The organism is Ruegeria sp. C2 (assembly GCF_056537765.1).
The window spans coordinates 57116-112521 of sequence record NZ_JBQFRZ010000006.1 but is presented as its reverse complement, the minus strand read 5'-3'; the positions used below and the strand labels follow the sequence as shown (position 1 = coordinate 112521).

The following is a 55406-nucleotide window of genomic DNA, read 5'->3' as shown; positions in this document are numbered from 1 at the left end:
GCGGATGGGTCGATATCACCCGGCAGGATATCCCCGAAGGTCAGCTTTACAGCTGGTGGTCCTATCGCGCGCGTGATTGGGATGCGGCGGACAAAGGGCGCAGGCTGGATCACGTCTGGGCCACGCCCGATATCTCGAACGCGGGCCACTCCAGCCGGATTCTGCGCGATGCGCGCGGATGGGAGAAACCCAGCGATCACGCGCCGGTTTTTGCGACATTCGACGTCTGATTGATGCAAAAACGCCCGACTCAGCCCTTGGTTTCTGACCCGCGTGGCTGCATATAGGGCGCAAATACGAACCAGAGAGTAATTGCCATGGACCTTCTGAACGGCGCAGCCAGCTCTGATGCCACCGATCTGATCAAGGACGGGACCGAGGCCACCTTCATGGCCGATGTGGTCGAAGCCTCGCAAGAGATGCCGATCATCGTTGATTTCTGGGCCCCCTGGTGCGGCCCCTGCAAAACGCTGGGTCCCGCGCTGGAGGAGGCTGTGACGGCCGCCAAAGGCGCGGTCAAGATGGTCAAGATCAACGTGGATGAGGCGCAGATGATCGCCGGCCAACTGCGTATCCAATCGATCCCGACTGTCTATGCGTTCTACAAGGGCCAGCCGGTCGACGGATTTCAGGGTGCTTTGCCCGGGTCCGAGATCAAGGCTTTCATCGATCGCGTAATCGAAGCTGCAGGTGGCGAAAGCCCCGGTGGTCAGTTGGATGATGCGGTTCAGGCCGCCGAAGAGATGCTGACCGAAGGGGCCGCAGTGGATGCGGCGCAAACCTTCGCGGCAATTCTGGGCGAAGACCCCAACCACGCTGCAGCCTATGGCGGGCTGGTGCGTGCTCATATCGCGCTGGGCGATCTGGATCAGGCCGAGGCGATCCTCAATGGTGCTCCGGCCGAGATTTCGACCTCGCCCGAAGTTGAGGCGGCGCATGCGCAGCTGGAATTGGCCAAGCAGGCCGCAGATGCGGGTCCGGTGGGCGAACTGACGGCAATGGTTGAGGCGGAACCCGACAACCATCAAGCCCGGTTCGATCTGGCGCAGGCCCTGCATGCCAATGGTGATGTTGAAGACGCGGTCGCCCAATTGCTCGAATTGTTCCGCCGTGATCGCGAGTGGAATGAGGGTGCGGCCAAGGCCCAACTCTTCACGATCTTCGATGCGCTCAAGCCCAACGATCCGATTGTGCTGAACGGGCGGCGTAAGCTCAGCTCGATGATATTTGCCTAAAATCTGATCAGGGCTACACTCGACTGTATGATGCATCCTGCTGATCTGCCGGAAACCGTATCTGTGTTTCCTCTGCCCGGAGCGTTGCTGTTGCCACGCTCCCGTCTGCCGCTGCATGTTTTCGAGCCGCGTTATCTGCAGATGCTGGATGACGCGCTGAAGACGCCTGAACGGTTGATCGGTATGGTGCAGCCGAACACCTGTCAGGGGGATGAAACCAAGCTGCATCAGATCGGTTGCGCCGGTCGCGTCACGCAGTTCTCAGAGACTGAAGATGGCAGGTATCTGATCACGCTGACCGGTATATCGCGGTTTCGGGTCAGGGCGGAGCTTGATAGTTTCACCCCTTATCGTCGCGCTTCGGTATCATGGGATGGGTTTGACCGTGACCTGGGCAAGGCCGAGGTGGATGACTGCTTTGATCGAAACCGGTTCCTGAGGCTGTTGGAGCGGTTCTTCTCGTCCCGTCAGTTGTCGACTGATTGGGACACGATGAAGGACGCCGATGATGAGCTTCTGGTCAATTCTCTGTCGATGATGCTGGAATTCGACCCCGAGGAAAAACAGGCCCTGCTTGAGGCACCTTGCCTGCGCACCCGGCGCGAGACCCTGGTGACATTGATTGAATTCGCCATGCGCGGCGGATCGAATGAGGAAAAACTGCAATGAGCGCACCCGAACACGCCTTTGACCGCCACATGTTAGAAGCGCTGATTTGCCCTCAGACCCATACGACCCTGCACTACGACGCCGAGCGGCAGGAACTGGTGTCCAAAGCCGCCGGTCTGGCGTTCCCTATCCGCAATGGCATCCCGGTGATGCTGGCGGATGAGGCGCGAGAGCTGGACTAAATCGGACGCCCTTGCAGCAGCTTGGGCAGATCACCGGTCAGGCCCGCAGCCTCGCGCACGAAACCACGGCGCAATCCGGGCAGAGAGCCGACGATGCCCATGCCGATATCCCGACCGATCCGAAGCAGCGGATTGTCGTTGGAAAACAGCTTATTGAACACATCAGTCGCCATTGCCAGCGCGGCAGTGTCGAACCGGCGCCATTCCTGATAGCGCTCAAGCACCAGCGTTGAACCGATATCCTCGCCACGTCGGCCTGCAAGGGTCAGAACCTCGGCCAGGGCACCCACATCACGCAGACCGGCATTCAGACCCTGCCCGGCGATCGGGTGCATGCCGTGGGCGGCGTCTCCGACCAAGGCCAGCCGATCCGAGATGAAGGAGTTGGCGATAGTCAGGTTCAGCGGATAGGTGAACCGGTCGCCCTGCAGGCGGATATCGCCAAGGAAATCACCGAAGCGCGGGCGCAGGATCTGCAAGTAGTCTGCCTCGGACAAAGCGTTGATCTGTTCGGCTGTCTGAGTGCGTTCGCTCCACACGATGGAGCTGCGGTTGCCGGTCAACGGTAAAATCGCCAATGGCCCGGGGGGCATGAAGAACTGATGGGCTATACCGTGATGGGGCAATTCATGTTCGATGGCGCAGACCAGAGCGGTCTGGCCATAGTCCCAGCCGGTGCGCTTGATTCCGGCGCGCATAGCGGTGCCGCTGCGACGACCATCGCAACCCACCAGAAGGCTACCCGACAGCGTGGACCCGTCATCCAGCGTCAGCGTCGCCCCGTTTGCCGAGATGTCCTGGGACACGACCGTTTTGCCGCTGATCTCGGTGATCCTGTCTTGTTCGGCCATGGCCTCCAGAAAAGCCCGCCGCAAGTGGCGATCTTCGACCATATAGCCCATAGGGCCTTCTTCGATCTCGGCATGATCGAAATGCATGAAGAACGGGGAAGGACCAGCACCGGCATGGCCGTCGGTGACCTTGATCTCCAGCATCGGCTGGGCGTGCTCTTCCACCTTTTCCCAAACGCCTATCGCGGCGAGCAGACGTTGCGAGGCCAGTGCCAGCGCATAGGCGCGCCCATCAAAGGCCGCGTTCTTGCGCACTTTTTCGGCCAGAGCATCAACAACAGTGACTGAATGCCCGGTCTGGGCCAGCGCCAGCGCAAGGGCGGGGCCGTTCAGGCCGCCGCCAACGATCAGGATGTCGGATCTGTGTTCCATGTGCTGCAATATGCGCGCCCTTTCGGGATTGTCCATGTGCGGTCCTGTCGCTACCGTCCGGACACGGGCATACTCGGGAGGAGGCAGGATGCAAGACTGGCTGACCATGACGGCATGTGATTTGGGCCGTGGCATCGGAATGGGACAGATCGATCCGGTTGAACTGACCGAGGCCTATCTGAGCGCCATCGACGCCCATCCACACCGGGACCGCATTTATGCCCGCGTCACCCATGACCGCGCTCGCGCCGAGGCCCAAGCAGCGCAAGAGCGGGCCAAACTCGGCCTGCGTCGGTCTTTGCTGGATGGTGTCCCGATCAGTTGGAAAGACCTGTTTGACACCGCCGGTGTAGGAACTGAGGCCGGTTCGGCCTTGCTGAAAGGCCGCGTGCCCGAGGCGGACGCGCAAGTGCTGCGCAATGCGACCGCGATGGGCACGGTTTGTCTGGGCAAAACGCATATGAGTGAACTGGCCTTCTCGGGTCTGGGTCTCAATCCAGTGACGGCCACACCGCCTTGCGTGAATGACGAAGATGCGGTGCCGGGCGGATCGTCCTCGGGGGCAGGGGCCTCGGTCGCGTGGGGGCTTGCGGCCTGTGGCATCGGGTCTGACACCGGTGGATCTGTACGGATCCCTTCAGCGTGGAATGATTTGGTGGGGCTTAAAACCACAGCCGGACGCGTGAGCCTTGAAGGCGTCGTACCGCTTTGCCTGAAGTTCGACACGGTCGGACCTCTGACGCGGTCAGTTGAGGACGCTGCGCATATGCTTGCCGCGCTTGAGGGCACCGCTCCGGCAGACCTGCGCGGCGCGTCTTTGACAGGCCGCCGCTTTGCCGACCTACAGAACGTGGCCAAGGACGATCTGCGCGAGGCCCCGGCCAAGGCTTATGACGAGGCTCTGGCGCGCCTGAAAGAAGCGGGGGCCGAGATTGTCCCGCTTGAGGTGCCAGAGCTGAACGACGCGATGAGCTTGTCAGGTGTGCTCTATACGACCGAAGCCTATGGCCTGTGGTGCGATGTGATCGAAGCGAACCCCGACGCAATGTATCCCGAAATCCTTGAACGATTCCGCATGGGCAAAGTCTATACCGGCCCCGATTACGTGGCCGCCTGGTCAAAACTGACCGCCTGCCGACAAGCTTGGGATATGGCAACTGCCGGATTTGATGCCGTACTCGCCCCGACGGCACCGATCCTGCCGCCCAATCTGGATCGGCTGATGAATGATCATGACTACTATGTCACCGAGAATCTATTGGCCTTGCGCAACACAAGGATCGGCAATCTGATGGGGCTCGCGGCGCTGACCCTGCCCACGGGAACACCCGGTTGCGGGTTGATGATGCTGGGCTATCCGGGGTCGGAAGAGGCCTTGCTGCGGCTCGGATCAGCGGCTGAAAGCGCTTTGACCTGAATGCCACAATCCCCTGATTCGGAACCTCTTTGTCTGGACGAGGGGTGCCCCGATCTGTAATCTGCCAGGAAACGGGGCGCAAAATGACCCCGAAATTGAGGCAGTATTATGAATTTCCCCGAGCGGTTTTCGAACCTACCGGAATATGCATTCCCGCGTCTGCGCGCTCTGTTGGATCACCATCAGCCGGGCGGTGACGTCGTTCACATGACCATTGGCGAGCCCAAGCACGATTTCCCGTCCTGGGTGACCGATGTGATCATGGAAAATGCCGCGGGGTTTCAGGGCTATCCCCCGAACGAAGGCTCGCCCGCGCTGCGCGCTGCAATCGCGGGCTGGGTCAACCGCCGCTATGGCGTGTCGATGGATGCAGATGCCAATGTGATGGCACTGAACGGCACGCGCGAGGGTCTGTACAATGCCGCAATGGCGTTGTGCCCCGAGCAGAAGAACGGACAGCAGCCAATCATCCTGTGCCCGAACCCGTTTTATCAGGTTTACATGGTCGCCTCGATTTCGGTCGGCGCGCAGCCCTATTTTGTACCTGCAACCGCTGCGACCGGCCATTTGCCTGACTATGCAGGCCTGCCCGAAGAGGTGCTGAACCGCACCGCCGTTGCCTACATCTGTTCACCCGCGAACCCTCAGGGGGCGGTCGCCTCGCGCGATTATTGGGCTGAGTTGATCCAATTGGCCGAGAAGTACGATTTCCGCATCTTTGCGGATGAATGTTACTCCGAGATTTACCGCGACACCGCCCCGGTGGGCGCGCTGACCGTTGCGCAGGAACTGGACGCTGATCCCGAGCGGGTTACGCTGTTCAACTCACTGTCCAAGCGATCAAATCTGGCCGGATTGCGGTCCGGCCTTATCGCGGGCGGGCCTGAGACGATCAGCCGTGTCAAACTGTTGCGCAGCTATGCGGGTGCCCCCTTGCCCGCACCGTTGCAGGCCGCTGCCGCCAAGGTTTGGGCGGACGAGGTACATGTGCAGGAAAACCGCGCGCTCTATCAGGAAAAATACGCCATTGCGGATGAAGTCTTTGCAGGCGTGCAAGGCTATATGCCGCCCGAGGCAGGGTTCTTCCTGTGGCTACCCGTCGAAAACGGCGAAGAAACTGCATTGAAGCTTTGGCAGGAAACCGGCGTTCGGGTTCTGCCGGGTGCATATCTTTCTCAAGGTGATCCGGGGCAAAACCCGGGCGAGCAATTTATCCGGGTCGCCATGGTGGCCCCAAAAACAGAGATGAAGCGCGGGCTGATCACGCTCCGCGACTGCATCTATTCGTGAGGTACGAGGGCAAAATGGCATCATTGAACGCGCGCAACCGCGACCCGTTACTGGATAGCACCACGCAAGCCGCCATCGAGCGGCGCAGTAAGGAACTGATCGGGATCGCTCTGATCCTGCTCGGCATGGCTGCCGCTGCGATGGTCTGGTCTTATACGCCGGATGATCCGAACTGGATGGTGTCGACCGATGCGCCGGTGCAGAATTGGATGGGACGTGTGGGCGCCTCGATCGCCGCACCTTTGTTCATGATTGTGGGCTGGGGCAGCTTTGGCGTGGCGCTGGTACTGGCTACATGGGGCGTGCGCTTTGCCGGTCATTTCGGGGAAGAGCGTGCGATTGCCCGCCTGATATTCGCTCCGATCTGGATCGCCGTTCTGGCGGTCTATGCCGCCACGCTGGTCCCGGGTGCTGAATGGCGTGCGACGCACAGCTACGGGCTAGGTGGTCTGTTTGGTGACACGGTGATGGGTGCTTTGCTGACGCTGCTGCCGATCTCGTCGCATTTTCTGGTCAAGTTGATGTCGCTTGCCATGGCGGTGGGCATGTTGGCGCTGGGTGTGTTTGTGCTGGGCTTTACCAAAGCGGATGTGCGCAAGGGCTTCCGTGCTTTCCTGCTGGGTCTTGTCATGGCCTATGACCTGTTGATGAACGCTTTGGGGCGTGGGGCCTCGGTCACGGCGCAGGCGGCGCGTGATCGTCGCGCGCAATGGGCTGAGCGTCGGGCGGAACGTGCCGTGCCGGTGCAGGCAGAGTTTGACGATGATCTGGCCTATGCCGACCCGATTTTTGAAGAGCCCGAACTGGAGACACCCGAGCCTGAAGCAAAGTTGGGTCTGCTAGCGCGGATGCCGTCGCTGATCCGTCGTCCCGATCCGATGCCCGAGCCCGAACTGATCGATCCCGTCGCGGTCGAGGGCTACTACGACATGCCTAAAGAGGACCGCATCCGGTCAAAGATCTCTGCCGCTGTGCGCAACCGTAAAGTGGCCGCAGGGCAGATGGCACCTGAGCCTGATCCGAGCCTGCCGCTGACCAAGGGGCGCGGGCGTGGGCCCGATCCGCTAATCCTGAATGCCGGACCCGTGGATGAGCTTCCGCCGGAACCACCCATAACCTCAGCAGCACTACCGGTCGAGCCGCCGTTGAGCGCGGCGGATGAAGCTGATTGGCAAGCTCAGCAGGCTTATGTGGACGAGCCGGATTATGATGACGAGGCCGTGTTTGAAGAGCCCGCGCCGCAGCCGCGTCAGGCTGTAAAAATCCCTGTTGCTGAACCGCGCAAGCCGGTTGTGGCACAGCCAGTGCGCCGCGCACCCCCGCCATCGCGTCGGGCACAGGCTGAGGCGCAGCCAACCTTGTCATTTGAGGAAAAGCACAGCGATTTTGAGCTACCCCCTCTTGGTCTGCTGTCCAACCCGGCCAGCATTCAGCGCCATCACCTGAGTGATGAGGCGCTGGAGGAAAATGCCCGGATGCTGGAAAACGTGTTGGACGACTACGGCGTCAAGGGCGAGATCGTCAGCGTTCGCCCCGGTCCTGTTGTCACCATGTACGAATTGGAACCGGCCCCGGGCCTGAAAGCCAGTCGGGTAATCGGTCTGGCCGATGATATCGCACGCTCGATGTCGGCGCTGTCGGCGCGGGTTTCGACCCTGCCGGGCCGCTCGGTCATCGGTATCGAATTGCCGAATGAAAACCGCGAGATGGTGGTGCTGCGCGAAATCCTCGCCAGCCGCGATTTCGGTGATGGTAATCATGCTCTGCCGTTGGCGCTGGGCAAGGATATCGGCGGTGAGTCCGTTGTGGCGAACCTGGCCAAGATGCCTCACCTGCTGATTGCCGGTACGACTGGTTCGGGTAAATCGGTGGCGATCAACACGATGATCCTGTCGCTGCTTTACAAGCTTACACCGGACGAATGCCGCCTGATCATGATCGATCCCAAGATGCTGGAGCTGTCTGTTTATGACGGCATTCCGCATTTGCTGTCGCCTGTTGTGACCGACCCGAAAAAGGCGGTTGTCGCCTTGAAATGGGTGGTCGGCGAGATGGAGGATCGCTATCGCAAGATGTCCAAGATGGGCGTGCGTAATATCGCAGGCTACAACGGTCGCGTGAAGGACGCGCTGGCCAAGGGTGAGCTGTTCAGCCGCACGGTTCAGACCGGGTTCGATGATGAAACCGGTGAGCCCATGTTCGAGACAGAGGAATTCGCGCCCGAGTCGATGCCCTATATCGTTGTCATTGTCGATGAGATGGCCGACCTGATGATGGTCGCCGGCAAAGAAATCGAAGCCTGCATTCAACGTCTGGCGCAGATGGCGCGGGCCTCGGGTATTCACCTGATCATGGCCACACAGCGCCCCTCGGTCGATGTGATCACCGGGACCATCAAGGCGAACTTCCCAACAAGGATTTCGTTCCAGGTGACCTCGAAGGTCGACAGCCGCACCATTCTGGGCGAGATGGGCGCCGAGCAACTGCTGGGGCAGGGCGATATGCTTTACATGGCGGGTGGTGCCAAGATCACCCGTTGCCACGGGCCCTTTGTCTCGGATGAAGAGGTCGAGGAAATCGTCAACCATCTGAAACAGTTCGGCCCGCCGGATTACATGAGCGGCGTGGTCGATGGCCCTGCCGAGGAAAAAGCTGACAATATCGACGCCGTTCTGGGCCTGAATACGGGCGGCAATACCAACGGAGAAGACGCCCTGTATGATCAGGCGGTGGCGATTGTGATCAAGGATCGCAAATGCTCCACCTCTTACATTCAGCGGAAACTCGCCATTGGCTACAACAAAGCCGCGCGGCTTGTTGAGCAAATGGAAGACGAAGGTGTTGTTTCTGGGGCAAATCACGTGGGCAAACGCGAAATCCTCGTTCCTGAGCAGTAGGATATTTAATAACAAGGGCAGAACGCTTATCTGGGTCTCATGAAACAGATTGCTTTTGCCCTTGCTCTGACACTGGCTGCGCCCGCCGCTTGGGCGGCTGAAAAGCTGCCGCTGTCACAGATATCCAACTATCTGAACCAGATGAAAACGGTTCAGACCACGTTCACGCAGGTGAATGATGACGGTTCACTTAGCACCGGTAAGCTGTGGCTGCAGCGCCCGGGCAAGATGCGCTTCGAATATGATCCGCCCAACAGCGCGGTGGTGCTGGCGCGAGCCGGAACGGTGCAGATATTCGACCCGAAATCGAACCAACCGCCCGAGCAGTACCCGCTGAAACGCACGCCCTTGTCCTTGGTGCTGGCGCGGAATGTGAACCTGTCGCAGGCCAATATGGTCGTCGGTCACGACTTTGACGGCACCGCTACGGTCGTGACTGCGCAGGATCCGAAGAACCCGGACAGTGGCCGGATCGAGCTGATGTTTACCTCAGACCCGGTTGAACTGCGGAAATGGGTGATTCATGACAATGCAGGCAGCCAAACGACTGTCCTACTGGGGCCGCTGACCGAGGGTGGAAACCTCGATCAGAGTGTGTTCTCCAAGAAAACCCGTATCGGGTCAGGTGATCGCTGACCCGACAGGTTCAATAGCGGCAATTGGCCAGTTGCGCCTGATACAGTTGCGCGCGGGCGTCCACATCGCTGGCGACGTTCAACAGCCATGATTTGCTGTTGTAGCTGCCGCGCGCAAATCCGGTATGACCTTCGTGATAGGCCAGATACTGGTTGCGCGTATCGCTGGGATGGATGCCGTTGCGTTCATAGCTTTTGTTCATATACCAGCCGATGAAATCCGACGCATCGCGGATGCGATCCCGCTTGGCCCGGCGCTTGCCGGTTTCGCGCTGGTATTGCTCCCAAGTGCCATCCAGCGCCTGACCATAGCCGTATGCGCTGCTTTGACGGCCCATCGGGATCACGCCCAGCACATATTTGTGCGGCGTGCGCGCATCGTGACGATAGCGGCTTTCCTGATAAATCGTGGCCATCTGAACGTGAACGGGAACACCCCATTTGCGTTCGGTGCTTTTGAAGGCCTTGATATAGTCGGGCTTTTCGCGCGCAATGCTGCACGCGTCATTCAGTCTGCTTGGCGGCTGCTTCGACCCGCCACCACAGGATGCCAAAAGCAGCACCCCGAAGAGTACGAAAAGAATTCTGCTCATGTGCCTCGTGCCTTTTTTCTTTATTCTAGCGCAGATTGAGCCCCGAGGAAATCACATTCGCTACAGAATAATAGCAAGAATTATTGGCAGTGCTGCGACGGACAACACGGTAGAGACCATGACCATGCCTGCAACCGCGTCGGAGTCTGCTTCAAACCGTTCGGCCAGCAGGTATGAGGTCACTGCGACGGGCGTACACATCTGCAAAACAAGCACGCCGAAGGCCACCGGCCCCAGATCGAAACCGACTGCGATGATCCAACCAAGTCCGAAACAGACCGCCAGTTTGAGCAGCGAGAGCCAGATCGCCTGCGCCAGTTTCCGTGTCGTCAACCGCGCAATCGCGACGCCCACGGTGATCAGCATCATCGGGATTGCCATTTGTCCCAGCAGATCCAGTGTGTTGGTCAGGAACAACGGCGTTTCCCATCCACGCCACAAGAACAGAGCGCCAAGCAGCGTAGCCCAGACCATGGGCTCGCGCAGGACCTTGCCAAAGGCGCCGCGTCCGGCGACCAAATAGATGCCATAGGTGAAGGAAAACAACGCGGTAACGGCGAGAAAGATCACCGCATAGCCCAGCCCGGCCTGTCCAAAGGCAAAGATGCAGAGGGGTAAGCCAAGATTGCCGGTATTGCCGAAGATGAGTGGGGCCAGATAGGTCCGCTGCTCCATTCCCGTGACCCGGACGAAGATCCAAAACACAATTGCCAAAGCCACATGCGAGGCGATAGCCGCGAGGGTGAAGAGTGTCAGTTCGCCCCCTGGGATGTCGGTTTGCATGAGGGCCACGAAGATCAGACTGGGTACTGCCAGTGTCACGGCGAGGCGCGTGACGAACTGCAGCCGATACTCAAAACCCAGCTTTACCCAAGTGAATCCAATGCCCGACAATAAGAACACCGGGGCCACGATTTCGAACACTGTTAGTAGAAGGTTCACAAACTGTTTCCCCGAATTTCAGTTCAATGATTGGCATTTCCGCCGGAAAAGATGTACTAACCTCTTTGGGGGCTGAAACAATGCTAAAGACACACGCCAAGTACCGCCTGGGACAGGTGGTCCGACACCGTAGACACCCTTTTCGAGGGGTGATTTTTGATGTCGATCCGGAGTTTTCCAACTCTGAGGAATGGTATCAGGCCATCCCGGAAGACAGCCGTCCGTTGAAGGATCAGCCGTTCTACCATCTGCTGGCTGAAAACGACCAATCCTTCTATGTGGCTTATGTTTCAGAACAAAATTTGGTTGAGGACCAATCCGGGGAGCCCGTGGACCACCCCGATATCCCCAATATGTTCGGACCGTTTCAGGACGGATCATATCCACTGCATTTCCAGTTGAACTGAATTTCGCAACAAAGCTGCCTGGCCTAGTAGCCAAGCGCGCATCCGTCTTTGCGCGGGTCGCTGGCCCCCTCCAGAACTCCGGTCTCTGAGATTCGAATGGCTTGCGCCCCACCAAGTGGGGTTTCCGGAGTTTCGATAATGTGGCCAAGATCGGCCAATTGTTGCCTTACTTTGTCCGAATAGCCGCGTTCAAGTTTAAGGACACCGCCATCAGCAAAGGCGCGTGGCATGTCTATGGCGGCCTGAAGTTCCAGATCATAATCCAGCAGGTTCGACACCAATCTCGCGTGGCCGGTCGGTTGATAGGCGCCGCCCATCACACCGAAGGGCATGAGGATCTGATCGTTCTTCCTCAACATGCCCGGGATAATTGTGTGCATGGGGCGTTTTCCGCCGCCCAGTTCATTGGGGTGACCGGGGGTGAGCGTAAAGCCCGCGCCCCGGTTTTGTAGCAGAATACCGAACTTCTCAGACGCGATGCCCGAGCCGAAGCCATGGTAAATCGAGTAGATTAGCGAAACCGCCATGCGGTCGCGGTCGACCACGGTGATATAGACAGTGTCCTTGTGCACATTATCCGTCAGCGGTGCAGCGGCGGGCATTGCGCTGTCCAACTTGATCAGCGCTGCAAGTTTTGCTGCCGTTTCCGGGGCCAGAAAATACTCCATCCGGGCCGTATGATCGGGATCGGCGATAAATCGGTTGCGCGCATCATAAGCCAGTTTGCTCGCCTCGGCTTCGATATGAATACGCGCGGCGCTACCAGGGTCGAGGGCCGACAGATCGAAATGCTTCAGAATGTTCAACAACAAGATCGCTGTCGCGCCCTGTCCATTCGGCGGATGCTCAATGAGTTCGAGATCACCATATGTGCCGCTGACCGGTGTCGCGTCTTCGCTTTGAACCGCTTCGAAATCCTGAGCGGTGTGAACACCACCGAGGTTGGTCACGGCGGTCAACATGTCATCTGCGACCTCGCCAGAGTAGAAGGCCTCACGCCCGTGCGCGGCAACGCGGCGCAGCACTTCCGCCTGGCCCGGTGCACGAAATATTTGCCCAATCTTCAACGGTTTGTCGTCCGCCAGATAGTGCTGACGCGCCACACCCTGCAAAGCTGTAGCCGCGTTCTTCCAGTCAAACGCCACGCGTGGGGCCACCGGTACGCCGATTTCGGCGTAGTGAATTGCAGGTTGCAGGATCGCATCAAGTCCCAGGCGCCCCTCGGTCTGGGCCAGCCGACAAAATGCATCGACCGCACAGGGCAGTGTCACCGCATCCGGGCTATCTAGCGGGACCGTATCCAGGCCCTGATCACGCAGGCCTTGTGCGTCCGCCCGGGCGGGCGCACGGCCTGATCCGTTCATTGCCCGAACAGTGTTTTCACCGGCTCTGTTGTACAAGACAAAGCAATCGCCCCCCAAACCCGTCATCTGGGGTTCGCAAATCCCCAGCAATACCGCTCCGGCGATGGCGGCATCCATGGCGTTTCCGCCCCTCTGCAGAACGTCCAAGGCGGTTTTGGCTGCCAGCGGATGGGATGTTGCGCACATTCCTTCGGTCGCCAGAACTTCCGAGCGGCCAGCCTTGTGAAAATCGTGCATGGTTCTTTCCTTCTGCAAACGTGCAGAGACTAGAGCACTTCATGCCCGATCTGAATCAAAAATGCGTTGACCCATATTTCGACGGAACGCGCTGCGAAATACCGGCGCCATCATAAGAACATTGCACGACACCTGGTCGAAAACTGTCCATTGCTATTGGAGGGAGGAGGTCCTCGGCGCCGTTCACTGGGTGGGGGCTGTGACGCTAGGCGCCGAGGGAAGCTATCTGAGCTACCCTTTGTGTATGTCCTTTGTTTGCGGCGCAACAATGGTTCGATCACGGCGTTATTGTGACCATTTGGCGCTTATTATGGCGCATCGGCGAAATCGAAACGCAAGAGCAGCACGTTGCTGCTGTCTGTCCGCTCATAGTGAATTTCGCTGGCAAGTTGGTGAATCAGGAACCAACCAAACCCCCCTTCGGGCAGGTCTTGCAGCGAAGTTTTGACTGAGGCCGGTGTTGCCTCAGGCGGCTGCAGATCGGGCAAGGGTTTGCCGGTATCTCGAATTCGGATAACCAGCTGCTTTTTACAAAGACGACAATCAACCTGAATATCGGCAGGGGCAATTCCGGCATAGGCATGCTCGACTACGTTGTTGATCGCCTCGGCCAACGCGATTTTGACGTCATCCGCTTTGTTGGCAGGAAGCCCATATGCGGCCAGCTGTTTGCTGAGCATAGCGATACCCCTGCTAGCCTGTATCTCGGTTGCCGGAAAATTCAGGTCCAGACAGTCCTGTTCGCGCTCAGAGGCCACGCTGTCCCCTCCTACCGGTCAGTCGGCGCCAGTGGCGATTGCGTCTTCCAATGATGCAAATAGGCGAAAGACGGTGTCCATACGGGTCAGTCGGAACACTTTTTCGACAATCGGATGCAGGCCCGCCAGATCCAGCTGCCGCCCATGTCCAAGCTGTTTCATCGAGGCCACGATTGCCCCCAGACCACTGGAATCGATGAATTCGACCGAGGACAGATCCAACACAACCCGCGATGCGCCTGTCTGGGTCTGCGCACGCATGTCTTCCTTGAACTGAATTGCCATTGCTGCGTCAATCCGGTCGCAATGAACTGATATTACCTGTGTATTGCCGGTCGTGCTGCTGCTCAGCCCCATGGTCAACCGCCCTTCGCATTGCAATTAGATCGTAGAAATACGCTAGACGGGAATTCTTACCATTCGGTATCCAAGGGCGGGAAAGCATGAGGAGGCGTCAAATGAGGGAAGTAGTGATCGCAGGGGCCGCGCGTACGCCGATGGGCGGGTTTCAGGGCATGTTCGATGGCGTCCCGGCTGCGGATTTGGGCGGCGCCGCAATCAAGGCTGCTTTGCAAGGGGCAGGCACCGATACCGTGGACGAGGTCCTGATGGGCTGCGTTCTGCCTGCGGGTCAGGGTCAAGCGCCCGCACGCCAGGCAGGATTTGCAGCCGGTTTGGGCGAAGAGGTGCCTGCCACGACTTTGAACAAGATGTGCGGCTCAGGGATGAAGGCCGCAATGATGGCGTTCGATCAGATCGCGCTGGGCCATGCCGATACGATGGTTGCGGGCGGGATGGAGAGCATGACGAACGCCCCCTACCTGCTGCCGAAAATGCGCAGCGGCGCGCGCATCGGGCACGGTCAGGTCGTTGATCACATGTTCCTCGACGGGCTTGAGGACGCCTATGACAAAGGTCGCCTGATGGGCACTTTCGCCGAAGATTGTGCTGAATCCTATCAGTTCACTCGCGAGGCACAGGATGAATACGCGCTGCAATCGCTGTCGAATGCCCTGACAGCGCAGGACACCAAGGCCTTCGATGGAGAGATCACCTCGGTCACGATCCAGACCCGCAAGGGCGCAGTTACGCTGGATGCGGATGAACAGCCGAAATCGGCGCGGCCCGAGAAGATTCCCACGCTCAAACCTGCGTTCCGTAAGGACGGTACGGTGACGGCCGCCAATTCCTCGTCAATTTCTGACGGGGCGGCCGCGCTGGTGCTGGCGTCTGCCGATGTGGCAGAGGCGCAGGGCCTGACGGTCCGCGCGCGCATCCTCGGTCACACCAGCCATGCGCAGGCCCCGGGTCTGTTTACCACCGCTCCGGTTCCTGCGGCGCAAAAGCTGCTGGAACGGATCGGCTGGGCCAAGGACGATGTGGATCTGTGGGAGGTTAACGAAGCCTTTGCCGTCGTCCCCATGGCTTTCATGCACGAAATGGGCCTGCCCCGAGACAAGGTGAATGTGAACGGAGGCGCTTGTGCGCTGGGTCACCCCATCGGTGCTTCAGGTGCCCGGATCATGGTCACGCTGCTGAATGCGCTGGAAAAGCGGAACCTGAAACGCGGGGTTGCGGCCATCTGCATTGGCGGCGGCGAGGGTACGGCTATCGCGATAGAACGTGTTTGACCCTTTGTCCGTTTGGAAATACCTCACGAGGGGGCATTGCCCCCTCAAACTTAAACCCGCAAAGCAAGACCTATGACCGCAGACTACGACACGCTCGCCAAAACCATCGCCGCACTGACCGAAGGTGAGACCGATCAGGTCGCGCTGATGGCGACAGTGGCTTGCGAGGTGCATCATTCCGATGACCGCTTTGACTGGACCGGATTCTACCGTGTAACTGAGCCGGAGTTGCTGAAAATCGGACCCTATCAGGGAGGCCACGGCTGCCTTGTGATTCCGTTTGCACGCGGAGTTTGCGGTGCAGCCGCGCGGACCGGAGAGGTACAGCTGGTGCCGGATGTCGATGCTTTTCCCGGGCATATCGCCTGTGCTTCAACAACCCGGTCAGAGTTGGTTTTGCCGGTGCGCGACGCGGCAGGTCATGTGATCGCGGTGTTTGACATCGACAGCGACCAGCCTGATGCGTTCCGAGATGAAGACGCCGCGGCGCTGTCTTCCATTCTGGATTCGGTTTTCGCGCGTTAAAGCGATTGCAGCATCCCGACCAAGTCGTGTGAGATGAGCAGATAGCCCAACGCCACCTGAACCCCGACAATCGCGTAAAGCCAGATCGAGAATCGCCGTTTGCGGGTTTTGTGACTGAATATCCAGCGCCCCAATAAAGCGCCGGGGCTGCCTCCGAGCGTGGCAAGCCATAACAGGCGCTTTTCCGGGACGCGCTTTTTCCGCCGTCGCGCATTCAGCTTATCCCAGCCAAAAGCCAGCAAAGTCAGAGCGTTGATCGCCCATAGATACAGCACTGCTATCCACATGAACCGTGCATAGCCAATCGCGCCTGTGACCCCAAGTGAAAAAATGCTTGGAAATTTCACCGATTCAGCGCATCGTGAAAATACGAGAGAAAATTTCACCAACAGCGAGAGCGTCCTTTGAACAGTCAGGCCTCACATAGCGCCACACTTGGCGCAGATCTGCGTGCCCTCCGCAAGGCGCGCGGCTGGACCCTGACTGACATAGCGACGCGTCTGGACCGTTCTGTCGGATGGCTCAGTCAGGTCGAGCGGGACTTGTCCGAGCCGACAATCTCGGACCTGAGGCAGATTGCGGATTGTCTCAACGTCCCCATGTCGATGCTGTTTGGCCAATCTGCTGCCCCTGCTGACGAACAGGGCCTCATCGTTCGCGCGGGGTCCCGTCGGAAGATGGGATCCGGTGAGGAAGGTCTGATCGAGGAACTGCTCTCACCCGATCTGACCGATGACTTTGAAGTCGTCCATTCAACGTTCCAACCCGGATCCCGTCTGAAAACACCTACCCTGCGTCCGACGCAAGAGGTGGGCTATATCCTGTCCGGAAAACTGGACCTGACGATTGGTGATCGTTCGTTCACGGTCGGTCCCGGGGACAGCTTCCGCATCCGCAATGAACGCCATCTTTGGTCCAACCCCTATGACGAGCCAGCCGTAGCCGTCTGGGTTATCGCCCCGCCGGTGTACTGATGAGTTTTGAGGCCTGGACCATATTCGCGCTGTTCTGGGTGGTGTTCGTGACCACACCGGGACCGAATGCGGTGAACTGCATCTCGAACGGGATGAGCCTGCCCTTTCCGAAAGCCATGCTGGGCGTTCTGGCGATCCTGACCCAAGCGAGCGTGTTTCTGATCCTGTCGGCACTGGGCATCACTGCCCTGATTGCCGCGTCGCCGTCTGGCTTCTTCGTTGCCAAGCTGATCGGTGCCGGGTTTCTGATCTGGATGGGGATACGCGGGTGGATGAACGCTTCCAAACCGGCCCCGGCCTCGGAACGACCCGCCCGGCATGTCTATCTGCACGCTCTGGCTGTGGCCACGATCAATCCCAAAAGCGTGGCCGGATACCTCGCCGCCTTTTCGCAATTCGTGCAGCCCGAGGTGCCGATCTGGCAGCAAATGTCGATCATCATGCCAACCGCTCTGGTTATCACGACGCTAAGCTACACCGGTTTTACCTTGTTGGGCGCGCTGATGGGGAAGGCGGCTCTGGGGGCTGTGTTCAATATCTGGGTCCGCCGCGTGATGGCGACCTGTTTCATCATCTACGGCGTGTTGCTGGGGACCAGCACAACGCCCGCAGCTAGGGGGTAACGGTATGCACAAAGGATCCTGCCTCTGCGGCAAGGTTGCGTTCACGATTGACGGCGACCTCACCCCGCCCAACGCGTGTCATTGCGGACAATGCCGCAAGCAGTCGGGGCATCTGTGGGCCTCGACCGTGACGCATCAGGATAATCTTAGCTTTACCAGCAGCGAGACATTGGGCTGGTATCGCGCTTCTGACATCGCCAAGCGCGGCTTTTGCAGCGCGTGCGGCTCGTTCCTCTTCTGGCAGCACAACGATGAGGACACGATCGCGATCTCCGTGGGCTCGTTGGACGAACCCACCGGGTTGAAGCTCGCCCAGCACATCTTCGTCGCCGACAAGGGCGATTACTACGACATTCAGGACGATCTGCCCCAGCGGGCACACTAACAGGGAACCAAGCGCATGAGTGATTTTCCAACCAAGGCCCGTGTGGTCATCATCGGCGGCGGCGTTGTCGGCTGTTCATCCCTTTATCATCTGGCCAAGAAGGGCTGGACCGATTGCGTTCTGTTGGAAAAGAACGAGCTGACTGCGGGGTCTACATGGCATGCAGCGGGTAACGTGCCCACCTTCTCGACTTCATGGGCGATCATGAACATGCAGCGCTATTCGACCGAGCTGTATTCGCGTCTGGCGGATGAGGTCGATTATCCGATGAACTACCACGTCTCTGGTTCGATCCGCCTGGCGCATAGCAAAGAGCGGATGCAGGAATTCGAGCGCGCCATGTCCATGGGCCGCTACCAGGGTATCCCGATGGAGATGTGGACACCCGAAGAAGCCAAGGAGCGGTACCCCTTCCTTGAAACCCATGATCTTGAAGGCGTTCTGTACGATCCGACCGATGGCGACATTGATCCGGCACAGTTGACGCAGGCTCTGGCTAAGGGTGCGCGCGACATGGGGCAAAAGATCATCCGCTTCTGCCCGGCGACAGACGTGACCCAGCACGACGATGGCACATGGACCGTTCACACCGAGAAGGGCGATATCGCCTGTGACTATGTGGTCAATGCCGCAGGTTATTATGCGCAGCGCGTCGGTGAATGGTTCAAGCCCTATGGCGGGCGCACCGTGCCCGCGATGGTGATGAGCCACCAGTACCTGCTGACCGACGAAGTACCTGAGATCGAAGCGTGGTCCAAGGAAAATGGCGGCAAGCTGCCTCTGCTGCGTGATGTGGATATCTCCTACTACCTGCGGCAGGAGAAGAACGGTTTCAACCTCGGCCCCTATGAGCCCAACTGTAAGGGCCACTGGATGACCGAGGACGACCCGATGCCCGAGGATTTCAGCTTCCAGCTGTGGAATGACGATCTGGACCGGATCGAGGACATCGTTACCGACGCGATGGAACGGGTACCTCTGATGGCAACTTCAGGCGTTGGCCGCGTGATCAACGGCCCGATCCCCTACGCGCCCGACGGCCTGCCTCTGATCGGCCCAATGCCCGGTGTGAAGAATGCGTTCGAAGCGCACACTTTCACCTTCGGCATCGCGCAAGGCGGTGGCGCGGGCAAGGTGCTTGCTGAATGGATCGTCGATGGCGCAACCGAGTGGGATATGTGGGCCGTCGATCCGCGTCGCTATACCGACTACACCGATCAGGACTACTGCAACCAGAAAGGCATGGAGGTTTATGGCAACGAATATGCCATGCACTTCCCGCATCACGAATGGCCTGCGGCACGCGACAAGAAACTCTCGCCCGTTCATGAGAAGGTCAAGGAACTGGGCGGCGTGATGGGTGCCTATAACGGTTGGGAACGGGCCAACTGGTTCGCGAAACCGGGCGATGATACGTCGCTGGACGCGACGCATACATGGGGTCGCTCCGGACCATGGGAACAGCGGATCAAAGAGGAATGCGAGGCCGTACGTGACCATTGCGGCGTGCTGGACTTGCCGGGATTCTCGCGTTTCATGGTTAAAGGTGAAGGTGCGGCCGAGGCGCTGCGTGGCCTTGTCACCGGTGGTCTGCCCAAGGTTGGGCGCATCAATCTGGTTTATATCTCCGACGAACGCGGTCGCATCCTGACCGAGATGTCCTGCTTGCGACTGGACGAAGACGCGTTCGTCATGATCACCGCCGCCACCGCCCAATGGCATGACCGTGATATTCTGATGGCAGCGATGCCCGCTGGTGTCAGCGTCGAGGACGTCACCACGACCCGTGACACGCTGATCGTCACCGGCCCCAATGCGCGCGAGGTTCTGTCGGGTCTGACTGATGCCGATCTCTCGTTGGGGTGGCTGACCCATCAGGCGGCAACCGTCGCCGGGCGACCCGCCCATCTGATCCGCGTCTCCTTCGCCGGAGAGCTGGGTTGGGAAGTGCACGCCCTGAACGAAGACATGCCTGCGATCTATGACGCGATCATCGATGCTGGTGCCAAGCCGTTCGGCATGTATGCCCTGAACTCCCTGCGTATCGAAAAGGGATACCGGGCTTGGAAGGGCGATCTTTCGACCGACTATTCGTTGCTGGAAGGCGGATTGGAGCGCTTCGTCAAACTGGATAAACCGCAGGACTTCCCCGGCAAGGCCGCGATCCAGAATGAAAAGCAGCAGGGCGTGAAGAAGTCCTTCGTGACCCTGACCGTTGACGCGGGTGACTGCGACGCGCCCTACATGTCCTGCATCTGGCACAATGGCGAGATCGTGGGCGAAACGACCTCGGGCGCGTGGGGTTATCGCGTTGGCAAGTCTATCGCGCTGGGCATGATCAAGACCGACCTGGCGAACCCGGGTACAGCGTTGGAGGTCGAAATCTACGGCCAGAAATACCCCGCTGTTGTGCAAGAGGATCAACCCCTCTGGGATCCGGCCAACGAACGGCTGCGGGCCTGACCTGTGGGTGTCCCCAGCGTCATGCAAGGTGTCTATCTGACCCGCCACGGCGGGCCAGAGGCGCTGGAATGGCGCGAGGATATCCCCGTGCCAACGCCCGGACCCGGGCAGGTGCTGGTCCGGGTTGCGGCTGCTGGGGTAAACAACACGGATATCAACACACGCATTGGCTGGTATTCCTCGGACGTGACCGGCGCAACCGACGCGGTCGATCAGAATGTCGAGGCCGGGGGCTGGGGCGGAGCTTTGCAGTTCCCCCGCATACAGGGCGGTGATCTTTGCGGCATTGTCGAACTGGCGGATCCAGAGACCGGGTTTCAATCCGGCCAACGCGTCACCTGCCCCATCAATCTGCCACGCCCCAGCCCCGGCAATCCAACCGGGTTCATCGCGCTCGGCTCCGAAGTTGACGGAGCCTTTGCGCAATATTGTTTGGTCGAGGCGGCCGATCTTTATGACGTCACGCCCTCGCCGCTGACTGACGTCGAAATTGCGGCCATCCCGTGTGCCTTTGGCACGGCGGAAAACCTGCTGACCCGCGCGGGTGTGGCAGCGGGCCATAAGGTTTTGATCACAGGCGCGTCAGGCGGTGTTGGTCTTGCCGCTGTGCAACTGGCCGCGATCAGAGGCGCGAGTGTCTATGGCTTGACCAGTCTCATGAAAGCAGATGTTGTCAAAGAGCAAGGAGCCGTGGGCACGTTCGACCGGCAAGCACCCCTGCCCAAAGACACCTTCGATGTGGTGATCGATGTCGTGGGCGGCCCTGCATGGCCCGGTCTGATCCTGGCGCTGAAACCCGGTGGCCACTATGCTGTGTCGGGTGCCATCGCCGGACCCATCGTTGAGGCCGATCTCCGCGACATCTACCTGCGCGACATAACGATCCACGGCTGCACCCATCAGGCGTTCGAGGTCTTTGGTCGTCTAGTTGATTTGATGAATGCGGGCCGGATCAAGCCGCTGATCTCAAAGACATACGCGCTGAAAGACATCGACCGGGCACAAGAGGATTTTCAGTCGAAAACATTGCCGGGAAAACTGGTGCTTATCCCATGAGGACAACGGAATATGGCTGACATCACACTTCTGGATGGCTCAATCGGGCAGGAATTGGTCAAGCGCAGTGGCGACAGACCCACGCCGCTTTGGTCGACGCGGGTGATGATCGACAAGCCCGAGATTCTGGCTGAAGTGCACGACGCGTATTTTCGCGCCGGTGCCACGGTCGCGACCACCAATACATATGCCATTCATCGCTCGCGCCTTGTGCGCGAAGGGATCGAGGATCAACTGCAGGCCCTGATCGATGCCGCCCTATCCGAAGCCGAACAGGCGCGCGCCAGAAACGGTGGGCGTATCGCCGGTTCTCTGGGCCCGCTCTTGGCCACCTATCGCCCCGATCTGAACCCGGACCCCGAAGATGCGGCAGAGAAGTTCGGAGAACTGGCTGCGATGATGGCCGACCGCGTCGATCTGTTTCTGATCGAGACCGTATCGTCGGTTCAGGAAGCCGAAGGCGCATTGCGAGGCGTCGAAGGTCACGGAAAACCCATCTGGATCGCCTTCTCAGTCAAGGATGACGATGGCACGCGCTTGCGTTCGGGTGAGGCGCTTGAGGACGTCGCGCCCCTGCTTACCCGGTTCCGACCCGAAGCGGTGTTGATCAACTGCTCGCGCCCCGAAGCCATCCCCGCCGCGCTGGACATACTCGCCCCGATGGGACTGCCGTTCGGAGCTTACGCCAACGGGTTCACCGGTATCACGGACGGCTTTCTCGAAGCGGCCCCCACAGTAGACGCGCTGGAACAGCGCACCGATCTGGGACCTGCGGCCTATGCAAAACACGCAATGGGCTGGGTCGCTCAAGGCGCCACGATCATAGGCGGTTGCTGTGAAGTTGGTCCCGATCACATCGTCGCCCTCGCGCAACAGCTTGACGACGCCGGTCACCGGATCGTCTGACACGTAACTTTGAAAGACAGGAAAAGGCACCCAAATGGTTGATCTTCCCAACAAGGCCCGCGTGGTCATTATCGGCGGCGGCGTCATTGGATGTTCGGTCGCGTATCACCTGACCAAGAAAGGTTGGAAAGACGTTGTTTTGCTTGAACGCAAACAGCTGACCAGTGGTACCACCTGGCACGCAGCTGGCCTGATTGCGCAGCTGCGGGCAACAGCGAACATGACCAAATTGGCCAAGTACAGCCAGGAACTCTACGGATCGCTGGAAGAGGAAACTGGTGTCGCCACTGGGTTCAAACGCTGCGGCTCGATTACCGTCGCCCTGACCGAAGAGCGCAAGGAAGAAATCTATCGCCAGGCCGCCATGGCCCGCGCCTTCGGGGTTGAGGTTGAGGAGATTTCGAACGAACGCGTCAAAGAGATGTATCCGCATCTGAATGTCGAGGACGTCAAAGGCGCCGTCTACCTGCCGTTGGACGGGCAGGGTGACCCGGCCAACATCGCGCTGGCATTGGCAAAGGGCGCGCGCCAGCGCGGCGGCATCGTCAAGGAACGCGTGAAGGTTACTGATATCGTCAAGCAAGGCCGCTCGGTTACGGGTGTGGACTGGGTCGCTGATGACGGCAGCGCGTCGGGGCATATCGAATGCGACATGGTGGTGAATTGTGCGGGTATGTGGGGCCACGAGGTTGGTCGCATGGCGGGCGTGAATGTCCCGCTTCATGCCTGCGAACATTTCTACATTGTCACCGAGGGCATTGACGGGCTAACCCAATTGCCGGTCCTGCGTGTGCCGGACGAGTGCGCCTATTACAAGGAAGATGCGGGGAAAATTCTGCTGGGCGCATTTGAACCAAATGCCAAACCCTGGGCGATGAACGGCATCCCCGACAGTTTCGAATTCGATCAGCTGCCCGAGGATTTCGATCATTTCGAACCCATCCTCGAAGCAGCCGTCAACCGGATGCCAATGTTGGCAGAGGCCGGGATTCATACGTTCTTCAATGGCCCTGAATCCTTCACGCCGGACGACGCCTATCATCTGGGGCTTGCGCCCGAGATGGATAATTACTGGGTCGCGGCCGGGTTCAACTCAATCGGCATTCAGTCTGCAGGTGGCGCAGGTATGGCGCTGGCCGAATGGATGGATAGCGGCGAGAAACCGTTTGATCTGGGTGATGTTGACATCAGTCGTATGCAGCCGTTCCAGGGCAATAAACAGTACCTCTTTGAGCGCTCGAAAGAAACGCTGGGTCTGCTTTATGCCGACCACTACCCCTATCGCCAAAAGGCCACTGCGCGTGGTGTGCGGCGTACCCCGTTTCATCATCACCTCAAAGAACTAGGCGCGGTTTTTGGTGAATTGGCCGGATGGGAACGCGCCAACTGGTTCGCGAATGAAGGGCAGGAGCGCGAATACCAATACAGCTGGAAACGCCAGAACTGGTTCAAGAACTCCGCCGCCGAGCACAAGGCCGTGCGCGAGAATGTGGGCATGTATGACATGTCCTCCTTCGGCAAGATCCGCGTCGAAGGCCCCGATGCCGAGAAGTTCATGAACTATATCGGTGGTGGGGATTATTCGGTTCCAGCTGGCAAGATCGTCTACACTCAGTTCCTGAACCGCAATGGTGGGATCGAGGCCGACGTAACAGTCACCCGCCTGACCGAAACGGCGTATCTGGTTGTCACACCGGCCGCCACCCGATTGGCTGATCAAACCTGGATGCAGCGTCATGCAGGTGGTTACAACGTGGTGATCACGGATGTGACCGCGGGCGAGGGCGTTCTGGCCGTCATGGGTCCGAATGCGCGCGCTATGCTTCAGAAAGTCTCGCCAAACGATTTCTCAAACGCGACGAACCCGTTTGGCACTGCCCAGGAGATCGAGATCGGCATGGGCCTCGCTCGTGCGCACCGGGTGACCTATGTGGGTGAGCTCGGGTGGGAGATCTATGTTTCTTCGGACATGGCGGGTCATGTGTTCGAAACCTTGCATGAAGCGGGGCAGGACATGGGTCTCAAGCTTTGTGGCATGCACATGATGGACAGCTGCCGGATCGAGAAAGGTTTCCGCCATTTCGGTCACGACATCACCTGCGAGGACCATGTCGTCGATGCAGGGTTGGGTTTCGCGGTCAAGGTGGACAAGGGCAACGATTTCATCGGTCGCGAAGCCGTAATCGCACGCAAGGAAAGCGGGCCAAAGAACCGGTTGGTGCAGTTCCGTCTGATTGATCCGGAGCCTTTGTTGTTCCACAATGAACCCATTGTCAGAGATGGTGAATATGTCGGTTATCTGAGCTCGGGGAATTACGGTCATACGCTGGGTGGTGCAGTTGGTATGGGCTATGTCCCATGCGACAGTGAAAGCGCGGCAGATGTTCTTGCATCGACATACGAAATCGATGTCTGCGGTGTAAAAGTTCAAGCTGAGGTTTCGTTGAAGCCGATGTACGACCCCAAGTCAGAACGGGTGAAAGTCTGATACAAGGCAGGGGGCTCTGCCCCCGCCGCGGCAAGCCGCGACTCCCCCGAGATATTTTTAGCCAGATGAAGCAGGCGATCCCAACTTCATCTGGCCCCAAATATCTCGAAGCGCGAGGCAGAGCCTCGCAAAATCCTTGAAACTCAAAAACCCGGGAGTTGTCGAACCATCAGAAACCGTGATGGCGCGCCCAACAGAATAGAGTGTTTTCTGAAACGCCGGCTTGTCTTAGACAAGGATGTTGCCTCTCGGAGAACCAAATGACTTCGCGTGACGTTTCTGGCCGGAATGCGGACACACCCAAGGGTTTGATCCTTGCTGTAACCGCGTATGTCTTGTGGGGATTTCTTCCTCTGTACATGAAGGCCATGGCGCATGTCGGGCCCGTGGAAATCGTGGCGCATCGGATCATCTGGTCGGTGCCGGTGGCAGGCTTGTTGCTTGTTGTCTTGGGTCGGACAGCTGACCTGAAGGCCGCGCTGCGCAATCCACAGATGTTGGGCATGGCGGCACTTACCGCCGCGTTGATTTCTGTGAACTGGGCAATTTACGTGTGGGCGATTTCTTCGGGGAACGCTTTGGATGCGGCCTTGGGGTATTACATCAACCCACTGTTCAGCATCGCGTTGGGGGCCGTTCTGCTGCGTGAGCCACTGAACAAGACGCAGATGCTGGCCGTTGGTCTGGCCGCGTTGGGCGTACTGGTGCTGGTGGTTCAGGCCGGAACCCTTCCTTGGGCCGCGTTGGGACTGATGGTGAGCTGGGGATTTTATGCCTTTTTCAAGCGTTCGCTCCCAATCGGGCCCAATCAGGGATTTCTGCTGGAGGTCTTGATCCTGCTGATTCCGGCCTTGGCCTATGTGACCTGGCTGGGGGCGACGGGTACGGGGCATTTCGGCACCGCGGTGTCCGACACGATGATGCTGGCGGGGGCGGGCATTGTGACCGCAGTACCCTTGCTGGTCTACGCCAACGGGGCCAAGCTGGTGCGTCTGTCCACGATGGGCGTCCTGCAATATATTGCGCCCACGATGATCTTTATCACTGCCGTCACCCTGTTTGGAGAACAGATCGACAGCGCCCGGATGATCGCCTTCCCGCTGATCTGGGCCGGGCTGGTTGTGTATTCGATTCCGATGATCCGACAGATACGATCTCAGGCCTGAGTGATCAGACGCGCCGCCTCTGCGGCCCATAATGCATAGGCCTTCGGGCTGGGATGATAACCGTCCGGGGCGGCGAGCGCCGGGTCGTCTGGCAGGTCCAACGTCAGATGCCGCACTTGTGGAAAACGGGAGGCCACCTGCTGCAACCCTTGGTCCAAGCGTTTGGCCTGCTGCCCCAAAACCCATGCCAGAGGTTGGGGCAGAGCGGGAAAGCGGTTCATCTGAGGTACTGCCGTCATGATCACTGTCTGCGCGCCCAGCCCATTTGTGAGAAGGCTCATTAGATCCGTTTGCCGCGATTCGAATTGCCCAAGCGAGACAGCGCGCGTGACATCGTTCACGCCAAGGGCGGTGACCACCACATCAAACTGCTGGTCGAGTTTGCTGAGACGATGAATGGTGTCTTGTGTGGTATACCCAGTCGTCGCCTCCAGCTGCCATTCGACCGAGTAGTGCCGCGCCAGACGGCTGGCCAACTGACCCGAGAGCGCCTGACGCTGTGTGCCTGCGCCCACTCCGGCGGCCGAGCTGTCACCGGTAATGAGCAGACGCAGGCGAGGGCCTCGTCCTTCGCGCCCTTCCCGTGGCCCACTGGGTTCGGGCAGCAACTGCGCGTTGCGTCGAACCGAAAGCCCCTGCAGAGCTAGAACAGGCAGCAGAGGTACGCGCAGAAACTGATCGGCGGCCAATGGCATGGTCAGCTCAGGGCGTTCTTGAATTCCAGGAATCGAACATCCTTCATTACGCGTGCCATCATCGCCTCACGTAGGGCGCCGACGGTTTTGTATGGGCGCATGGCGACCTCGAACTCCTGAATCAGGCCGTCATCGTTCAGGGTGATCAGATCGACGCCAACAGCGTCAAGTTCACCCACTTTGCATTGGAACTCAAGCGCCCAGTCCTTACCATCGCCCATAATCCGGCGATAGCGGAAGTCCGAGAACACCTGACCCACGTGACCCAATACGGCGGCAACAGGCGCGCGACCGGTCCAGGTGCTGTAGTAGGTTGGCGGTGAGAACCGCACATCTTCGGCCAGCAATTCATGGATCAGGTTCTCATCGCCTTTCGCGACAACCTCTTGCATGCGTTCGATCGTGGGGTGCATGGGGTCTCCTCTCGGTTGGTGCGAGAGTGACTGAACCATGCCGCACCACGCAAGGGCGACGTTGCGGGAGGTCGCGTGCTGGGATAGGCAGGCGCGCATGAGCGAGACCTATGATCCCCCGCAGACGCCTCTGGACGTGCTGTATGAAGATGCGCAGCTGATTGTCGTGAACAAGCCCTCGGGCCTGCTGTCGGTGCCGGGCCGTGGGGCGCATCTGGCCGATTGTCTTCTGACGCGTGTGCAGGGGGCGTTTCCACAGGCCCTGCTGGTGCATCGGCTGGATCGGGATACATCGGGTGTGATGGTTTTTGCCCAGACGCCGAACGCGCAACGGCACCTGGGGCTGCAATTCGAAAACCGCCAGACTCGTAAAACCTACGTCGCGCGGGTCTGGGGGCAGGTTGAGTCCAAGACTGGCACCGTTGATCTGCCACTGATCGTCGATTGGCCCAATCGCCCACGTCAGATGGTATGTCACGAGACCGGAAAACCCGCGGTCACCGACTGGCGCGTAATCAAGTATGAAGGCGGGACAACGCGCGTGCGACTGTTTCCGAAAACCGGGCGCTCGCATCAGCTGCGCGTGCATATGTTGGCGCTGGGTCATCCGATATTGGGTGATCCTTTCTATGCCGAAGGCCCGGCGCGGGACTTCCCGCGCCTGATGCTGCATTCGGAGGAGTTGCGCCTGAAAAACCCCGAAGGCGGGGTGGCGATGAAATTTCGCGCCAAGGCGGACTTCTAGGCCGTACGGGTCCAGAACACCTTGAGATTACTCAGGGGAAATCGCCGTGCGCGCTGCCTGGGTGCGCAGGGCTGGCGAGTGGCCATGATCTCGCGTTCGATCTCGAACCCGCGCAGAGTATGGTCTTGTGTCCAGCGGTCCAGTTTCAGGGTCATCAGGACGTGATGGTCTCGGCTTGGCATGATGGGTCTCCTTTCCTTTGACCTCACCATTGCCGATCACTCCTGACACCACATTGTCAGGGGGCTGTGCTAGGATGTCAGCAGATCGAACCGGAGACACCGATGCGCCGTTCCACACGACTGTTTGAAATTATCCAGATTCTACGCGCTGCCAATGCTCCCGTTACGGCTGAGTCGCTGGCGGAAAAGCTCGAAGTCTCAGTAAGGACGGTTTATCGCGATATCGCCGCGCTTCAGGCTCAGCGCACGCCGATTGAGGGTGAGGCAGGCGTCGGCTATCTGATGCGGCGTGGCTATGACCTGCCGCCATTGAACTTCGACGCCGAAGAGGTCGAGGCGCTTTGGGTCGGCCTGTCGATGCTCGCCCGTACCGGGGACAGCACCTTGCAGCAGGCTGCAGACAGGGTGTGCCGCAAAATCGAAGCCTTGCGCGCACCTGCCGACTGGTTGCAGGTTGCACCTTGGGGGGCGCCCGCTGACGACCCGGCGAAAGGTTGCGTTCCGGTCGTGAATTACCGTGAGGCGATCCGGGCCGAGCGCAAGATTCGCATCACCTATGTCAATTCCGACGGCGAGCGGACCGAACGCACGGTGCGACCCGTTGCGCTGATCTATCACATCGAATGCACTATGCTGGCCGCCTGGTGCGAGCTGCGAAACGGGTTCCGCCATTTTCGAACGGATCGCATCTGGGCCTGCGATCTGACCGAGGATCATTTTTGCGGACAAGGCCAGCCTTTGCGCGCGATCTGGCAGGAACAGAACCATTGGGATGATCCTGTGCAAACCCACTGAACGGCGGGGAACTGCCGAATTCACCCGATTGTTGCTTGAGCCCGGAGCCAACCGGAGCGATACAGTAGGGCAAAGAACGTGGCCCCCGGCAGAAAAACGGGAGCCAGAGCAGAAGGTTGAATCCATGACGATTTCCAAGTTTTTTGTTGCAGCCGGGCTGAGTTCGGTTTTGGTACTAGGAGCCTGCACGGACCCCGGCACGCTGAACCTGCCCGCCGATCCCAACCAGAACGCCAAGCAAGGTGCGATCATTGGTGGTCTGATCGGGGCCGGGGTAGGCGCGATTGCGAACGATTCCGATCCGCTGCTCGGCGCATTGGCTGGCGGCGCCATCGGGGCTGCTGGTGGCGGTGTCATCGGCAATCAGCTGGACCGGCAGGCGGCAGAACTGCGTCAGCAACTGGCCAATGACGGGATAACCATCACCAATGCCGGGGATCGTTTGATCGTCACCGTGCCGAATGACATCACCTTTGCCACTGACAGCTCGACCGTGAACCCGGCGCTGCGGGCGGATCTGGTGCGGGTCGGGCAGAACCTCGTGCGCTATCCCAACTCAAACGTGCAGGTCATCGGGCATACCGACAGCGACGGAGAGGCATCGTACAATCAGGGCCTGTCTGAACGGCGTGCGCGTTCGGTTGCGGATATCCTGCAGGCCAATGGCGTGAATGGTTCACGCATCACCACGATTGGTCTGGGCGAAAGCCGGCCCGCAGCGTCAAACCTGACGCCGGAAGGCAAAGCCCGGAACCGCCGGGTTGATATCGAGATCATCCCCAGCGGAAACACGTAATATTCAGGGGCACCTACGGGTGCCCCTTTTTCCTGCACAGTGAGTGCGCGTCACCGGGGCTTTGGTCTGGTGCGATCTCGGGCTAACAATTGGGGATACAACGTAACGGAGTTCCCCCATGCCCGACCCGATCCTTGTTGGCCTCTCTGGTTCGCTGCGGCAGGACGCGACCAATCGCAAGCTGCTGCGCGAGGCCGCGCGCCTGTTCGAGCCCGGCACATTTATCGAAGCGGACCTGAACCTGCCCCTCTATGATGGTGACGTTGAGGCGGAACAAGGTATCCCCGAAGCGGTGCAGATACTGGCGGATCAGATTGCACAGGCTGATGCCGTGATCATCTCGACCCCTGAGTACAACAAGGGGCCGTCGGGCGTGTTGAAGAACGCGCTGGACTGGGTCAGCCGGACAAGTGGCAAGCCGTGGGTGGACAAACCCGTGGCTGTGATGTCTGCCGCTGCGGGCCGTGCCGGAGGGGAGCGTGCGCAGATGATCCTGCGGTCATTCATGGTGCCATTCCAACCTCGGATTCTTCAGGGTCCTGAGTTTCATCTGGCGGACAGTTCCAACGAATTCGATGACGAAGGACGGTTGATCAGCGACCGATATGAACACTCCCTTCAAACACTGATGAAAAAACTGCGGGTCGAGGCCGGGTTCTGATCCGCGGGGATGGAATGGAAGCAGAGATCGTCACAGACCTGATCGACCCGACGCGGGCCAATGCGTTACAGGTGTCGCTGGGACAACAGCCGTCGATTGACGCCGGTTTGCCCCTGCCACCGTTTTTCCACCAGCTTTATTTCTGGTCACCTTTGCCGTCGACCGATCTGGGGCGGGATGGGCACCCGAAGGTTGGTCTTGGTCTTATCCCGGATATGGGTCTTCCTCGTCGGATGTGGGCTGGTGGTCGGCTGGAGTTTCATGCGCCATTGATCGCGGGCACTCAAGCCGAACGTCGTTCCGTTCGCGAGAGCGCCAAGAAGAAGACAGGGCGCAGCGGACCGTTGGCTTTTGTCACGCTACGCCACGAGATCTGGCAGCAAGGTGCGCATTGTCTGACCGAATGGCAGGATCTGGTCTATCGCGAGGACCCGTCGCCGGACGCAGCGGCCCCTCAGCGCCCGGAGGCCCGAAAGGATGAAACCGACTTTCGGGAGGTCCGGTTCGATACAACGCTGCTGTTTCGCTATTCGGCACTGACCTTTAACGGGCATCGCATCCACTATGATCTGGATTATGCACGGGACGTTGAAGGGTATACCGGGTTGGTTGTACACGGCCCCCTGCTGGCACAGCTTCTGATGCTCTACGCGACCGAGTTGATGGGTCCACTAACCCGTTTTTCGTTCCGTGCCACGGCCCCGCTGATGCATTTTGAGACAGCTAGCCTTTGCCGAAACGGACGGGATTTCTGGGTGCGCGGACCCGACGGGCGGGAATGCATGCGGGCCGAAGCCTCAGCCTAAGCGCTTTTGCATCGTGATTGAGGTGGTGCGGTCATAACCGGGATGGGCCACCTCTCCGGTTTTCACAAATCCCGTGCGGGCAAAGGCGGTGTGGTTCTCGACAAGCTCGACCCGTGTCTGCAGTTCCAACACCTTCAGCCCCAGCGCTTCCGCACGTGTCTCGGCCTGCGTCACCAGACGGTGGGCGAGGCCGCGCCCGCGTTGGTTCTGATCGACGGCGAGTTTGCTCAGATACAATCGCCCCGGCTTAGGTGTCAGAAAAACCACGGCATCCGGGCGATCCCCGATGACCCAGACCTCACCATCTTGCATCTGATCCCGTAATGCGTCCAGCGACAGACGATGCATCGATGAGGGCGGATCAATGCGCCCCTCCATATAGGCAAAGCTGGTGCGGATCAGGTTCAGGACACCGGGCAGTCTCGGATCTTTTTGGGTCAGGCGTTCAGGTGTTCCGCCAAGGTTGCTCATAAGGAAGCCTCGGGCCGGAAATCCTCGGGGATTTGATCTTTCCCTTCCAACATCAGATCAGCCATCACCTCGGCCACTTTTGGGGCCATGCCGAAGCCGATCTTGAAACCTCCGTTCGCGATGAATTGTCCGTCATGCAAAGGATGCGCGCCCAACATCGGTGCGCGGCTTTTGCTGCGAGGGCGCACTCCGGCCCATCGCTCGATCACCTCAGCCCCATGCAGTAAGGGCAGGGCGCGCGTGGCACGGTCCAGAACATCGTCCAATGCAGCATCGGTGCTGTTTGGGTCATCATAGTCCCGCTCTGACGTCGAGCCGATGGCCAGCGTGCCATCCGCGTGCGGGACGATATGGATGGCATCCGCAAACAGCTGCGGAACCTCGCCTGCATCAAAGCGCAGCAAAGCGGCCTGCCCCTTCACGCCATTGCCGACGGTCTTGCCAAAAGCGCGGCTGAGCTCTTCCAAACCGGCCAGACCCGTGGCGTGAATGACTTGACCTTTGTCGGGGGCCTCTGCCACCACGTCGACCCCCATTACACCCAAGGCGGCAACCAGCGCGGCACAGGCGCGTCTGGGGTGCATACGGGCACTCAGCGTATCATGGATGACAAAGCCCGTGGGGCTTGGTGGACACCAGGATCCGACCTTTGCCACCGGAACCACGTTCCAACTGGCGCGCCCCTGCCAGAGTGTCTCGGCCGTTGTCGCGCGTGCATGCGCAAGGTCCAGATTGCGCTGATCCGCGACGGGTTGCAGCCGACCTAGGCGTGCATAGCCGGGGGAAACGCCCCCCGTCGCCTCAACCTGCTGCCAGAACGGTTTGGCCATGATCAGACTGTCGAACTGAAAGGCTTTCTTGGCGTTCCAGTTTTCGGGCACATGCGGGGCAAGCGCACCCACCAGACCGCCGCTTGATCCCGCGCCGGGACCAAAGGGGTCAACCACCTGCACCCTGGCACCGCGCCGGGCGCAGATCCAGGCGATGGATAGGCCAAAGACGCCTGCGCCGCGCACCGTCACATCGACCATTGCCAATCCCCTTTTCCTTGTTCAGTGTCGCGCAGCCTAGCTACAGGATAACCCGATGGCAGACCAGCGTGCCGAACTGACATGGACCGAGGATCATATCCCGGTTTCTAACCGTTTCGACGATCCCTATTACTCGTTGCAAAACGGGCTGGAAGAGACGCGCCATGTGTTCCTTGCAGGCAACGACCTGCCTGCGCGGTTCACCCCCGGGTTTCGTATTGCGGAGCTGGGGTTTGGCACCGGCCTGAACATGCTGACGGTCTGGTCCGCGTGGGAAGGCGCGGGGCAGACGACCCCGCTACGCTTTACCAGTTTCGAAGCCTTTCCCATGTCCGCCGACGATATGGCACGGGCGTTAGCGGCGTTTCCTGAATTGTCGCTGTGGGCTGAGCGATTTCTGGCTGTCTGGACCGGTCAGGCCTGCACGCTGGACACTTTGCATCTTGAGGTTATCCATGGCGATGCACGCCAGACTTTGCCGCAATGGTCTGGCGCAGCGGACGCATGGTTTCTGGATGGTTTCTCGCCCGCGAAGAACCCTGAATTGTGGGGGGCTGACCTGATGCAGCAGGTGGCGGACCACACGGCCCGTGGTGGCACTGCGGCGACATACACCGCTGCTGGCTTCGTGCGTCGGGGGTTGTCCGATGCGGGGTTCGACGTAACCCGCAGCCCTGGCTTTGGCCGCAAGCGGCACATGACCCGGGCGGCAAAGCCATGAGCCAGAAGAACAACGTCAACGCGGGCATTGCCCTGATGATCGGTGCGACGATCGTATTTGCGTTGCAGGACGGCATCTCACGCCATCTGGCGGGCACCTACAACACCTATATGGTCGTGATGATCCGGTACTGGTTCTTTGCCGCCTTCGTGATTGCCGTGGCGGCGAGATCACCCGGAGGGCTGAGAGCAGCGGCGCAAACCAGCCAGCTAGGGCTGCAGATATTTCGGGGTTTGTTGCTGGCCGGTGAAATTTGTGTGGCAGTCTTCAGCTTTACCATCCTCGGGCTGATCGAAAGCCAGGCGGTGTTCATTTGCTATCCGCTGCTGATTGCCGCGCTCAGCGGTCCGGTTCTGGGCGAGAAAGTCGGCTGGCGGCGCTGGGCCGCCATCGGGGTCGGCTGTATCGGCGTGTTGATCATCCTTCAGCCCGGCGCGGGCGTGTTCAACCCCTGGGCTGTGGTCCCTCTGATCTCAGCCCTTATGTTCGCCGTCTATGGTCTTTTGACCCGATACGCCGCGCGCCGTGACAGCACCGCAACCAGCTTTTTCTGGACTGGCGTCGCCGGGGCGGTGGCAATGACCAGCGTCGGCGTATGGTTCTGGGAGCCGATGGTCGGCAGCGACTGGCTGTGGATGGGTTTGCTGTGCATCACTGGCGTGCTGGGACATTGGCTGCTGATCAAATGTTATGAGATGGCCGAGGCAAGCGCAGTACAGCCCTTCGCCTATTTCCACCTGATGTGGAGCGCAATTCTGGGCATCACCATCTTTGATGAGACGCTGCGCTCTGCGGTCGTGCTGGGCGCAACTCTGGTCATCGCGGCGGGTCTGTTCACTTTATGGCGCGAAAGACGCAAGGGTTGAACCGACCAGTTCCTGCGAGAACGGCACCGGCAGCGGTGATTGTCCGAGACGCGCGCGATACACAGGCAGGCTTTCGGCCACCCGCATGACATAGTTGCGGGTTTCCTTGAAAGGGATCGTCTCGATCCAGTCGATCACATCCACCTCGCCCCGGCGCGGGTCGCCATAACGTTCCATCCACGATATCGGCCTGCGCGGCCCGGCGTTGTAACCAGCCGCCATCATGACCACATTGCCGTTGAAATCCTCGGCGAGGCTGGACAGATAATTCGCGCCCAGTTTGGCATTGTATTGCCAGTCCGAGGTCAGCCGTCCGGTCTTGTGCCCACCGAGAATGCCCAGATCCTGCGCGACCAGTTTTGCCGTCGCGGGCATCACCTGCATCAATCCACGCGCGCCTGCGCCGCTGATGACAACCGGATCGAACTCGCTTTCGCGCCGGGCAATGGCCAGCGTCATTTCTTTCGCCATGGGCAGGCCCATATCGGCAACCGGATGCACGGGATAATAGGCCGCAGGCAGCACTGTGCCCGTGGTCGCTGCGCGTTTGGCGATCATGACGGCCAGATGCGGCTCATTCAGTTCGATCACCAGATCACCCAGCTGAGCGGCTTGCGTCTGATCAAGGCTTTCCACCAGATGGGTCAGGAACCGTTCAGACAGATTGCCTTCACCTGCGCGCAACAGCAGCAGACCAGCCTCCAGCACACTGGAATCAGCAAACGCGGCCTGTTTCCAATGCGGCGCACGGCGCGGATTGGCCAGTTCGCCGTCGAACGGACGCCCGATCCTCTCGGCGGCCAGCAATCCGTAGAACGAGGTTTGATAGTTCGCCCCCGCTGAATAAGCCTCATGCGCTTTGTCCGCATCGCCCAGTGCCGCGTATGCGCGACCTAGCCAATACCCGCCACGCCCTTTCGAAATCGGAGATTGCACGGCCTCCGAAAAGTTCTGGAAATGCCGCACTGCCGTAGCCGGATCATTTAGCCTGCGCAAAGCCAGGAACCCCGCCAACCACTCCAGATCGGCATAGCCATAGCCCATGTCCGGCGTCATGTGGTGATTGGCGGCAATTGCATAGGCGCGCTCGGCGCTGCCCGTGCGCATCTCAAGGCGCGCCAACCTGCGTCGCCCTTCGGCCCATTTGTCAGGCTCTCCCAGAGTCTTCGGGTCGGTCGACCGCGCCAGCATCAGATCGATGGCACTGTCGTCCAGCTCTTTCCGATCGCGCCAGACAAACCGGTCAAAGGCCAGACCTGGCGCGTCGGTCAGGGATTTCGGAACCGCAGCTACCTTGCCATCCACACCATTCTGGCGCTTCTGCAAGGCGATCCGCGCTTCGGCCAGCTTGCGATAATCCGCACTGACCAGAGGCAACATCTGCTCTGCACTGACCAGATTGCCGTCCCACAGCATCCGATCCAGACGTGCTTCGTGATGTGGTTTCAGCAGCTTGCTGAAATTCTCCATATAGGTTTTCTGCAGACCAGCCCCCATAGGCATGGTCCGCCACGCCGTCACGATGTCGGCCTCCGCTTCACCGTGGCGGCCCTTGCTCATCAGTGCGACCGCATAGTTCAATGCGCCTTCGGCAGTTTGCGGCGACATGCCGTCATAGAATTTCAGTACCCGATCCGGGCTTGCGTTGGTGAAAGAAGGTTCGCTCTTTCGGCGTAACCAAGCCAATCCCGGCCAATCCGGGCGCCGCTCCAGGAACACAAGCACATCGCCAGAGCTGCCAAAGCCTTCACGCAGCCAGTGCCAGACAATGATGTCACGCGATACCGATCCCCGTTGACCGGACACACGCAACGCGGCGTTCCAGTCGCCCTTGCGCATCTCGATGAGCCCTGCACGCAGATCACCCACGGCCTCGGCCCGCGCCTGCCCCAAAGATCCCAGAATCACCGCCACCAAAAGCGCCAGAACGCGTGTCATGCCTTGCATTTCCCAACCAACCAAGGATAGAGCCATTCAGGATAAACCTTGCGCCGCCGGGATCAACTCACATCGCGATGATTGTGATCTGCGCGGGCGCAAAAATTGCTAACTGCACCTTAAGGAGCGTGTCATGTTTAAAGGCTCGATGCCAGCCCTCGTCACCCCGTTTTCAGACGGAGCGTTGGACCTGGATACGCTCAAACGCTTGGTGGAATGGCAGATCAAGGAAGGCTCGACCGGTCTGGTGCCGGTGGGAACAACCGGCGAAAGCCCGACGCTCAGCCATGATGAGCATGAAACGGTTGTGGCCGAGGTGGTCAAGGCCGCTGCTGGTCGCGTTCCGGTGATCGCCGGGGCCGGTTCGAACAACACCGTCGAGGCGATCCGATTCGTCCAGTTTGCCAAGAATGTGGGTGCGGATGCCGCTTTGGTAGTCACGCCCTACTATAACAAGCCGACGCAAAAGGGCCTGCTGGAACATTTCCGTGCGCTGCATGAATGTGCCGACATCCCGATCATCATCTACAACATCCCAGGCCGTTCGGTCATCGACATGACGCCGGAGACAATGGGTGAACTGGCCAAGCTACCGCGTATCGTCGGCGTCAAGGATGCCACAGGTGATCTGGCGCGTGTCAGCCAGCAACGTGCCTCCTGCGGGGGCGATTTCTGCCAGCTGTCGGGTGAGGACGCGACCGCGCTGGGCTTTAACGCCCATGGCGGCGTCGGCTGCATTTCGGTGACGGCCAACGTGGCCCCGAAACTCTGCGCGGAATTCCAGCAGGCAACACTTGCGGGCGACTATACCAAAGCGCTGCAATATCAGGACCGCCTGATGCCCCTGCACGAGGCGATCTTTATCGAACCCGGTCTGGTTGGTGCCAAATACGCCCTCAGCAAACTCGGCCTCTGCAGCACTGAGGTGCGCTGCCCCCTGACCGAACTGGAAGACGGCACAAAAACCGCCATCGACGCAGCGATGGCCCATGCGGGCTTGATCTAAACCAACGCGATACAGCAAAGGGCGGCCTCGAACCCCGAGCGCCGCCCTTTCTTTTGCCGGATCCAGACTTCATCTGGCTAAAAATATCCCGGGGGAGTCGCGGCCCGCCGCGGCGGGGGCAGAGCCCCCTCTACCGTTTCCCGTAATACAACCCTACGACATGTTCGGCCTGCGCAAAGAACAGCCAACGAGAAACCACGACCCCGGCCAGATGCGACAATACGGCGAGAAGCGCAAAGAGATGTTTGATCGCCACGCCAGAGACAGGGATCAGGATCAGCGCCAAAGGCAGCACAAAAGCGAGGCCGAAGGCAATCATGCGCAATTTCTGCGCGTGCTTGCGGCCGACAACGTGGACGAACTCGCGCAGCAGATAGTTGGTTCCGGTGTGCGGCGGCTCGAATGCGCGTACCGCGCCCCGGCTTCCCAATCCTGTCGCGGTGCCCAGAGTTGTTCCCGAACGCTCCAGCGCGCCATCACCTTTGGCCCAGTAGGCAAGCTGCACTGCTCCGGCGATGGCCAGCAGCCACGGTGCGAGCATCTCAGCTCCGGCCAATAACGCGCCGCCTGCCAGACTGAAGGACAGGAACATTGCGGGCGTCAGGTTCATGTTCCAACGCGGGATCGTTTTGAGCTGAGTGTAGATCATCGAGGTGGTGAACACGGTCGTCAGGCTGAGTATCGCTCCGAGCCAACCCAATACGATCGAGTGACTTTGCCAAAAAACGGCACCAAGTGCGTAAAGCCCCATGACGACAAGCGCCGCCACGGCGCAGACGCCTTCCCGGCTGAGCCAGCTGGACCGCCATTGGCTAAAGGCTTTCCAGGCGCGCTCGGGGTGGCCCAGATGGAAGGTTGAGGCCAGCAATCCGCCCACCGCCAGCGCATAGGCAATGAGGTAGAAAACAAACGCGACAAACCCCGTCACTCCGGGTTGACCGAGACCCAGAAAGAACAGCAGGCCAAAACCCAGGCCGGACAATGTGGTGAAGAGGATAACGGAAGGGGCTGGATGCATCAGAGTTTCTCCAGCGTCTTGTCGAGCCAGCCAAGGAAGCCATTGGGTTCTTCGGCCACGGGGGCCAGTAGTGGGGCGAGAATGTCGATCTGGTCTTCCACCTGATCCTTGGGGCGCGGTGGCAGGTATTTGTTGACCGGTTTGGTGCCCATCTCGGGCATCAGGTCCATACCTTTGCGTTCGGCAACCAGCTTGCTGACATCACTGTCCGGATCGCCCAGATCACCGAAATGCCGCGCGCCGGCCGGGCAGGTGCGAACACAGGACGGGACCCGGTCCACCTCGGGCAGGTTCTCGTTGTATATGCGATCGACGCAGAGGGTGCATTTCTTCATCACACCTTCGGCTATGTCCAACTCGCGTGCGCCATAGGGGCAAGACCAGGCGCAGAGGCCACAGCCGATGCAATCGCTTTCGTTGACCAAAACGATGCCATCTTCGGCGCGTTTATAGCTGGCCCCGGTGGGGCAGACGGTGACGCAAGGTGCATCCTCGCAATGCAGGCAGGATTTTGGGAAATGAATCAGCTGAGCGGGCCCCTGATCCGGTTGCACCTCATAGGAATGCACCCGATTCAGGAAGGTGCCGGACGGGTTGCTGCCATAGGCGTCCTGATCCGACAGCGGTGCGCCGTAGTTTTCGGTGTTCCAACCTTTGCAGGAGATCACGCAGGCGTGGCAGCCGACGCAGGTGTCGAGGTCGATGACCAGACCCATCTTGCGCTCGGTGGATTGGGGGAGCTGGGTCATGTCAGCGAACCTCTGCTGGTGAGGTGAGGGCAGGGGGCCAGCCCCCTCTTGAGCCTGCGGCTCAATTCACCCTCGAGATATTTTTGGCCAGATAAAGTGCGGATCCGGATCATTTGCCAACCTTCCATGCCAGGTCCTTTGGTCCGGTGCCAACGGGCGACTTGATTGGGGCAAATTCGGGCTGGCTTTCGGCATCCGTCGGAGGACCGGCTTTTTCGATTTTGACCTTCAGATCGAACCACGCGGCCTGACCGGTGACCGGATCGGAATTGGCCCAGCGCAGGCCATCGCCCTTCGGTGGAAGAAGCTCATGGATCAGGTGGTTCAGCAGGAAACCCTTGGTGGCTTCGGGTGCATCCTCCTGCAGGGCCCAGGCGCCTTTGCGTTTGCCGATGGCGTTCCACGTCCAGACGGTGTTCTCGTTCAGCGCGGCCATTTCCATCACGGGCACGGTGATTTCCCCGTGCGGAGAGCTGACTTTCGCCCAATCGCCATCTTGCAGACCGTGTTCCCGCATCAACTTCGTGGGCACGTAGAGCGGATTGCGCCCGTGAAGCTGCCGCAGCCACGCGTTCTGGGTGCCCCAGCTGTGATACATCGCCATCGGGCGTTGAGTCAGGGCGTTGACGGTGAAGCCCTCGTTGCCCTGCTGATCGGTTTCGTACCAGATTGGCAGCGGGTCCATAGTGTCCTTGATGCGCTGACGCAGGTGTTCAGGCGGCTGACGATCGCTATGCCCTTCGGCAGCCAGTTGGAACTTGCGCATCGGTTCGGAATAGAGCTGGAACAGATAGGGTTGAGGGCTGTCATAGATGCCCATGCCCACAGCCCAGTCCTGATAAGCCGTGTTCCAAGGTTTGTAGTAATCCGCACCTTCGGGAATATGCGCGACGTAGAAGCCGCCGTTTTCGATGTAGCGGTTCAACTGCTCGGGATTGACCTCGCCGCGCCCTTCCTTGTCGCCGTTTTCGCCGCGGAACCCAGCGAGCGGGCCGATGCCCGGTTTGCGTTGGTGGTTGACGATGTAGTCAGCGTAGTCTTTCCACTTGGGTGTACCATCCTCGTTGGTGAAACCCGGCAGGCTCATGCGGTTAGCGAGTTCGATCAGGACCGACTGAAAACCGCGCACGTCGCGGTCAGGTTCAATCACCGGCCAGCGGATCGCGTCGGCGGCGGCATCGGCCTCGCAGATTGGGCGATCGAGCAGCGAGATGCAGTCGTGCCGTTCCAGATAAGTGGTGTCGGGCAGGATCAGGTCTGCATAAGCGACCATTTCCGAGGAATAGGCATCGGAATAGATGATCCTGGGGATGACGTATTTGCCATCTTCGTTCTTTGCCGACAGCATCTCCATCACACCTTTGGTGTTCATGGATGAGTTCCATGACATGTTCGCCATATACATGAACAGCGTGTCGATCTTGTAGGGATCGCCCGCGGCGGCGTTCGAGATCACCATATGCATGAGCCCGTGGGCCGACATCGGGTTTTCCCAGGTGAACGCCTTGTCAATTCGTTGCGGCGTGCCGCAATCGTCGATCAGAAGATCTTCTGGGCCGCGTGGGAAGCCCAAATGCGGGCCTTCCAGCGGGCGGCCGGGGCGACGGTCGCCATGCGGGGTGGGGTGCGCCTCGACCGGTTTGGGGTAAGGTGGCTTGAAGCGGAAGCCGCCGGGTACTTCGACCGTGCCCAACAGGATTTGCAGTACATGGAGTGACCGGCAGGTTTGGAACCCGTTGGCATGGGCTGAAATCCCGCGCATGGCATGAAAGCTGACCGGACGACCGACCATTTTCGAGTGAGTCTCGCCCCGGAAATCGGTCCATTCGTGATCCAGCTCGATGGCTTCGTCAAAGGCGACACGGGCGATCTCGGCGGCGATGGCGCGGATGCGTTTGGCAGGGATACCGCAGCGTTCGGCGACGGCCTCGGGGGCATGGTCGTCGGAGAGGTATTTCTCGGCCATGAGGTGGAAGACAGGGCGATGAGTGACACCGTCTTTTTCATAGGTGGCCGACAGGTCCGGACGGACGCCGGGTTCGTCGAAGGCGGTCGGTTCGCCGGTGATGCGGTCGATCACCAGAGGTTTGCCATCCGCGTCGCGCAGGAACAGACCTTTTTCAGGACCTTCAGCAGCGTTCACCAGAACCGGCGCATTGGTGTAACGGCTGAGGTAGTCGAGGTCGATCTTGCCCGCTTTCATCAGCACGTGAATCAGCGACAGGATGAACAGCCCATCGGTGCCCGGTGTAATCCCGACCCAATCGTCCGCCACAGCGTTATAGCCCGAGCGGATCGGGTTTACCCCGATCACGCGTGCGCCACGATTCTTGATCTTGCCGATGCCCATCTTGATCGGGTTGCTGTCATGATCCTCGGCCACACCAAACAACATGAACAGTTTGGTATGGTCCCAATCGGGCTGGCCGAACTCCCAGAACGCGCCGCCCATGGTATAGATGCCACCCGCCGCCATGTTGACCGAGCAGAACCCGCCGTGGGCCGCGTAGTTCGGGGTGCCGAAATTTTGTGCCCAGAAAGACGTGAAGCTCTGGCTCTGATCGCGGCCGGTGAAAAAGGCCAGTTTTTGCGGTGCGGTTTCGTGCAGCTCGTTCAGCCAGCCGACGGCTGTGCTGATTGCTTCGTCCCATTCAATCTCGCGGAACTCACCTGATCCGCGTGGCCCAACCCTGCGCAGCGGTTTGCGCAGGCGCGACGGGGCGTTGACCTGCATGATCCCGGCGCTGCCTTTGGCGCACAGAACGCCCTTGTTCACAGGATGGTCACGGTTGCCTTCGATATAGGCGACCTTGCCATCTTTCATATGCACGTTGATGCCGCAGCGGCAGGCACACATGTAGCATGTTGTGCGCCGAACCTCGTCTGAAACCTTGGGCGACAGGTCGATCTTGGGCTGCTGCATTTCGTAAATTCTCTCCCTGCGGCCGATCGCCTTATTGCCCGAGCCTTGTTGCCATTCTTGAGAGTTCTGGCGCCAGGCTCAAGCTTTTCGTTACTTTTCCGGAGGTTTTCCGGTTTTTAGAAACAAACATATGAGGGCCGGACCCATCGGACCCGGCCCACACATCACATTATTGAGGACGCATGTCGCCTGCGTCGATGCCCGCCACTTCGACAGGCTTCTTCATGGCGTCACGGCGGAAGGGCTCGCCCAGTTCCTGATTGATCATGGCTTCGATCAGGGTGGTGATGCCGTTTTTCTGATCTTCAACAGCCTGTGCCAGCGCCGCGGTTAGCTCATCCATGGTGCGGGCTATGACACCTTTCAAACCACAGGCCTGCGCGATACCGGCGTAAGACACCTTGGTGTCCAGTTCGGTGCCGACGAAGTTGTCGTCATACCACAGGGTCGAGTTCCGCTTTTCCGCGCCCCATTGGTAATTGCGGAACACCACCTGTGTGATTGCGGGCCATTCCTCGCGACCGATTGCCGTCAACTCGGTCACCGCGATGCCGAACGCACCGTCGCCCGAGAAACCAACCACAGGCGTATCCGGGCAGCCGATCTTGGCGCCGATCACCGATGGCAGGCCATAGCCGCAGGGACCGAACAGGCCGGGGGCCAGATACTTGCGGCCTTCTTCGAAGGACGGATAAGCGTTGCCGATGGCGCAGTTGTTGCCGATATCGGACGAGATGATGGCTTCTTTCGGCAGAGCGGACTGAATCGCACGCCATGCCATCCGGGGGCTCATCCAATCGGGCTTGGCCGAGCGGGCGCGTTCGTTCCAGGTGGTGCCCGGGTCGTCGTTTTCGTGGTCCATCGACGACAGCTCCTGCGCCCAGGCCGATTTGGTCGTGGCGATCAGGTCCTTGCGCGCCTGGCGTCCTTCGTCGCCTGCGGTCCCGGACAGTTTTTCCAGCAGGGTTTCGGCAACCTTCTTCGCGTCGCCAACGATACCGACGGTGACGGGTTTGGTCAGACCGATACGCTCGGGTTTGACGTCAACCTGAATGATCTTCGCCTCGGTCGGCCAATAGTCGATGCCGTAGCCGGGCAAGGTCGAGAACGGGTTCAGTCGAGTACCCAGTGCCAGAACAACATCCGCCTTCGAGATCAGCTGCATCCCGGCTTTCGAGCCATTGTAGCCCAGGGGGCCAGCGTGCAGCGGGTGCGAGCCGGGGAAGGCGTCATTATGCTGATAGCCGCAGCAGACCGGCGCATCCAGACGTTCAGCCAGCGCAGCGGTTGATGGAATGGCACCGGCCAGAACCACGCCCGCGCCGTTCAGGATCACCGGGAAACGCGCGTTCGACAGCAGTTCAGCAGCCTGATCCAGCGCCGCTTCACCGCCCGAGGGCAGTTCGAAATCGACGATGCGGGGCAGTTCGATATCGACGACCTGCGTGAAGTAATCGCGCGGCACGTTGATCTGTGCCGGGGCGCTATAGCGCTTGGCGTTCTGGATCACGCGGCTCAGCACCTCGGCCATGCGCGAGGGGTCGCGAACTTCTTCCTGATAGCAGACGCAGTCGGCAAACATGTTCATCTGCTCGATTTCCTGGAAACCGCCCTGGCCAACGGTCTTGTTCGCGGCCTGCGGGGTCACCAGCAGCAGCGGCGTGTGGTTCCAGTAGGCGGTCTTTACGGCCGTCACGAAGTTCGAGATGCCGGGGCCGTTCTGCGCGATCATCATCGACATCTTGCCGGTGGCACGGGTGTAGCCATCTGCCATCATTCCGCCCGAGCCTTCGTGGGCGCAGTCCCAGAAGGTGATACCGGCTTTGGGGAAGATATCGGAAATCGGCATGAAGGCCGAACCGATGATGCCGAACGCATGTTCAATCCCATGCATCTGCAGCGTTTTTACAAAGGCTTCTTCGGTGGTCATTTTCATCTGCGTGTTCTCCGATCATGGATGGCTGTAACGGGATCTCTCGCCCCTGTTTTCCGCTCGGTTTTGACCCAAGGGTGACTGTGGCGTTAGGGCCAGAACCAACAGCGGGATAGGTCCAGTAGTATTATGCCTGACGAATGGTCTCTGCGATTTGCGCGATCCCCGGTCCGATCCGATCGGGCGTGATCGAGGAATAGCCGAGGCGATAGTAGTTCTTTGGACGGTCGGGGCCCGAGAAGAAGGGCTCGCCCGGTTCGATATGAACGCTCTTGTGCTGCAACTGATGTGCAAGCTGCGTGGTATCTATATGTGTCGGTGCCTGCATCCAGATTGATGATCCGCCCAGCATTCCCCGGCCCGCGACCGTGAGGCCGGATTGACGGATCGCGTCATCGATGGCCACGCGTCTTTGTTGCAGAGCTTTGGACATCCGCCGGATCTGCGCATCGTAATGTCCGAGAGACAGGAAGTAGGCCGCCGTGCGCTGCACGTGCCCGGGGGGATGGCGCAACACCAGCGAACGCAAAGCACGCGCCTCGCGGATGAAGCTTTCGGACCCAACCATGTAGCCCAGCCGCAACCCCGGAAACAGCGATTTCGAGAAGCTGCCGACGTAGATCACGCGGCCCTCCGTATCCAGCGAGCGCAGTGCAGGTGAGGGTGCCCCCAGAAAGGACATCTCGAACTCGTAATCATCCTCGACGATCATCGCGTTCAGCTCTTTGGCGCGTTTCAAAAGGGCGTGCCTGCGCGCGATGGGCATCGTGGCCGTGGTGGGGCATTGGTGGCTTGGTGTGGTGAAGATGACATCGGTATCATCAGGTATCGCATCAGGCGGCAAGCCGTCCCGGTCGACGCGCAGTGGAGCCAGTTTGCATTCGGAATGCACCAGCAAATCACGCAGGGCATAATAGCAAGGGTCTTCGATGGCCGCTTTGCGATCACGGTTGAGCAACACGCGCGAGGCCAGCCACAAGGCGTTTTGGGCACCGAGAGTGATCAGTATCTCTTCCGGGCGCGCGGCAATACCGCGCCGGGGCAGAGTGTGGCGGGCGATGAACTCGATCAGCATCGGGTCGTCGCGATCCACATAATCCCCCGTTAGCGTATCGAAATCCTTGTGCCCCAATGCGCGCACAGCACAGAGACGCCAGTTGGCATGATCGAACAGCCCCCTGTCGGCCTGACCGTAGATGAAAGGATAGCGGTATTCGCGCCAGTTGCTGGGTTTCGGCAGTATGTCCCCGCCCGAGAACCGGCGCGCAAAGGCGCGATCCCAGTCTACCGTTTCGGTCTCGCGCCTCATCGGCGTATAGGTCGGCGGCACCGGCGCATTTTCCGAGACGTAATAGCCTGAGCGTCCCCTGGACGTGAGATAGTCATTGGCCAGCAGCTCGGTATAGGCCAGCGTGACCGTGATCCGGCTGACACCCAGATGCGCAGCCAGTTTTCGGGACGAGGGCAGTTTCTCTCCCACGTGGAAACGACCGGACAGGATGCCTTCGGCAATCAGCTGCTGGATCTGCGCCTGAAGCGTGCCCTGTGCGTTTCGTTCCAGAAAGAAAGTGTCGACCGAGATACTCATGGATCGCTTATATGCTGGACTTAAGTCGGGGGCAATCTGGACTTACTGTCAGAAGGTGATTGACACGAGGTGGCAAAAAACTAAATAACCAGAAATCTAGTTTAATGGAGTTGAAAAATGTGGGAATCAGCTGCTGCCGGGTTCTCGGCCATGGGGTCCGAAGCCCGGCTGAAAGTTCTCAAGACCCTGGTACGGGCCGGGCAGACCGGTTTGACTGTCGGAGAGATTCAGAACCGCACAGGCATCGCGCCGTCGACTCTGGCACATCACCTGCGATTTCTGGCCGCCGGTGGCGTTGTTGAGCAGGAGAAGATCGGGCGCAGCACGATCAACCGGGCGTGCTTTGATGAACTTAGAAACCTCGCGCAATTCATCCTCAGCGAATGCTGCGCGGACGAAATAGGAAAGGCCGCAAACGATGGCTGAGCTGACACAAAACCCCAAGCCGCTGGCGCGCAACGTAGTTGATCTCATCAAGACGCCATGGGCCTTGATCATAGCCTTGTTGATCGCCGTCGCGTTGCTCGATCCCGGCAATTGGACCGCGGTTGTGACATTTGCGGCCAAAGCGCTGGCTTATACCGGGCAATATATCCTGTTTGCGGTGCTGCTGCTGTCTTATCTCAAGGCGACGGGGGCCGAGGTGATGGTTGCCCGCGCCTTTGAAGGGCGCGAAACAAGGATGATCTTTCTGGCCGCGGTGTTTGGCGGTCTGGCGCCATTCTGCTCCTGCGAGGTGATCCCGTTTATCGCCGGGCTACTGGCGTTGGGTGCGCCCTTGTCGGCGGTCATGGCCTTCTGGCTGAGCTCTCCTCTGATCGATCCGCCAACCCTTTTGATCACCGCTGGTGCGCTGGGTTGGCCCTTTGCCATCGGCAAGGCGGTTGCCGCCGTTGCGCTCGGCCTGTTCGGAGGCTTCGCGGTCCGGGCTTTGATGCGTGGCGGTGCCTTCACCCAGCCCCTGCGTGAGTACAAACCTGCGGGCTGCTGTGGGTGTGGGCCAAAGAAAGATGACAAACCGGTCTGGCAATTCTGGCAGATGCCCGAGCGTCGGGTCCGCTTCCGGTCCGAGTTCGTTCATAACGGCCTGTTCCTGTTGAAATGGCTGGCGCTGGCATACGTCCTCGAGGCGCTGTTGGTCAGCTATGTGCCAGCGGACCTGATCGCGCGTGTCGTCGGGGGCGAAGGTGTGGTGCCCATTATCACCGCTGCTCTGGTCGGTATGCCTGCCTATCTGAACTCATATGTCGCACCGCCGCTGCTGGCGGGGCTGATGGAGCAGGGGATGACGGCAGGCGCTGCCATGGCGTTCATGATCGCGGGCGCTGTCAGCTCGATCCCGGCAATGGCGGCGGTCTGGTCTCTGGTCAAACCGCGTGTCTTCGCCACCTATCTGGTGCTGGGGGTCAGCGGGGCCGTCATCTCGGGCGTTCTGTTCCAGATGATCTGAAGGAAAAACCGCCCGGTGATGTCACCGGGCGGTTTTGCTCGTTAGCTTGCCTCGCAATAGCGAGGCAGTTTGAACCGGTATCTCGGTTCTCCACTCTCTACAAAGATGCGTTTTTCCACGCAGGCGCTAGTACCAACGCTTTGCGAGACCGGGGCCTCGGTCGACGTGATCGACGTCGCCGATCCATCTGGCAGACGCACCGACGCGATAACGCCGTTTTTTAGGTCTCCGTTGATCGGTGTCGCCGACAGCACGGGAACCGTCATGAACGAGTGGTGCTCGTGCTCGCCGCTGTCGTTCAGCAACAGCAATGCGGCAGCAACCGCGATCACCCCAACCCCACCCAGGATGGCAAGGCCTTTGGTTTTGATGAACGCATAGATCGAGACGGCGCGGTGCGGGCCGAAAATTGCGGATAGAAAGCTCAGCATTTCATTCCCCAAAAGAAAACGGCCCCAACCGGTCGGGTCGGGGCCATCTGCGCATCAGGGGCGCAGGTCGTCCTCGTCTTCGTCGCTGCCGTCACCTTTGGGCAGGTTGAAGAAGCTGTCGGCGTCGACGATGACATCATCGTCTTCCTTGTCCTCAGGCTCATCAGACAACGAGAAGGTTTCCAGACCTTCAATGGCGGTCGGAATCTTCGGTGCCGAATCCATTTCGAGTGACTGCTCGGTCGAGACCAGCTTGCGACGCTCATCATCGCTCATCACGCCGCCTTCGGCAGCTTTCTTCGCGGCAGCTTTCTGCACGATCGCATCCAGTTCGGACTGCTTACACAGGCCCAGTGCAACCGGATCGATCGGTTGCATGTTGGCGATGTTCCAGTGCGTGCGCTCGCGGATCGACTGGATGGTTGGCTTGGTGGTGCCAACCAGCTTGGCGATCTGACCATCGCTGAGTTCGGGGTGGAACTTGACGAGCCACAGGATCGAGTTTGGACGGTCCTGACGCTTGGACAGCGGGGTGTAACGCGGGCCACGGCGCTTTTCCTCGCCCGAGGCAGCCGGGTTGAACTTGAGCTTCAGCTTGTGCAGCGGGTTGTTCTGCGCCGAGTCAATCTCTTCCTGAGTCAGCTGGTTGTTGGCGATGGGATCGAACCCTTTGACACCTGCGGCCACGTCGCCGTCTGCGATGCCCTGCACTTCCAGCTCGTGCATGCCCACGAAATCCGCGATCTGCTTGAAGCTGATCGTGGTGTTGTCCACCAGCCATACGGCTGTTGCTTTGGCCATAAGCGGTTTTGCCATCAGCCCGTCTCCTATAAATACACCTGTCCCGTCGCCGGAATTCGGCGGCCCCGTGGTCTTGGGGCAGGTTTCCGTTGTCGGGGAACTTGGGGCCTATATAGTCGCGTCACGTTAAGAAGGGAAGAGGCGAATGCGCTGGGTGATTTTGTGGATGCTGAGTGCCGTGACTGCGTTGGCCGAAGGTGAAAAGGCGGGCGAGTTTGACTATTACGTCCTATCGCTCAGCTGGTCGCCCAACTGGTGCGCCCGTGAAGGGGATGCGCGCGGCTCGGATCAATGTGATGCGCGCTATGACCACGGATGGATATTGCACGGCCTCTGGCCGCAGTTTCATCAGGGTTGGCCCTCCTATTGCCGCACGCCCGAGGCTCCTCCATCGCGCAGCATGACCCGCGCAATGGAGGATATTCAGGGCAGCGCAGGTCTTGCCTGGCATCAGTGGAAGAAACACGGCACCTGCTCGGGGTTGTCCGCACCGGATTATTTCACCTTGTCGCGGGAGGCCTACGGTCGTGTCGCGCGCCCCAAGGTATTTCGTCAACTGGACACATCGGTAAAACTGCCCGCTTCGGTGGTGGAAGAGGCCTTTTTGAAGGCAAACCCCGAACTGCAGCGCGACATGATCACGATCACCTGCAAACAGGGCTATATCGAAGAGGTCCGCCTGTGCCTGTCGCGCGATCTTGATCCCGTGCCCTGTGGCCGCGATGTCATCCGAGACTGCGCGGCCAAAGACGCCTTGTTTGATCCGATTCGCTAGAGCTTCTTGTTCTGACAATCCCGCGCATAATCCAGCGCCTTGGCAGTCCCTTTCAGGTCAATCGCCATAACGGTCTGACCTTCTGGATTATAGACGGTCATTGTCTTGTTCTGTGCAATCGCGTTTACGAAATTCCGGTCGGTGAAGAACACGGTCGCACCCGGCACATCGCGCTCATTGAACCCTATGGCCGTGGCATCATAGCTCTTACCGTCCAGATCAAAGCGGATCGGATAGCTTTTTCCCTGTTCAATATCGCCCCAAGCTTTGTTGTAGACAGCGAAATACCCGCGATTGTCCAGCGCATCATAACCGAGCCGCACCACCGAGAGGTCCTGATACACCGTCTGGATCAGGCACCCATTCCCAAGCGCAGGGTCCATCATGATGTTCCAGCCTTCGACAAAGCCTTTGTCGACAAGGTCTTGCGCGAGGGCGGAGGTGGCTGTGAAGGCGGCGAAGGTGAGGGCGAGAAGGCGGGTCATCGGGGGCACTCCAAATATTCGCTGAATCTAACTACCTTTAGAGTAGTTCTGATATCTCCCAAAGGCGTTTTTTAAGCCGTGCAAATCCAAGTTGTGTTGATGTTGCCACTTCGAATTCCAGGCAAAACTCGTTCGACTAGCTCAAGATAGTCTCAACGCCCTTTGAAAGATGGAAAACACATCCTTGCGTTCTCGGCAGCTGCAGAAGTTCATTCAGATCAAGCCCCAACCAAAGCCCTCGCAACACCAGCGACGTAACGCCATGCGTAACAATGATTGCAGGTTCATCCTGTTCACTCAGAAAAGAATGAACCCTCCCAAAGATCGCATCAAAATTTTCTCCGTTGGGACTTTGGAAATACCAATGGTAGCTTTCGTAGGAACAGTCGATTTGCGTCCGGATGAATTCTCTGGTGGCCCCTTCCCATTGGCCGAACGCGATCTCCATTAGCCGATCATCGGGCACTGCCTTTTGGTGGTGGGCAATTGCCAACCGCGCTGTGTGTTGTGCCCGCTCCTGTGGGCTGACAAAGACTCGCGAGGGGGCATTCGGTATCCGACTGAGAATCTCCTTTTGCTTTCGGGCCTGAAACTTGCCGGTTTCAGTGAGTGGAGAATTTTTGCGGCCTTGGAATTTACCAAGTGTGTTCCACTCGGTTTCGCCGTGTCTCAGTACAAAAAGGTCGGGGTATTTACTCAAGACATGCACCTGAATTGAATGCAATTTGATTGTTGGATTTGGTGGCACTAGCAATGTCCGCAGATAGACAATGCCGATCTAGATCTCCTTCCGCGCCCGCAATGCCGCCGTGATTGTTCCGTCGTCCAGATAGTCCAGCTCGCCCCCAATCGGTACGCCTTGCGCCAATGAGGTCAGGCGGACCTGTCCCTCCAACTGATCGGCGATGTAGTGGGCGGTGGTCTGGCCATCGACGGTTGCGTTCAGAGCGAGGATGATCTCGGTGATCCCCTCGGCCACGACGCGGTCTTTTAACCGAGGAATGCGCAGCTCTTCCGGGCCGACCCCGTCAAGCGCTGAAAGCGTACCGCCCAGAACGTGATAACGCCCCTTGAACACACCGGCGCGTTCCATTGCCCAGAGGTCGGCTACGTCTTCGACCACGCACAGCTCTCCGGTCGCGCGATCCTCGCTATCGCAGATGTCACAGATATCGGTGGTGCCCACATTGCCGCAATTCAGGCACTCGCGGGCGGTGATGGCCACCTGTTGCATCGCGTCCGACAGCGGCGTCAGCAACAAGGCGCGTTTGCGGATCAGGTGTAGCACCGCGCGGCGGGCCGAGCGGGGGCCGAGGCCCGGCAGCTTGGCCATCAGGTCGATCAGATTGTCGATGTCACTGTTCGAACTCACTGCGCGTCCTCCTGCAAATGGGCCGGACTTGGGTGCCTAGCCTCGACTCCGTCAGGAGTGCCTATCAGAACGGCAGCTTGATGTCGGCGGGCAGGCCCATGCTTTCGGTAAGCTTGGCCATCTCTTCCTGCGAACGCTCGGCGGCTTTGGTTTGCGCGTCCTTGATCGCAGCCAGGATCAGATCCTCGACCACTTCCTTGTCGTCGCCGTTGAAGATCGATGGGTCAATATCGAGCCCTTTGAGCTCACCCTTGGCCGTGGCTGTGGCTTTGACAAGACCGGCACCGGATTCGCCAACAACCATCAGATTGTTCAGCTCTTCCTGCATCTCGGTCATCTTGGTCTGCAGGTCCTGTGCGGATTTCATCATCTTGGCCATGTCGCCCAGACCGCCGAGTCCTTTGAGCATCGATATTCTCCTGTAAATCGCGTTGCCGTCTAAATACGGGTGGCGCGGACCCGGCACAAGGGGCGAGGCGCGTCCCGTCCGTCGCCAAAGTCTTTGGGAAGGCCCTTCCGCCGGTTGAGCCTCACAGGTATCGCCTCGACCTCAATCCTCCTCGAACGGGTCCCATTCGTCTTCGACCTCAGGCAGGGCTTCGGTTTCGACCTGCGCCGCGCGTTGCTCAGGGGTTTCGATCTTGGTGATTTTGGCCTTCGGGAATTGCGCCAGCACCGCCTGAACCAAGGGGTGTTCGGTGGCCACATGCTTCAGCGCCAATTCTGCCTCATCGCGAATTTCAGCAATCGTTGCTGCATCGCCATCGGATACAATCGTCACGGCCCATCGATTACCAGTCCAGCGCTGCAAAGCTGATCCGAGCCGAGGGGCAAGGTCCGCGGGCGCATGGGGGGCGGGAGTAAACTCGATCCGACCCGGCTGATAGGAGACCAGACGTACACCGTTTTCAACTTCGACCAGAAGCTTGACGTCCCGATTGATCCGGATCAGTTCGACCACATGGTCGAAAGTAGGGTAGCGGGCCAGAGCGTTCGCCACGTCCTGGGCCAACGCTGCCGAGGGCGCGCCAGCTGGGTTGCGCGTTGCCGCATAGGTCGTTTGCGTCGCAACGGGGGTTGAGACGTTGCTCTGCGTGGCTGCCGGCAAGCCGCCTCCCGGCCCTCCGTTTGGAGGAGGCATGGGCGCATCCTGAAGGCGTTTTATCAACTCCTCAGGGCTGGGCAGGTCGGCCACATGAGTGAGGCGGATCACGGCCATTTCGGCGGCCATCATCGCGTTGGGCGCGGCGGCAACCTCTTCGAGTGCCTTCAGCAGCATCTGCCACATGCGGGTCAACACGCGCATCGGCAGGGCATCTGCCATCTGCTGGCCCCGGGCGCGCTCATCGGGCGAGACGGTAGGGTCTTCGGCGGCGTCTGGCGTGATCTTCACCACCGAGACCCAATGGGTAATCTCGGCAAGATCACGCAGAACGGCCAGCGGGTCTGCCCCTTCGGCATATTGGGCGCTGAGCTCGGTCAGGGCACCGGCAGCGTCGCCGCGCAGGATCATATCAATCAGGTCGAGTACCCTGCCACGATCCGCCAAGCCCAGCATCGCGCGCACCTGATCGGCGCTGGTTTCGCATGCGCCATGGCTGATCGCCTGATCCAGCAACGAGGTCGCGTCGCGGGCAGAGCCCTCGGCGGCGCGCGTGATCAGCGCCAGCGCATCTTCGGCGATTTGCGCGCTTTCGGCATCTGCGATCTTGCGTAGCAGGCCGATCATATCTTCGGGCTCGATCCGGCGAAGATCGAAGCGCTGACAGCGAGAAAGCACCGTGACCGGAACCTTGCGGATCTCGGTGGTGGCAAAGATGAACTTCACATGCTCGGGCGGTTCCTCAAGCGTCTTGAGCAGCGCGTTGAAGGCGCTGGTCGAGAGCATGTGAACCTCGTCGATGATGTAGATCTTGTAGCGGGCCGAGGCGGCGCGATATCGGACACTGTCGATGATCTCGCGAATATCATTCACGCCAGTACGGCTGGCGGCGTCCATCTCCATCACGTCGACATGGCGGCCCTCCATGATGGCCACGCAATGTTCACACTGGCCGCAAGGTTCGGTGGTGGGTTTGCCTTCGCCATCTGGGCCGATGCAATTCATGCCCTTGGCGATAATCCGGGCGGTGGTGGTTTTACCGGTGCCGCGGATGCCGGTCATGATGAAGGCCTGCGCGATGCGGTCGGCCTCGAACGCGTTTTTCAGCGTGCGCACCATGGCGTCCTGGCCAACCAGATCGGCGAAGGTTTCCGGGCGGTATTTTCGGGCAAGCACCTGGTAGGCGGGGCTGGGCGTGTCGGTCATGTCTGCTTTCGCGGATTCGAGTTCTGCCGCAGCGTAGAGGCCGCCGCCGTCCGCGTCCACCGCCCGACCGGATGATTTTCGTTTTGGAATGCGGGACGGGGCGGTTAAGATCAGACACTTGAAGACCCGTAGAAAGATCTTCTGATTAACGTTTCGGGGGGAACGTATAATGTCTCAGATGGTTATCCATGCACTTCAGGTTGGCGGAGGAACGCTCGCGCTGACATCGATGCCGGGTCGGGGTGGCGATTATCAAGGCGATCTGGATGCCGTCGCCGATTGGAAGCCCGGCCTGATCCTTTCAATGGCAACCGAGGTCGAGATGATACTCGATGGCGCCAGAGATTTCGGTATCGACGTTCGGAACCGCGCCTGCCGATGGGTTCATCTGCCGGTCGAGGACTATGGCACGCCATCACCCGAGGTGGACGAACGTTGGGTCGAAGCCAGTGCCGCAGTGCGTCATGCGCTGTCTGGTGGCGGGCGTATTTTGGTTCATTGCAAGGGCGGATGTGGTCGATCTGGTATGGCTGTACTGCGTTTGATGATAGAATGCGGCGAGCATCCGGATGCAGCGTTGCAAAGGCTGCGCGCGTTGCGACCCTGCGCTGTTGAAACCGACGAGCAGATGGAATGGGCGATCGCGCCCGCCGGTATTCTGGCTGCGGGCTGACTGTCAGGCAGACGGTCGGTATTCGGGTTGCACCGACGTAGTCTGGGCAAGTGTCAACACTTCGAGCATCGCGCATGGCGGGTTCGACAAGATACTTGTCGACAGTGCTGCGGTCTCGGTGCCGAACAAAAGGTCTGCGTAGCTGTCCAGATGCTCAATCGCGTCGTCTGATCCAGCACCGCAGAACACTCTGACTTCGTCGGCGCGCGCGCGAAAACGGGCGGTGCACCCATCCGTACAATGCGCCAGTTCGCTACTGCCCTGAATCTCGAATTCTGTAGTTGCCGCAGGGGCTGATTCCGCCATCGAGGTGGCCAGCGCCCGTGCGATTCGCGCCAAAGCCGGACAGGTTTTCCCCGTCCTTTGGCAAATTGTTGCCGAGAACTGGTGGGTTCCGGTTTTCCATATCATGATGCGCCCTCCGCGCGTGGGCTGAGGGTGTGAAACAGGTGGGACAGCACAGTGCAGTCTGGACCTGCCCGGACACCCCGCCCGAGTTTCAGTTTCGGTTCCGATGGCAGGTCTCCTGACTTGCGGGTCATCGCTTTGCCGACCTTCCCAGCCTTCAAGGCCAGTGGCGCTACGGCATTGCTCTCCGCTTACAGTTGCGGGGGCAGTCGCGGATTTGGTCCGTTCCGGATATTACCGGGCAGGGCCGCACCGTGTTCCCTTTTCATCCCGGCCTCGAACGAGGGAGCGGGAACCATCACCACATCGCTAGCGGTTGCGCACTTCCCGAGTCAAGCGGATTGAATGCCACAAGCTTACCTTTGGTCCAGCCACGTCAACCTTGACTCGAACGCGATCGAGTGAACTGATCGGTTCAGATAACGCATGAGGATCAGATGTTGGACGCTCAGCAAACCGTGATGACCGAGGAGTTCCGGTTCCCCGCCGGGCACGCGATGCTGTCCGCCCGCTTGTATCGGCCTGCGACCGATCCGGAAACGGTTGTGGTCATTAACAATGCCACAGGTGTACCACGAGATTACTATCAGCATTTTGCGCGTTGGCTGGCAGCTGAGCGCGGAATAGCCTGCCTGACCTACGACTACCGGGATTTTGGTCACTCGCTGACCGGGTCGCAGAAGGCCTCGACCGTGACAATGGCAGACTGGGCGCTGGTCGATATCCCTGCCGCACGGGCCGAGATGCGGCTTCGGTTTCCGGGTGCCAAGCTGTGGAGTATTGGCCACTCGCTTGGTGCGATGCTTGGGCCGGTGCAGTCGGATATCGAACAAATAGATCGGATGATCTGCGTCTGTTCAGGTCTAGTGACGCTCAAAGATCACCCGTGGCCTTACCGCGCGCTGGCTGCGTTGTTCTGGTATGGCCATGTGCCGTTGTTGGTCCGTGCTCTGGGATATCTGCCGGGCAAGGCGGTCGGTTTTGGTGAGGATCTGCCCGCGTTGATCTATTGGCAATGGCGCAAGTGGTGCACGGCTCCCGACAGCTATCTGCCCGAGATCGGAGAGACGCTGCCTCAGGCCCGTTGGTCCACCGCAGGCGGGCGTGTTGATCTGTTCGCCTTTGAAGATGACGAGATGGTGCCACCCGCAGCCGTGTGGCGGCTGGCCGATCTTTACGGCTCAAATGCCCATCGTCACCTGTTGTCGCCGCAGGAATTTGGTTTGCCAAAAGTTGGACATATCGGAGCGTTCGCCCGACGAAACGCAGCGGTTTGGCCCCGCCTGATCGACTGACCAGA

At 59.6% G+C, this 55406-nt stretch carries 58 protein-coding genes and 1 riboswitch (1 of these 59 cut by a window edge); of the genes, 32 read left to right on the top strand and 26 right to left on the bottom strand.

The window, feature by feature from the left end:
* From ACR0IV_RS16830 to ACR0IV_RS16815, 4 genes are all read left to right on the top strand, one after another.
* Positions 1-230: the 3' end of an exodeoxyribonuclease III gene (locus tag ACR0IV_RS16830; protein WP_480659791.1), read on the top strand. It extends 559 nt beyond the left edge of the window; the window shows 230 of its 789 coding nt (coding positions 560-789); the start codon falls outside the window, past its left edge; its stop codon occupies positions 228-230.
* Positions 231-317: 87 nt separating this feature from the next.
* On the top strand, positions 318-1235 hold the full coding sequence (locus ACR0IV_RS16825) for a tetratricopeptide repeat protein (RefSeq protein WP_480471730.1): 918 nt from the start codon (positions 318-320) through the stop codon (positions 1233-1235).
* Between the two features lie 27 nt (positions 1236-1262).
* A complete protein-coding gene (locus ACR0IV_RS16820; RefSeq protein WP_480659790.1) occupies positions 1263-1904 on the top strand; it encodes an LON peptidase substrate-binding domain-containing protein in 642 nt (213 codons plus the stop codon).
* Complete coding sequence (locus tag ACR0IV_RS16815; RefSeq protein ID WP_480471732.1) at positions 1901-2086, top strand: Trm112 family protein; 186 nt, start codon at positions 1901-1903, stop codon at positions 2084-2086. Before ACR0IV_RS16820 ends, ACR0IV_RS16815 begins: the two co-directional genes overlap by 4 nt.
* On the opposite strand, the gene ACR0IV_RS16810 is transcribed toward ACR0IV_RS16815, so the two are convergent.
* Entirely contained in the window at positions 2083-3345 is a 1263-nt protein-coding gene (locus tag ACR0IV_RS16810; RefSeq protein ID WP_480734412.1) for an FAD-dependent monooxygenase, read from the bottom strand. The two genes, ACR0IV_RS16815 and ACR0IV_RS16810, sit on opposite strands and share 4 nt — an antisense overlap.
* Before the next feature lie 52 nt (positions 3346-3397).
* Here ACR0IV_RS16810 and ACR0IV_RS16805 point away from each other — a divergent pair, with 52 nt between their 5' ends.
* From ACR0IV_RS16805 to ACR0IV_RS16790, 4 genes are all read left to right on the top strand, one after another.
* A complete protein-coding gene (locus tag ACR0IV_RS16805) occupies positions 3398-4726 on the top strand; it encodes an amidase (RefSeq protein WP_480659788.1) in 1329 nt (442 codons plus the stop codon).
* A 108-nt stretch (positions 4727-4834) separates the two neighbouring features.
* Positions 4835-6016 (top strand): aminotransferase class I/II-fold pyridoxal phosphate-dependent enzyme, encoded by a 1182-nt coding sequence (locus ACR0IV_RS16800; protein WP_480659787.1) that lies wholly within the window; start codon positions 4835-4837, stop codon positions 6014-6016.
* 14 nt (positions 6017-6030) lie between these two features.
* Positions 6031-8913: a DNA translocase FtsK gene (locus ACR0IV_RS16795; RefSeq protein ID WP_480659786.1), complete on the top strand. Its 2883-nt coding sequence runs from the start codon at positions 6031-6033 to the stop codon at positions 8911-8913.
* Positions 8914-8952: 39 nt separating this feature from the next.
* On the top strand, positions 8953-9549 hold the full coding sequence (locus tag ACR0IV_RS16790; RefSeq protein ID WP_480659785.1) for a LolA family protein: 597 nt from the start codon (positions 8953-8955) through the stop codon (positions 9547-9549).
* Positions 9550-9559: 10 nt separating this feature from the next.
* On the opposite strand, the gene ACR0IV_RS16785 is transcribed toward ACR0IV_RS16790, so the two are convergent.
* Both ACR0IV_RS16785 and ACR0IV_RS16780 read right to left on the bottom strand, forming a co-directional pair.
* Positions 9560-10141 carry a transglycosylase SLT domain-containing protein gene (locus tag ACR0IV_RS16785; protein ID WP_480659783.1) on the bottom strand — a complete coding sequence of 194 codons (582 nt, stop codon included), beginning with the start codon at positions 10139-10141 and terminating at the stop codon, positions 9560-9562.
* 60 nt (positions 10142-10201) lie between these two features.
* Positions 10202-11083, bottom strand: coding sequence for an AEC family transporter (locus ACR0IV_RS16780; protein ID WP_480659782.1), 882 nt, complete (start codon positions 11081-11083; stop codon positions 10202-10204).
* A gap of 80 nt (positions 11084-11163) precedes the next feature.
* Here ACR0IV_RS16780 and hspQ point away from each other — a divergent pair, with 80 nt between their 5' ends.
* The gene (gene hspQ / locus ACR0IV_RS16775; protein WP_480471740.1) at positions 11164-11490 is read left to right on the top strand and encodes a heat shock protein HspQ; all 327 of its coding nucleotides are present in this window, start codon (positions 11164-11166) and stop codon (positions 11488-11490) included.
* Between the two features lie 23 nt (positions 11491-11513).
* Here hspQ and ACR0IV_RS16770 read toward each other — a convergent pair whose 3' ends face one another.
* The 3 genes from ACR0IV_RS16770 to ACR0IV_RS16760 form a co-directional block, all read right to left on the bottom strand.
* A complete protein-coding gene (locus ACR0IV_RS16770) occupies positions 11514-13091 on the bottom strand; it encodes a gamma-glutamyltransferase family protein (protein WP_480659781.1) in 1578 nt (525 codons plus the stop codon).
* A gap of 308 nt (positions 13092-13399) precedes the next feature.
* Complete coding sequence (locus ACR0IV_RS16765; protein WP_480659780.1) at positions 13400-13849, bottom strand: ATP-binding protein; 450 nt, start codon at positions 13847-13849, stop codon at positions 13400-13402.
* Positions 13850-13867: 18 nt separating this feature from the next.
* Positions 13868-14206: an STAS domain-containing protein gene (locus ACR0IV_RS16760; protein ID WP_480659778.1), complete on the bottom strand. Its 339-nt coding sequence runs from the start codon at positions 14204-14206 to the stop codon at positions 13868-13870.
* A gap of 101 nt (positions 14207-14307) precedes the next feature.
* Here ACR0IV_RS16760 and ACR0IV_RS16755 point away from each other — a divergent pair, with 101 nt between their 5' ends.
* Positions 14308-15480, top strand: coding sequence for a thiolase family protein (locus ACR0IV_RS16755; RefSeq protein ID WP_480659777.1), 1173 nt, complete (start codon positions 14308-14310; stop codon positions 15478-15480).
* A 72-nt stretch (positions 15481-15552) separates the two neighbouring features.
* Complete coding sequence (locus ACR0IV_RS16750) at positions 15553-16005, top strand: GAF domain-containing protein (RefSeq protein WP_480659776.1); 453 nt, start codon at positions 15553-15555, stop codon at positions 16003-16005.
* On the opposite strand, the gene ACR0IV_RS16745 is transcribed toward ACR0IV_RS16750, so the two are convergent.
* Positions 16002-16352: a DUF1294 domain-containing protein gene (locus ACR0IV_RS16745; RefSeq protein WP_480659775.1), complete on the bottom strand. Its 351-nt coding sequence runs from the start codon at positions 16350-16352 to the stop codon at positions 16002-16004. The genes ACR0IV_RS16750 and ACR0IV_RS16745 overlap by 4 nt on opposite strands.
* Before the next feature lie 57 nt (positions 16353-16409).
* Between ACR0IV_RS16745 and ACR0IV_RS16740 the strand changes: the two genes are divergently transcribed.
* The 8 genes from ACR0IV_RS16740 to rarD all read left to right on the top strand — a co-directional run bounded on the left by ACR0IV_RS16740 (position 16410) and on the right by rarD (position 26066).
* Positions 16410-16979, top strand: a complete 570-nt coding sequence (locus ACR0IV_RS16740) for a helix-turn-helix domain-containing protein (protein ID WP_480471747.1) — start codon at positions 16410-16412, stop codon at positions 16977-16979.
* Positions 16979-17602 (top strand): LysE family translocator, encoded by a 624-nt coding sequence (locus ACR0IV_RS16735; RefSeq protein ID WP_480659774.1) that lies wholly within the window; start codon positions 16979-16981, stop codon positions 17600-17602. Before ACR0IV_RS16740 ends, ACR0IV_RS16735 begins: the two co-directional genes overlap by 1 nt.
* A 4-nt stretch (positions 17603-17606) precedes the next feature.
* On the top strand, positions 17607-17987 hold the full coding sequence (locus ACR0IV_RS16730; RefSeq protein WP_480659773.1) for a GFA family protein: 381 nt from the start codon (positions 17607-17609) through the stop codon (positions 17985-17987).
* 15 nt (positions 17988-18002) lie between these two features.
* Positions 18003-20450, top strand: a complete 2448-nt coding sequence (locus ACR0IV_RS16725; protein ID WP_480659772.1) for a GcvT family protein — start codon at positions 18003-18005, stop codon at positions 20448-20450.
* A 21-nt stretch (positions 20451-20471) separates the two neighbouring features.
* On the top strand, positions 20472-21506 hold the full coding sequence (locus tag ACR0IV_RS16720) for an alcohol dehydrogenase family protein (protein WP_480659867.1): 1035 nt from the start codon (positions 20472-20474) through the stop codon (positions 21504-21506).
* Positions 21507-21518: 12 nt separating this feature from the next.
* On the top strand, positions 21519-22412 hold the full coding sequence (locus ACR0IV_RS16715; protein ID WP_480659771.1) for a homocysteine S-methyltransferase family protein: 894 nt from the start codon (positions 21519-21521) through the stop codon (positions 22410-22412).
* Between the two features lie 34 nt (positions 22413-22446).
* Positions 22447-24900 (top strand): GcvT family protein, encoded by a 2454-nt coding sequence (locus tag ACR0IV_RS16710; protein ID WP_480659770.1) that lies wholly within the window; start codon positions 22447-22449, stop codon positions 24898-24900.
* A gap of 260 nt (positions 24901-25160) precedes the next feature.
* Positions 25161-26066, top strand: a complete 906-nt coding sequence (gene rarD, locus ACR0IV_RS16705) for an EamA family transporter RarD (RefSeq protein WP_480471754.1) — start codon at positions 25161-25163, stop codon at positions 26064-26066.
* Here the strand turns inward: rarD and ACR0IV_RS16700 are convergent.
* Both ACR0IV_RS16700 and ACR0IV_RS16695 read right to left on the bottom strand, forming a co-directional pair.
* Positions 26057-26761, bottom strand: coding sequence for an SGNH/GDSL hydrolase family protein (locus tag ACR0IV_RS16700; RefSeq protein ID WP_480659769.1), 705 nt, complete (start codon positions 26759-26761; stop codon positions 26057-26059). The genes rarD and ACR0IV_RS16700 overlap by 10 nt on opposite strands.
* A 2-nt stretch (positions 26762-26763) precedes the next feature.
* Positions 26764-27174, bottom strand: coding sequence for a nuclear transport factor 2 family protein (locus ACR0IV_RS16695; protein WP_480659768.1), 411 nt, complete (start codon positions 27172-27174; stop codon positions 26764-26766).
* Positions 27175-27271: 97 nt separating this feature from the next.
* Between ACR0IV_RS16695 and ACR0IV_RS16690 the strand changes: the two genes are divergently transcribed.
* A complete protein-coding gene (locus ACR0IV_RS16690) occupies positions 27272-27919 on the top strand; it encodes an RluA family pseudouridine synthase (RefSeq protein ID WP_480659766.1) in 648 nt (215 codons plus the stop codon).
* Here ACR0IV_RS16690 and ACR0IV_RS16685 read toward each other — a convergent pair.
* On the bottom strand, positions 27916-28101 hold the full coding sequence (locus ACR0IV_RS16685; protein ID WP_480471758.1) for a hypothetical protein: 186 nt from the start codon (positions 28099-28101) through the stop codon (positions 27916-27918). The two genes, ACR0IV_RS16690 and ACR0IV_RS16685, sit on opposite strands and share 4 nt — an antisense overlap.
* A gap of 102 nt (positions 28102-28203) precedes the next feature.
* On the opposite strand from ACR0IV_RS16685, the gene ACR0IV_RS16680 reads away from it, so the two are divergent.
* The 4 genes from ACR0IV_RS16680 (at position 28204) to ACR0IV_RS16665 (ending at position 31159) form a co-directional block, all read left to right on the top strand.
* Entirely contained in the window at positions 28204-28896 is a 693-nt protein-coding gene (locus ACR0IV_RS16680) for a helix-turn-helix transcriptional regulator (RefSeq protein ID WP_480471759.1), read from the top strand.
* A gap of 124 nt (positions 28897-29020) precedes the next feature.
* Positions 29021-29692 (top strand): YiaD family glycine zipper/OmpA-like lipoprotein, encoded by a 672-nt coding sequence (locus ACR0IV_RS16675; RefSeq protein ID WP_480471760.1) that lies wholly within the window; start codon positions 29021-29023, stop codon positions 29690-29692.
* 118 nt (positions 29693-29810) lie between these two features.
* The gene (locus tag ACR0IV_RS16670; RefSeq protein ID WP_480659765.1) at positions 29811-30353 is read left to right on the top strand and encodes an NADPH-dependent FMN reductase; all 543 of its coding nucleotides are present in this window, start codon (positions 29811-29813) and stop codon (positions 30351-30353) included.
* A gap of 14 nt (positions 30354-30367) precedes the next feature.
* Positions 30368-31159: an HTD2 family dehydratase gene (locus ACR0IV_RS16665; protein ID WP_480659764.1), complete on the top strand. Its 792-nt coding sequence runs from the start codon at positions 30368-30370 to the stop codon at positions 31157-31159.
* On the opposite strand, the gene ACR0IV_RS16660 is transcribed toward ACR0IV_RS16665, so the two are convergent.
* The gene (locus ACR0IV_RS16660) at positions 31151-31630 is read right to left on the bottom strand and encodes a GNAT family N-acetyltransferase (RefSeq protein WP_480659763.1); all 480 of its coding nucleotides are present in this window, start codon (positions 31628-31630) and stop codon (positions 31151-31153) included. The two genes, ACR0IV_RS16665 and ACR0IV_RS16660, sit on opposite strands and share 9 nt — an antisense overlap.
* Positions 31627-32661 (bottom strand): NAD(P)/FAD-dependent oxidoreductase, encoded by a 1035-nt coding sequence (locus ACR0IV_RS16655; RefSeq protein WP_480659762.1) that lies wholly within the window; start codon positions 32659-32661, stop codon positions 31627-31629. The genes ACR0IV_RS16660 and ACR0IV_RS16655 overlap by 4 nt, the downstream gene beginning before the upstream one ends.
* 55 nt (positions 32662-32716) lie before the next feature.
* Between ACR0IV_RS16655 and mnmC2 the strand changes: the two genes are divergently transcribed.
* The gene (mnmC2, locus tag ACR0IV_RS16650) at positions 32717-33382 is read left to right on the top strand and encodes a tRNA (5-methylaminomethyl-2-thiouridine)(34)-methyltransferase MnmC2 (RefSeq protein WP_480659761.1); all 666 of its coding nucleotides are present in this window, start codon (positions 32717-32719) and stop codon (positions 33380-33382) included.
* Positions 33379-34248, top strand: a complete 870-nt coding sequence (locus ACR0IV_RS16645) for a DMT family transporter (RefSeq protein ID WP_480659760.1) — start codon at positions 33379-33381, stop codon at positions 34246-34248. Before mnmC2 ends, ACR0IV_RS16645 begins: the two co-directional genes overlap by 4 nt.
* On the opposite strand, the gene ACR0IV_RS16640 is transcribed toward ACR0IV_RS16645, so the two are convergent.
* A complete protein-coding gene (locus ACR0IV_RS16640; protein WP_480659759.1) occupies positions 34222-36186 on the bottom strand; it encodes a lytic transglycosylase domain-containing protein in 1965 nt (654 codons plus the stop codon). The genes ACR0IV_RS16645 and ACR0IV_RS16640 overlap by 27 nt on opposite strands.
* A gap of 133 nt (positions 36187-36319) precedes the next feature.
* Between ACR0IV_RS16640 and dapA the strand changes: the two genes are divergently transcribed.
* A complete protein-coding gene (gene dapA / locus ACR0IV_RS16635) occupies positions 36320-37192 on the top strand; it encodes a 4-hydroxy-tetrahydrodipicolinate synthase (RefSeq protein ID WP_480659758.1) in 873 nt (290 codons plus the stop codon).
* Between the two features lie 130 nt (positions 37193-37322).
* Here the strand turns inward: dapA and ACR0IV_RS16630 are convergent, their stop codons facing one another.
* The 5 genes from ACR0IV_RS16630 to pdxR form a co-directional block, all read right to left on the bottom strand.
* On the bottom strand, positions 37323-38210 hold the full coding sequence (locus tag ACR0IV_RS16630) for a dimethyl sulfoxide reductase anchor subunit family protein (RefSeq protein WP_480659757.1): 888 nt from the start codon (positions 38208-38210) through the stop codon (positions 37323-37325).
* On the bottom strand, positions 38210-38959 hold the full coding sequence (locus tag ACR0IV_RS16625; RefSeq protein ID WP_480659756.1) for a 4Fe-4S dicluster domain-containing protein: 750 nt from the start codon (positions 38957-38959) through the stop codon (positions 38210-38212). Before ACR0IV_RS16625 ends, ACR0IV_RS16630 begins: the two co-directional genes overlap by 1 nt.
* 109 nt (positions 38960-39068) lie before the next feature.
* Positions 39069-41882 (bottom strand): molybdopterin oxidoreductase family protein, encoded by a 2814-nt coding sequence (locus ACR0IV_RS16620; protein ID WP_480659755.1) that lies wholly within the window; start codon positions 41880-41882, stop codon positions 39069-39071.
* A gap of 169 nt (positions 41883-42051) precedes the next feature.
* On the bottom strand, positions 42052-43818 hold the full coding sequence (xsc, locus tag ACR0IV_RS16615; RefSeq protein WP_480471772.1) for a sulfoacetaldehyde acetyltransferase: 1767 nt from the start codon (positions 43816-43818) through the stop codon (positions 42052-42054).
* A gap of 124 nt (positions 43819-43942) precedes the next feature.
* Positions 43943-45403, bottom strand: a complete 1461-nt coding sequence (gene pdxR, locus ACR0IV_RS16610) for a MocR-like pyridoxine biosynthesis transcription factor PdxR (RefSeq protein WP_480659754.1) — start codon at positions 45401-45403, stop codon at positions 43943-43945.
* 117 nt (positions 45404-45520) lie between these two features.
* Here pdxR and ACR0IV_RS16605 point away from each other — a divergent pair, with 117 nt between their 5' ends.
* Positions 45521-45829 carry an ArsR/SmtB family transcription factor gene (locus tag ACR0IV_RS16605; RefSeq protein ID WP_480659753.1) on the top strand — a complete coding sequence of 103 codons (309 nt, stop codon included), beginning with the start codon at positions 45521-45523 and terminating at the stop codon, positions 45827-45829.
* Complete coding sequence (locus ACR0IV_RS16600; protein ID WP_480659752.1) at positions 45822-46853, top strand: permease; 1032 nt, start codon at positions 45822-45824, stop codon at positions 46851-46853. The genes ACR0IV_RS16605 and ACR0IV_RS16600 overlap by 8 nt, the downstream gene beginning before the upstream one ends.
* Positions 46854-46894: 41 nt before the next feature.
* On the opposite strand, the gene ACR0IV_RS16595 is transcribed toward ACR0IV_RS16600, so the two are convergent.
* Both ACR0IV_RS16595 and ACR0IV_RS16590 read right to left on the bottom strand, forming a co-directional pair.
* Positions 46895-47284: a hypothetical protein gene (locus ACR0IV_RS16595; protein WP_480471775.1), complete on the bottom strand. Its 390-nt coding sequence runs from the start codon at positions 47282-47284 to the stop codon at positions 46895-46897.
* Positions 47285-47338: 54 nt separating this feature from the next.
* Entirely contained in the window at positions 47339-48100 is a 762-nt protein-coding gene (locus ACR0IV_RS16590; protein WP_480659751.1) for a DUF1013 domain-containing protein, read from the bottom strand.
* 130 nt (positions 48101-48230) lie between these two features.
* On the opposite strand from ACR0IV_RS16590, the gene ACR0IV_RS16585 reads away from it, so the two are divergent.
* Positions 48231-48860 carry a ribonuclease T2 family protein gene (locus ACR0IV_RS16585; RefSeq protein ID WP_480659750.1) on the top strand — a complete coding sequence of 210 codons (630 nt, stop codon included), beginning with the start codon at positions 48231-48233 and terminating at the stop codon, positions 48858-48860.
* Here the strand turns inward: ACR0IV_RS16585 and ACR0IV_RS16580 are convergent.
* The 5 genes from ACR0IV_RS16580 to ACR0IV_RS16560 form a co-directional block, all read right to left on the bottom strand.
* Positions 48857-49345 carry a hypothetical protein gene (locus ACR0IV_RS16580; RefSeq protein ID WP_480659749.1) on the bottom strand — a complete coding sequence of 163 codons (489 nt, stop codon included), beginning with the start codon at positions 49343-49345 and terminating at the stop codon, positions 48857-48859. The genes ACR0IV_RS16585 and ACR0IV_RS16580 overlap by 4 nt on opposite strands.
* Before the next feature lie 136 nt (positions 49346-49481).
* Positions 49482-50045: a histidine phosphatase family protein gene (locus tag ACR0IV_RS16575; RefSeq protein WP_480659748.1), complete on the bottom strand. Its 564-nt coding sequence runs from the start codon at positions 50043-50045 to the stop codon at positions 49482-49484.
* 78 nt (positions 50046-50123) lie between these two features.
* Positions 50124-50717, bottom strand: coding sequence for a recombination mediator RecR (gene recR / locus ACR0IV_RS16570; protein ID WP_480659747.1), 594 nt, complete (start codon positions 50715-50717; stop codon positions 50124-50126).
* A gap of 64 nt (positions 50718-50781) precedes the next feature.
* Entirely contained in the window at positions 50782-51126 is a 345-nt protein-coding gene (locus ACR0IV_RS16565; RefSeq protein WP_480471780.1) for a YbaB/EbfC family nucleoid-associated protein, read from the bottom strand.
* Positions 51127-51267: 141 nt separating this feature from the next.
* Complete coding sequence (locus tag ACR0IV_RS16560; protein WP_480659746.1) at positions 51268-53025, bottom strand: DNA polymerase III subunit gamma/tau; 1758 nt, start codon at positions 53023-53025, stop codon at positions 51268-51270.
* Between the two features lie 169 nt (positions 53026-53194).
* Between ACR0IV_RS16560 and ACR0IV_RS16555 the strand changes: the two genes are divergently transcribed.
* Positions 53195-53698, top strand: coding sequence for a protein-tyrosine phosphatase family protein (locus ACR0IV_RS16555; RefSeq protein ID WP_480659745.1), 504 nt, complete (start codon positions 53195-53197; stop codon positions 53696-53698).
* Positions 53699-53701: 3 nt separating this feature from the next.
* On the opposite strand, the gene ACR0IV_RS16550 is transcribed toward ACR0IV_RS16555, so the two are convergent.
* Positions 53702-54109, bottom strand: coding sequence for a hypothetical protein (locus ACR0IV_RS16550; protein WP_480659744.1), 408 nt, complete (start codon positions 54107-54109; stop codon positions 53702-53704).
* Positions 54110-54197: 88 nt separating this feature from the next.
* Positions 54198-54421: riboswitch (cobalamin riboswitch) on the bottom strand.
* Positions 54422-54543: 122 nt separating this feature from the next.
* Here ACR0IV_RS16550 and ACR0IV_RS16545 point away from each other — a divergent pair.
* Positions 54544-55401, top strand: coding sequence for an alpha/beta hydrolase family protein (locus tag ACR0IV_RS16545; RefSeq protein WP_480659743.1), 858 nt, complete (start codon positions 54544-54546; stop codon positions 55399-55401).
* Positions 55402-55406: the final 5 nt, after the last annotated feature.

Coding starts and splice junctions, on each gene's coding strand:
- ACR0IV_RS16580 (WP_480659749.1), bottom strand. CDS start 49,345: ATGACCCGCCTTCTCGCCCTCACCTTCGCCGCCTTCACAGCCACCTCC.
- ACR0IV_RS16660 (WP_480659763.1), bottom strand. CDS start 31,630: ATGAGCAACCTTGGCGGAACACCTGAACGCCTGACCCAAAAAGATCCG.
- ACR0IV_RS16655 (WP_480659762.1), bottom strand. CDS start 32,661: ATGGTCGATGTGACGGTGCGCGGCGCAGGCGTCTTTGGCCTATCCATC.
- ACR0IV_RS16735 (WP_480659774.1), top strand. CDS start 16,979: ATGAGTTTTGAGGCCTGGACCATATTCGCGCTGTTCTGGGTGGTGTTC.
- ACR0IV_RS16645 (WP_480659760.1), top strand. CDS start 33,379: ATGAGCCAGAAGAACAACGTCAACGCGGGCATTGCCCTGATGATCGGT.
- ACR0IV_RS16700 (WP_480659769.1), bottom strand. CDS start 26,761: ATGCCATTGGCCGCCGATCAGTTTCTGCGCGTACCTCTGCTGCCTGTT.
- ACR0IV_RS16670 (WP_480659765.1), top strand. CDS start 29,811: ATGCCCGACCCGATCCTTGTTGGCCTCTCTGGTTCGCTGCGGCAGGAC.
- ACR0IV_RS16560 (WP_480659746.1), bottom strand. CDS start 53,025: ATGACCGACACGCCCAGCCCCGCCTACCAGGTGCTTGCCCGAAAATAC.
- ACR0IV_RS16595 (WP_480471775.1), bottom strand. CDS start 47,284: ATGCTGAGCTTTCTATCCGCAATTTTCGGCCCGCACCGCGCCGTCTCG.
- ACR0IV_RS16755 (WP_480659777.1), top strand. CDS start 14,308: ATGAGGGAAGTAGTGATCGCAGGGGCCGCGCGTACGCCGATGGGCGGG.
- ACR0IV_RS16590 (WP_480659751.1), bottom strand. CDS start 48,100: ATGGCAAAACCGCTTATGGCCAAAGCAACAGCCGTATGGCTGGTGGAC.
- ACR0IV_RS16800 (WP_480659787.1), top strand. CDS start 4,835: ATGAATTTCCCCGAGCGGTTTTCGAACCTACCGGAATATGCATTCCCG.
- ACR0IV_RS16640 (WP_480659759.1), bottom strand. CDS start 36,186: ATGACACGCGTTCTGGCGCTTTTGGTGGCGGTGATTCTGGGATCTTTG.
- ACR0IV_RS16820 (WP_480659790.1), top strand. CDS start 1,263: ATGATGCATCCTGCTGATCTGCCGGAAACCGTATCTGTGTTTCCTCTG.
- ACR0IV_RS16770 (WP_480659781.1), bottom strand. CDS start 13,091: ATGCACGATTTTCACAAGGCTGGCCGCTCGGAAGTTCTGGCGACCGAA.
- ACR0IV_RS16720 (WP_480659867.1), top strand. CDS start 20,472: ATGCAAGGTGTCTATCTGACCCGCCACGGCGGGCCAGAGGCGCTGGAA.
- ACR0IV_RS16710 (WP_480659770.1), top strand. CDS start 22,447: ATGGTTGATCTTCCCAACAAGGCCCGCGTGGTCATTATCGGCGGCGGC.
- ACR0IV_RS16730 (WP_480659773.1), top strand. CDS start 17,607: ATGCACAAAGGATCCTGCCTCTGCGGCAAGGTTGCGTTCACGATTGAC.
- ACR0IV_RS16790 (WP_480659785.1), top strand. CDS start 8,953: ATGAAACAGATTGCTTTTGCCCTTGCTCTGACACTGGCTGCGCCCGCC.
- ACR0IV_RS16750 (WP_480659776.1), top strand. CDS start 15,553: ATGACCGCAGACTACGACACGCTCGCCAAAACCATCGCCGCACTGACC.
- dapA (WP_480659758.1), top strand. CDS start 36,320: ATGTTTAAAGGCTCGATGCCAGCCCTCGTCACCCCGTTTTCAGACGGA.
- ACR0IV_RS16565 (WP_480471780.1), bottom strand. CDS start 51,126: ATGCTCAAAGGACTCGGCGGTCTGGGCGACATGGCCAAGATGATGAAA.
- ACR0IV_RS16605 (WP_480659753.1), top strand. CDS start 45,521: ATGTGGGAATCAGCTGCTGCCGGGTTCTCGGCCATGGGGTCCGAAGCC.
- ACR0IV_RS16680 (WP_480471759.1), top strand. CDS start 28,204: ATGCGCCGTTCCACACGACTGTTTGAAATTATCCAGATTCTACGCGCT.
- ACR0IV_RS16760 (WP_480659778.1), bottom strand. CDS start 14,206: ATGGGGCTGAGCAGCAGCACGACCGGCAATACACAGGTAATATCAGTT.
- ACR0IV_RS16630 (WP_480659757.1), bottom strand. CDS start 38,210: ATGCATCCAGCCCCTTCCGTTATCCTCTTCACCACATTGTCCGGCCTG.
- ACR0IV_RS16810 (WP_480734412.1), bottom strand. CDS start 3,345: ATGGACAATCCCGAAAGGGCGCGCATATTGCAGCACATGGAACACAGA.
- ACR0IV_RS16550 (WP_480659744.1), bottom strand. CDS start 54,109: ATGATATGGAAAACCGGAACCCACCAGTTCTCGGCAACAATTTGCCAA.
- ACR0IV_RS16690 (WP_480659766.1), top strand. CDS start 27,272: ATGAGCGAGACCTATGATCCCCCGCAGACGCCTCTGGACGTGCTGTAT.
- ACR0IV_RS16585 (WP_480659750.1), top strand. CDS start 48,231: ATGCGCTGGGTGATTTTGTGGATGCTGAGTGCCGTGACTGCGTTGGCC.
- ACR0IV_RS16685 (WP_480471758.1), bottom strand. CDS start 28,101: ATGCCAAGCCGAGACCATCACGTCCTGATGACCCTGAAACTGGACCGC.
- xsc (WP_480471772.1), bottom strand. CDS start 43,818: ATGAAAATGACCACCGAAGAAGCCTTTGTAAAAACGCTGCAGATGCAT.
- ACR0IV_RS16625 (WP_480659756.1), bottom strand. CDS start 38,959: ATGACCCAGCTCCCCCAATCCACCGAGCGCAAGATGGGTCTGGTCATC.
- ACR0IV_RS16665 (WP_480659764.1), top strand. CDS start 30,368: ATGGAAGCAGAGATCGTCACAGACCTGATCGACCCGACGCGGGCCAAT.
- ACR0IV_RS16805 (WP_480659788.1), top strand. CDS start 3,398: ATGCAAGACTGGCTGACCATGACGGCATGTGATTTGGGCCGTGGCATC.
- rarD (WP_480471754.1), top strand. CDS start 25,161: ATGACTTCGCGTGACGTTTCTGGCCGGAATGCGGACACACCCAAGGGT.
- ACR0IV_RS16675 (WP_480471760.1), top strand. CDS start 29,021: ATGACGATTTCCAAGTTTTTTGTTGCAGCCGGGCTGAGTTCGGTTTTG.
- ACR0IV_RS16725 (WP_480659772.1), top strand. CDS start 18,003: ATGAGTGATTTTCCAACCAAGGCCCGTGTGGTCATCATCGGCGGCGGC.
- ACR0IV_RS16795 (WP_480659786.1), top strand. CDS start 6,031: ATGGCATCATTGAACGCGCGCAACCGCGACCCGTTACTGGATAGCACC.
- hspQ (WP_480471740.1), top strand. CDS start 11,164: ATGCTAAAGACACACGCCAAGTACCGCCTGGGACAGGTGGTCCGACAC.
- ACR0IV_RS16715 (WP_480659771.1), top strand. CDS start 21,519: ATGGCTGACATCACACTTCTGGATGGCTCAATCGGGCAGGAATTGGTC.
- pdxR (WP_480659754.1), bottom strand. CDS start 45,403: ATGAGTATCTCGGTCGACACTTTCTTTCTGGAACGAAACGCACAGGGC.
- ACR0IV_RS16555 (WP_480659745.1), top strand. CDS start 53,195: ATGTCTCAGATGGTTATCCATGCACTTCAGGTTGGCGGAGGAACGCTC.
- ACR0IV_RS16600 (WP_480659752.1), top strand. CDS start 45,822: ATGGCTGAGCTGACACAAAACCCCAAGCCGCTGGCGCGCAACGTAGTT.
- ACR0IV_RS16695 (WP_480659768.1), bottom strand. CDS start 27,174: ATGCACCCCACGATCGAACGCATGCAAGAGGTTGTCGCGAAAGGCGAT.
- ACR0IV_RS16620 (WP_480659755.1), bottom strand. CDS start 41,882: ATGCAGCAGCCCAAGATCGACCTGTCGCCCAAGGTTTCAGACGAGGTT.
- mnmC2 (WP_480659761.1), top strand. CDS start 32,717: ATGGCAGACCAGCGTGCCGAACTGACATGGACCGAGGATCATATCCCG.
- ACR0IV_RS16825 (WP_480471730.1), top strand. CDS start 318: ATGGACCTTCTGAACGGCGCAGCCAGCTCTGATGCCACCGATCTGATC.
- ACR0IV_RS16815 (WP_480471732.1), top strand. CDS start 1,901: ATGAGCGCACCCGAACACGCCTTTGACCGCCACATGTTAGAAGCGCTG.
- ACR0IV_RS16545 (WP_480659743.1), top strand. CDS start 54,544: ATGTTGGACGCTCAGCAAACCGTGATGACCGAGGAGTTCCGGTTCCCC.
- ACR0IV_RS16785 (WP_480659783.1), bottom strand. CDS start 10,141: ATGAGCAGAATTCTTTTCGTACTCTTCGGGGTGCTGCTTTTGGCATCC.